Raw genomic sequence first — 56,934 nt, forward strand, 5'->3', positions numbered from 1 at the left:
CCGATAAGGGAAGATCGATGGTGATCATGGTAATAGACGGGCAGGGGGGAGGCATTGGGGCTGCGGTCATCAAGAGTCTCCGGACCCGGGGCGGGGAGGACCTCCTGATCTGGGCATTGGGAACCAATTCCATCGCCACCTCAAGGATGATGAAGGCCGGGGCCAACCGGGGAGCAACCGGTGAAAACGCGATAGTCCGGTCCTGTTCCCGGGTGGACTGGATCATCGGAACCCTTGCCGTTATCATGCCCAACGCCATGATGGGCGAGGTGACCCCCCGGATGGCCGAGGCCCTTTGCTCCAGCCCCGCGAGAAAGGTCCTGATTCCTCTGACCCAGGAAAATGTCAAGGTTGTAGGTGTTGCGGAAGAACCCTTGCCTCACCTCGTTGATCGGGTAGCTTCCCTGGTGCTAGGGAGTGGCAGCGACTGATTCTTTTCCCGAAAGCCCTAGAGTGCGCTATCGTTTACACGCTCTTTCCAGCCGATCAGGAAGATCGAAATAGTAGTCCGCCTCGTTCGTTTTTCCCCTCTTCAGACACCCCTTTCCATAGATACGGCACTTCCTGCGGAGTTCCTTGAGGGCGGCCAGCAGGTATTCGTCCTTGAGGTCTTCTTTTTCGATGAGATTGACCAGGGATTGGATACGATAACGATCCAGACCCCCGATCCTCGTGGAAAGCTGGTCGCTGTGCCCCCCTTCTTTGACAAGGAGATATTCATCGATGAGGTGGATCGGGTAACGGCTTGAGATCCTTAACCACAGGTCGTAGTCCTCACAGGCCGGCAGGCTTTCATCAAAAAGGCCGACCTCATCGAGAAGACTCCTCTTAAGCATAACTGCGGAAGGACTTACGAGACAAAGCCTGAGGGAGGGAATGAAGACATCTCCAGAGGGTTTTAGGTGTTTTTTCCGGGGGTTGACCCGTCGGCCTCGCCGAATCCAGATTTCCTGGGTCTGACAAGCCACACATTCCGGTTGCCGCCGGAAGAAAGCGACCTGAGTTTGAAGCTTTTCAGGAAGCCAATAGTCATCCGAGTCCAGGAAGGCCACGAGGGGTGCGCTGGAATGGCGGATACCCGTGTTTCTCGCAGCGGATACACCCTGGTTTTCGGCGTGCCGGATGTAGGAGATATGCTTTCTGAAGGGGGCGATTCTTTCTTCTGTATCGTCCCTGGAACCGTCGTCCACCACGATGATTTCGATCTCGGCAGGATCAAAGTTTTGGTGGAGGACGGAGGAGAGGGCCCTGCAGACCATCGAGGCCCGGTCAAAGGTGGGGATGATGACGCTTACGGTCTTCATGCAAGGTGGTGCCAGAGGAATCCAAGGCATCCCGCCAGGAAGAAGTTCCCTTCTACCAGGGCCTCCAGGGATGTTCCGGGATAAAGCCACCGCTTTTCGTAGGCCAGGATGGACATCATAAGGGTGCCGTAGCAGAGCAGGAGCAGATAGGAGAAGCTCCCCACGGCGCCGACCAAGGGTGCGGCCAAAAGGCCGAGGCCGCCTATGATCGTGACGGATTTCAGCAGGAGGAGAGTCCTTTTTTCCCCCAGAGTGATGGGAAGGGTCTCAACTCCCACGATAAGGTCGCCCTGGGCCTGGAAGATATCAAAAAGGGCAGATCGTACATATACTATTGAAAATACTGCAAAAAATGCTACCAGGGTCTTTGAGGAGTCAGGAGGGGAAGGCTCAAGGAGAGGCACCAGGGAAATGACGGTCGCCCACGCCAGGGATTCCGAAAGGGTTTTAGAGCCGGGGATATCCTTGATCTTGGTATAGCGAAACAGGCGGCGCCTACGAAGCGGGACGATCGGCACACTGTATATGATACCAAGGACGCACAACCCGGACATGATGAGAAATACAGAGGGCCCGAGACGGATGGCGATGGCCAGGGAGCCGAGGATTGCAAGGATTCCCGAGAACATCAGGGGAATTCGGTACCTTCGATAAAAGCAGGCCATGGCCGGGTCGTTGTATGTGCTGGCCCCCTTGTCGAGGAAGCGGTTGAGAACGTGCATGGCATAGATATAAAGAAAAGCGATGCCGGGATGAACGAAGTCAAGATCCCGGTTCATCAGGATTTCGGCAGAGTAAGACAGAGAATAGCCACCGAAGGCCACGACGAGATTGCTGTCCATAAGGATCTTGAAAACCTTCCTCAACCAAGGACCCAGGCGGGCCTCCCTGCGGCTGCGGATCCCCTGGATCTCCTGTACAACCTGCTTGATCATCCAGTTGGGTGTGGAGGCCCCGGCCGTGACTCCCACCACCTCCATGGATGCCAGCCTTTCTCTGTCCAGTTCCTCGGCCTTCTCGATGTGAAAGGTACGGAGGCCTGCGCCTTCGGATACCTGGACCAGTCTCTGGGTATTGCCGCTGTGGTACCCTCCGACGACCACGACGCAATCCACGTGGCCGGAAAAAGATTTCACTTCTTGCTGACGGTTATGGGTCGCATCACAGATGGTGTCGAAGATGACGGCCTTGGGATACCTGGCTCTCACGGCCTCCTGTATTTCCCTGTAAACTTGGGCGTCCTGGGTGGTCTGGGCCACGACAAGGAGTTTTTCCGTCTCGGGTAGGGTCGCTACCTCCTCGGGGCGGCCGATCACATGGGCCTTGCCCTCCGCATAACCCTGAAGGCCGATGACTTCTGGATGGTCCTGGTCCCCGACGATTACAGCCGTAAATCCTTTTCGGGTATGGGATCGAATAATGGCCTGGACCCTGGCCACCCTGGGGCAGGTGGCGTCCAGGATTCGAAGGCCGCTGGAGCGGAGAATCTCCCTTTCCCCGGGAGGAATTCCGTGGGCACGGATCACCATTGTCCCCTTTTTCCCCTGGATCTCCCGGATGTCTTCTATCGGGATGACGCCCTTGGATTTCAAGAGGTCGATCACCTGGGAGTTGTGGATGAGGGGGCCGTAAGTATAGATAGGTCCATCACCCTTGTTGGCCTCGTTTAGGACAAGGTCCATGGCGCGGTGGACGCCCATGCAGAAGCCGGCGGTCTTTGCCAGTTTTACTTTCAAGCGGCCTGATCCTCCAGGGTTTCAAAATACTCGTCAAGGGTTTGGATGAGGGTCTCGAGATCCCCGATCCGGGTGATTCGCCCCCGGAATCGGCTGCTGTGGGGAAGCCCCTTGGTATACCAGAGGAGAAGCCCCCGCATGGCCCGGGCAGCGCGATATTCTCCAAGGGATTCCGCCAGGAGGTTGAAATGCTCCAAGATCAGGGCCTTGCGCTCGGAAAAGGTTGGTTCGGGGATGGAAAGATCCCGCTCAAGGCAGAGTATTTGTTTGAAAATCCATGGGTTTCCTACGGCTCCACGACCTATCATGACCCCGTCGCACCCGGTCTCCTTCCGCATCCTCAAGGCCGCAGCGGGCTCAAAGACATCCCCGTTCCCGATGACGGGGATGTTCAAGACCGTCTTGATTTCTCCGATGATGTTCCATTCGGCGTGAAGAGAAAAACCCTGAGTGGCATAACGGGGATGAACGGTCAGGGCATCTGCGCCGCAATCCTGGACAATTTTGGCGATCTCGAGGTAGGAGGGTTCGGAAGGACTCCAGCCTGCACGGATCTTGACAGTCAAGGGTACGGAGCAGCTGAGCCTGACGCGGGAAAGAATCGATTCCACCCTCTTGGGATCCCGCAACAGGGCCGCTCCTGCTCCTGTCCGGGTCACCTTTTTCACCGGGCAACCCATATTGATATCCACGACAGAGGCCCCCGCATCAATGACTATTCGAGCGGCCGTGGCCATGATCTCGGGATGGGATCCAAAGATCTGTACGGCCAGAGGCCCTTCGGCGGGATGGCTCTTCAGGTAGCGGAAGGTGCTTTCCTGCCCCCGTGTGAGCCCGGTGGCACTGACCATTTCCGTGGTGACCAATCCCGCCCCCATTTTCTTGACCATGAGGCGAAAGGGGAGGGAGGTGATACCGGCCATCGGGGCCATGAGGAGCCAATTGTCTAATTGGAGGGTGCCGATCTTGAGCATGGTGGCATATTAGAGAATTTTCGGGGGGTTGACAAGGGCGCATACAGGAAAGGGGCTTGGTGGTTCCCGGAGAATGTGAAGAAGGCGGTTGTACTGCAGGGTGGCATGAGCTATCATTTTTTTAGAAACTTTTTCCGGGGCAGGTAAGGGGGCGTATGCGGAAGAGAGGACACTTCCTGCTTTCCGGGCCGACGAGAGATCACGAGGAGGGCGTTGAATGACAAAAGAAGACAAGGGCCATTTCGCCAAAAAACATGAGGAAAATCAGGCGCTTGATCGGAAGATCCTCGAGGCGATCCGGGAGAGGGCCGTGGACGATGATCTTCCCTGTGCCGTTGCTTTTTCCATAGCGGAAGACCTGGATGTCTCTCCAGCCGAGGTGGGCAGGGCGGTGGATATCGTTGAAAAGCATATCATCAAGTGCCAGCTGGGGCTTTTCGGGTACGGCCCCCGGAAGAGCTTGCTGTCTCCGCCTGAGTCCATTGATCCAGAGCTTTCCGAGGCCATCCACCAGGCCTTGGTGGACGGCCGTCTTCCCTGCCGGGCCGCGTGGGATATCGCAAAAAGGCTGGGAATTCGAAAGATGGCCGTATCTTCCGCCTGCGAGGGGCTCGGTATCAAGATTTCCCGATGCCAACTGGGTGCCTTCTGAGCCTGGAACTGCAAGAGGTCGATCACAAAGCAGGCAAGGCCCTTGAGAACCAATGGGAGGGGGCAGGCCGGGGGGAGATGCCGCTGCGCGATTTTTCGTGAAGAGTTTCAGCCGCCAAGAAAGAGATCCGTACTGATGTAACGCTCACCGGTGCTCGGGAGTATCACCACGATCTGCTTGTCCCGGTTTTCGGGTCTTGCCGCCACTTTCAGGGCAGCGGCCACCGCGGCCCCGGAGGAAATCCCGCAAAGGATACCTTCTTTTTTGGAGAGGTCCCGGGCCGTCTCGAAAGATTCCTCATCGGAGACCGTTATGATCTCGTCAAGGATCCGGGTGTTGAGGACCGGGGGAATGAATCCGGCCCCGATCCCCTGGATCTTGTGGGGGCCCGGTTTCCCTCCGGAGAGAACGGGGGAGCTGGCGGGTTCCACGGCCACGGCCTTAAATTCGGGTTTGCGTTCCTTTATTACCTCCGATACCCCGGTAATCGTTCCTCCGGTTCCCACCCCGGCCACCAGGATATCCACCGCGCCCCCGGTATCCCGCCAGATCTCTTCAGCCGTGCTCCGCCGGTGAACGGCGGGATTGGCCGGGTTGCTGAACTGGTTGGGCATGAAGGCGCCGGGGGTCTCATCAAGTATTTCTTGGGCCCTTTGGATCGCCCCCTTCATACCTTGCTCCGCCGGGGTGAGGACCAGGTCCGCCCCAAGGTGTCGGAGCAGTTTTCGCCGCTCAAGGCTCATGCTCTCAGGCATGGTCAGCACGAGCCGGTACCCTTTCGCGGCACAGACGAAGGCAAGGGCTATCCCGGTATTGCCGCTGGTGGGTTCCACGATCAAGGTTTTCTCGTTGATGGAACCCTGCCTCTCCGCAGCCTCGATCATGGCCGCCCCGATGCGGTCCTTGACACTGCCCAGCGGATTCATGAATTCTAATTTTGCAAGGATCGAGGCCGGAAGGCCCTTCCCTATCCGGTTCAATCGGACCAACTGTGTCGATCCTATGGTCTGGATGATGTCATTGAAAATGCCAGGCATCTCTCAGCCCTCCCTCTTTTTCGGCATCCTGGAAACCTTTTTTTCCACGGCCCCTTTCATGATCAATTCGGGTTTTTTCAAGAAGACCCGGGTATCCGGGGGCACCGACTCGGTGATCCACACGTTTCCTCCGATCACGCACCGGGCCCCGATAACCGTTTCTCCTCCGAGGATCGTGGCCCCGGAGTAAATGACAACGTCGTCTTCGATGGTGGGGTGGCGCTTTTGGTTCCGTAAACTTTCCAGGGCGTCCCTGGGGAGGGAAAGGGCCCCGAGGGTCACTCCTTGGTAGATCCTTACCCGGTTTCCGATCTCGGCGGTCTCTCCGATGACGACACCGGTCCCATGGTCGATGAAGAAACTCTCCCCGATTCGGGCACCTGGATGGATGTCGATCCCTGTAAGCCCGTGGGCGTATTCTGTCATCATTCGAGGGATGAGGGGTATATTCTGCTCATAGAGCAGATGGGCGATCCGGTAAACCGTGATGGCAAAGAGGCCTGGATAGCTGAAGATGACCTCGTCGTGACTGCGGGCGGCCGGATCCCCTTCCCGGGCCGCTACGACGTCTTTTCCGAGTAAGGAACGGAGGTTGGGCATTTCCCGGATAAAATCTATGGCGGCTTCATGGCCCCGGTCCAGGCATTGGCTGCACGGTTGGTTGTACCGGAGACACTCGTGGCGGATGGAAAGGGTGATCTGTTCCGCAAGGGACTCATAAAAGGTGGAGACCTCCTGCCCGTAATAGTAACCGAAATTGACCTTGTCCACCCGCTCCCTCGTAAAGTATCCAGGAAAGAGTATTTGGCGGGCCCTTTTGATGAGAGCGACTATGGCCTCCCTGGAAGGAAGGGGTTCCGGACTCACGTGGTCGAAGCATTCCTTCCGGTCGCAGGAACGCACCAGTCGGTCCACAAGCTCCGGGAGCTCTTTTCGGAACCGTTCCGTGTTCAACACATCCGTCTTGCATCGATCTTCTTTTAGCACGTCTTCCATGGTTCAAGTTCTTTCTTTTTCCCGCCTCGGGCGGACCCATAGGAGAGAACCGGCCAAAGCCGCCTAAGTGCCTGAGGCGCAGGCCTGGCCTTCAGGCTTCCAGAAGGGTGAATAGCTCCGGAGTTTTTCTATGATCGGAGGAACTTTTTCCAGCACGAAATCAATCTCCTCCTCAGTGTTGTAAATACTCAGGCTGAAGCGGATGGAGCCGTGGGCCATGGTAAAGGGGACGCCCATGGCCCGGAGCACATGGGAGGGCTGCAGGGAGCCGGAGGTGCAGGCGGACCCGGAGGAGGCGCAGATCCCATGTTCATCCATGAGCAGCAGAATGGCTTCTCCTTCAACGAATTCGAAGCTGATATTGGAGGTATTGGGCAGGCGTTCCGCCCCCGCCCCGTTGACCCTGGTATTCGGGACCAGGGAGAGGATTCCGGTTTCCAGCTTGTCCCGGAGGGCCTTCACCCGCGTGTTTTCCTTCTCCATGTTCTCGGCCGCCATCTCACATGCCTTTCCCAGCCCGATGATGCCGGCCGTGTTCTCCGTACCTCCCCTGCGGCCTCTTTCCTGGTGTCCTCCGATCAGGAAGGGCGAGAATCTGGTGCCCGTTCTCACGTAAAGCACACCGATCCCCTTGGGGGCGTGAAGCTTGTGCCCGGATATGGAAAGCATGTCGATGGCACTGTTGCTCAGATCGATCGGAATCTTCCCCACGGCCTGGACAGCGTCCGTGTGGAAGAGAATCTTCCTTTCTTTGGCCATCCGGGCGGCCTCTTCAACGGGAAAAATGACTCCTGTTTCATTGTTGGCCCACATGAGAGTGACGAGTGCCGTATCCCGGGTGAGGCTCACCCGGTACTGGTCCATGTCCAGCCGACCTTCCCGGTCAACGGGGATCTCCGTGACCTTGTATCCTTGTTTTTCAAGGTAGTGACAGAGTGACCTGACGGCGGGGTGTTCCACCCTGCTTGTCACGATATGCCTTTTTTCCTTCTCCGTACGCAGGGCCGAGAGGATGGCCGTGTTGTCACTCTCGGAACCGCAACTGGTGAAGATGATCTCTTCGGGCCGGGCTCCCAACAAGTCGGCCACCTGTTCCCTGGCTTTGCGGAGTTTTGCCGCCACCTGTCCGCCGAAAGTGTGGGCACTGGAGGGGTTACCGTAATATTCGTTGAAATAGGGCAACATGGCCTCAAGTACTTCGGGGGAAACCTGGGTGGTGGCGTTGTTGTCCAGGTAGATCGTTCTCATTCTGTCACCTCCTCTACGACCAGTTCAGGCCAGACCAGTTCTCTGAGTTTTTGTTCAACAAAGTTTTTCAGGGTCAGTTCAGAGGCCCTGCACGTGGCACAGGCTCCGCGGGTCGCGACCAGGACCCGGTTCCCGATCACATCCACGAGTTCGATGTCTCCCCCGTCGTTTTGGAGGGAGGGCCGGATCTCCCGCTCTATCGTCTCCTCGATCATCCGGATTTTCTGGATGTTGGAAAGTTTCGGCCGGGTCACGCGTTTTTTCTCGGATCGGACCCGGGCGATGATCTCACGGATGGTATCGTGGCAGCCCTCGCATCCTCCCCCGGCCTTCGTGTAGTTCGTGACCTCCTCCACCGTGCTCAGGTTGTTTTCCCTTATTGCCCTCTCGATTTCCAGATCCGTCACCCCGAAACACTCGCAGACGATTTCCCCTTCCTGTTCCTTGACCGGCTGGCCCCGGTAATCGGCAAGGGCATGTTCCAGGGCCTGTCGGCCGAGAACTGAGCAGTGCATCTTCTCCTTGGGAAGCCCCCCGAGATAGTCCACGATATCCTGGTTGGTGATCTTTTCCGCCTCCTCGATCGTTTTTCCTTTCAACATCTCGGTGAGGGCGGAGGCGGAAGCGATGGCGCTGGCGCACCCGAAGGTCTGGAACTTGGCCTCCTGTATCTTTCCGTTCTCATCCACCTTCAGCATGAGCTTCAGGGCGTCCCCGCAGGCCATGGAGCCCACCTCACCGACGGCGTTGGCATCCTCCATCTCCCCGGCGTTTTGCGGGTTGAGAAAGTGTTCCTTGACTTTGTCCGAGTATTCCCACATGATTTCTTCCTCCCGACTGGAAGCCCGACTGAAGGAATAGGTTCGAATCGGGGCTTAATAAGGACATGGACCGGCATTCTTTATTAATGAAAGGGCCCTTATCGACAAGTTTAATCATTATTCCTATTTTGACAATAGGAAATATTGAATCCTAATCCTGGCACTCTCGATCATCGGTTATGAGACCATTCTGTGTTGGGGGCCGAAAGATTTTTAGAACATTATACCAGGTGCAACTACTGAAGGGCGAAAATATTGACCGGAATGGATCCCGGGGATGATCCCGGAGGCTTCAGAATCTTGCAGGTTGTTGATAAACATAGTGAGCGAGGTAGTTTTAAACTGCCTGTTCAGAGGGGAAACAGACATGCCGATTTCAGGAAAGATGCAGAAGATCATCGAGACTTCATCGAGTGTTACCAGGATGTTCGAAGAAGGGGCAAGGCTCAGGGCCCGGTATGGGCCGGACAGGGTCTACGATTTCACCCTGGGAAACCCGGCGGTTCCTCCTCCCCCCGAGTTCGGAGAGGTTCTCCGGAACCTGGTGAAAGAGGATTCCATCCCCCATGGCTACACCCCGACCGCCGGGCTTCTCCCGGTCCGAAGGGCCGTGGCTGAATACCTGAGTCGTGAGCAGGGAACGGAGATCCCGGCCGAAAACGTTGTCATGACCTCCGGAGCGGTCGGGGCCCTGAACGGCATCTTCACCGCCCTGATGGACCCCGGGGAGGAGATCTTGGTGCCGGCCCCTTATTTCGTGGCCTACACCCTCTACGTGATGAACATGGGGGCGGTCCTCCGCTCCGTGCCCACGGGAGGGAATTTTCACCTGGATCCCGGGGCCATGGAGGCGGCCATCACCGGGAAGACCAGGGCGGTTTTGGTCAATTCCCCCAATAATCCCTCGGGTGCGGTCTATTCCAGGGAGGAGTTGGAGCAACTCGGAGAAGTCCTGGATCGGGCCAGCAAGAGATACGGGAGGAGAATCTACCTGATCTCGGATGAACCGTACCGTAGGTTGGCCTTCGACTCCGAAGTGCCCTCCGTGCTAGAGTCCTATCCCCACACGATCCTGATTTCCTCATATTCCAAGCAGCTTTCCCTTGCCGGAGAAAGGATCGGATATCTTGCCGTTCACCCGGAGGCCGAGGACGCCGAACAGCTTGTCAAGGCAGCCGGGGTCATGAACGCCGTTCTTTACGTCAACGCACCGAGCCTGTTCCAGAGGGTCGTGGCCGCCCTTCAGGGGGCGGTGGTGGACGTGGAGGCTTACAGGCGCCGCAGGGACCTCGTCTGCGAGGTGTTGGAGAGGGCCGGCTATACCTTCACCGTGCCTCAGGGGGGGTTTTTCATCTTCCCGGAGTCCCCGATCCCCGACGATATCACCTTTTGCCGGAGTCTCATGGAAGAGCGCATCCTGGTCTGCCCGGGAACGGATTTCGGCACCCCGGGTCATTTCCGCCTCTCCTTCGCCGTTCCGGAGAAGACCATCCTGGAGGCGGAGGAAGGATTCAGGAGGGCCAGGGAAGAGATAGAATAGGGTGAAGCATGAAAGAGCGGAAGGTTTCCCCCACGTGTATAGAGTGCCTCAGGAAAATGACCCGGGATATGGCCGAGATGGCAGTTCCCGGGGATAAAGGCACCCTTTCCCGGGCAGAGGCCGCGGCCGAAAGGATTCTTCAGGAGGCTGTTAAAAGCGGAGATTGGTGCCCCCCGAGGATCGCGAACCGCATCCTTAGAGAACTCCGTGATTATACGGGAGTGGAGGATCCTTACGCAGCGTTCAAGTCCCTGGAAATGGCCAGGGCCCGTGAGACGATAGCCGTCCTGGAGGGACGGACGGGGTCTGATTTTCGCTCTCTCGTCTGCCTTTCCCTTCTGGGCAACAGCCTGGATTTTTTCTATGGACCGGATACGGCCTTCGCCGGTATTCCGGAAGATCCGGGAAGTATTTCCTGTTACTATGATGACATCGGGCGCCTGGAATCCTTCCTCTCCTCCAGGCCCGAACGGGTCCTCTTCCTCACGGACAACGCCGGGGAAATCTTCTTTGATCTCCCCCTCTATGACTATATCCGGGAACATGCCGGAGAGACGTTATTGCTGGTTAAGGGGGAACCTTCCCTGAACGACCTGACCCGTACCGAACTCCGGCATGCGGGCCTGGAGGGTCGATTCGACAAGGTGATGGATACCGGTATTGATGGGGTGGGGATCGACTGGGAATGCCTGCCGGGGAAAGTCCTGGAACTCTTCGACTCGGCGGACCTGGTCATTTCCAAGGGAATGGCCAACTTCGAAACCCTCTATCCCCGGCTCCTGTCCACTCCCATCTTTTTTCTGTTCAAGGTCAAGTGCGAACCAATCCAGGACTATATCGGGGCCCCGAAGGGAAGTTATCTTGCTTTCTGGCGGGACGGAATTCCTTCGGTTCGTTGAGCAAGCATCAATACTGCAGCTATTCAAATTTACCGGCCTGGTGTTTTCTGGCGACTTATCTGCGGGGGAAGCCGCAGCCCGGGGGGAGACCCGGAACGGAAGAAAAGGCGTCATTGGGTGCACCTTGATCATTCTCCAAGCAGGATCTCCCGGGACTTGGGACCACAGTTTAAGAGCAGATCGAGGACGGAGAGGTTCGGAAGGAATTCGCCCCAGAGCTGGGGATACACCGGGACGGGGGGAGTGAAAAAATCCAAACTTATTCCCGCCTCCCGAAAAACTTCCTCATTCAAGAATTTCTTGGCCGGCCTCTGGGCCAAAAAGCGGGTTGCGCCCGTCCGCCTGCAGATCTCAATGAGCCTCCGATCCCCCGTGCCACCCACCCCAAGCTCCGAGAGGAGCAAAACCTCACCCTGGATACCTAGATGCCGGATCACGTGCCGGATAATCTCCATATTCAGGTCCAGGAGCCTTTCAAAATCCCCGGAGAAGATTTTTTCGAAGAACGGCAGGTGTTCCCTCAGGTAGGGCGCCCTGGCATAGGCGGTCTTGATGGTCTCCAGGTGCTTTTTCGCCCAGCGGCCCTCACGGCATATCCGGACGGAACGGATCGTCTGCAGGCCCAGTCCTTTTTTCCACACCGGGATGGTCATCCAAAGGGTGCCAAGGTGGTTCTTGAATCGGTTTCTCGAAATCCAGGTGGTGCCCCGGGGAAATTGAACGTCGTCCAGGATGACGAAAAGATCGGAAAGGTGGGCCTTGTAAAAGAAACCGGGATAAGGGGCGAAGTAAGGCTGGCTGGCGGAAAGGATCATTCAGGGAGAACCTTTTCATAGGGGTGAGGGTCCAGGAAAAGGCGGGGGTCTCTGGCTTTAAGTTCCCTGTAGCGGGAAAGGCAGAAACGCCTGGAGAAGTCCGGATGTTGGAGGTATGGGAGAGTATTCTTCTTAAAGATATCCACGAAGCGGTTGAAGACCTCCTCCTTCTGGTTCGCGTCGACGAAATGCTTTTCCTGTACATGGTTGTAAGTAACCTCTGTGCCGAGGACCCTTCTGAGGATGAAATACGCCCTGTCTTTTTCAGGGACGAAATGGAAGTATTCCTCCCTGAGGGGAACGGCGGCCCTGGCCTCCATGCGCACGAGCCAGCGATCCCCGGCGATGATGCGGCTCTGGTCCCATATTTCCAGCTTCAGCCCGTTTTGCAAGTTAAGGGTTTCGACGTGTTTTTCCCCGATCATCATACTCCTCTGCAAAGCCGAATGATTTCCCCGGATGTGTACTCGGCCACGTCGGCCAGGCCGTCCAGGGGCATGAAGATCCTGGCATTGGCCGAAAACAGACAGGTCACGGAAGCAGGAAATTCCTCGTCCGCCAGGTAAATGATGTAAAGGAGCGCAATCTTGGGCAGGGGGTAAAGCAACAGGGAGAGGTCTCCCGATCCCCCAGGGGGATCCTTTTCCCCTTCGAAGGCCTTCAGGATTTCTTCCGTCCTCTCCAGTATTTCCGGGACACGGGGAACCAGCACCCGTTCTGTATTAGCCGAGAAGGCCCCATGATAGGGCATGCTGTCGGGCAGGTCCTTGAAGGAGACAAATGGCGCGAGTCGAAGGGGATCCTGGACCACGTGAAGGGCATAAAGGGTCACGAGCAGGGCCCGGGGCCCTGTGTCGGCCTTCTCGGAGAAGGTGACGCCCTCGGGAGACAGGCAGCAGTCCCGGCCGAAAGCCCGGAACAGGAATTGTCTTCCCCTCCTGAGGGCCGGAATCTTTTTATCCAGGCCTTCCGGCTCCCGGTAGATGCGCTCCAGGTTGTTTCGGATGAGGGTGTCGTAGTTTGTTTCCATGTTATTGAACGTTTTTCAAGGGTCTTTGGTTCTTCACCGGCAGATCAGCGGCGGTAGTGTAACACGAATCAGTCCGATTCCAAAGGGGAAAGGAAAGGGGACGGCGGGGGTCCCGGGGGGTGTCATGAAGGGGAGGCCGGTTTTGGAGATGGAAGCAGACTGGATACATAAACAAGTCGGATCCCCCGCAGATTCCGGACGAAACGGCCCACGGCCCGGGCGGTCTCGGGAAAAGGATGTCCGATGCCGATGGCTGCGCCCCTGCTCAGGGCCCGACGCGCGAGCCTTTCAAGCTGGGCGAAAATGGCGGATTCATCCAGCCGCGTATCCAGAAAGATGTTCCTGCAAGCGGCTGCCATGTGGAGTCTGCGGGCGGTTTCGTAACCGGTGGACCGGCTGGTGGTGAGGCTGTCCACGAAAAAGAGGTTTTTTTCCTTGATTACGGCCAGGGCCTCCTCCATTTCCTTTTCCGAGGAGGTGAACCGGGATCCCATGTGGTTGTTTACCCCCGTTGCAAAGGGGATTTCAGAGATGTTTTCTTCCATGACTCGGGCGATTTTGTCGGCGTCATCCCCGACAAAAAGGGCGCCCGGCCCCGGGTCCACTTCCGGATTAAAGGGCTCCATGGGCTGGTGGAGCATGATCTCGTGGCCGGCCTCGTGGATCTCACGGGCCAGGGCGTGGGAATAGGGAACACGGGGTAAGACGGCAAAGGTGATGGGAACGCCGATGTCCAGGAAACGATGGGCGCGGGAGGGGCTGAAGCCGATGTCGTCCACGATAAGGGCGATGCGGGCAGGTCCCTTTCCGCCCCGCCGAGACCCGCGTTCACTGGCAAAGGCCTTGGAAATTCCGCTGAATCCGAAGAACGCTCCCATCAGAAAGGAGCTCCCTTTCACCAGAAAATCCCTTCTGCGCATGTCACACACTTTTTTTTCTGCCTGGGGTTCTCCGTCTGAAGGCGGTCAGTCTGATCGGCTTTTTTGTACAACTTGTTGTTGATGTTGTCAACACTAAACACAATATATTGTATTATCATATTTGGGGAATAAAACCCTCGCTTTCAGGCGAAGGGTTTAGTTCGATTGTTTTTTATTAGGGTTCAAGTGGCCAAGTGATTGTTGTAGAATCCAATAAGCTGGCCTCAATGCATTTCGCCTTGACCCCTTGGGCCTTAAAGCTCGGCTTCAGCCGATATTTTTTACTACGCAGACGTTCTGGTTTTGAGGCGCTCTTCGGGCTGATCCAGTGAAGGGTGGCGCCCTTTTCTTGTGTGTACTCCTGAAAAGGTGGTGGAGGTAACGGTCCGGGATGTTGTATAGTTTAGTTTCCATCCATAAATGGCCTTTTTGGGCGAGGAAGGCGAAATCGGCCACTTATGGATAGGCGCTGAATTATGGGGAATCTGAATTTCATCCAATCCGGGGCGGCAGAGGAAGGTCTTTTCGAAAAGGAGGTGTGCGATGGGTTCTTCGGGAGATGAGGGGCTCCAGGCCCTGAGAGCCGATGCAGAAAAGATTTTTCGCGCGGGGGTGGGCAGGGTGGACCCGGGCGAGGCCGTTCGGCGGTTCGTCCGTCTGGAGGGTCAAACCCTGGTTTGCGGGAAAGAAGATTCCCACGGGGTGCACCTGGATCTTTCTGCATTCGACCATGTCTACCTGGTGGGGGGTGGAAAGGCGACGGCCCCCATGGCCGGGGCCATGGAGGAGATCCTGGGGGAGCGGATCACGGGGGGGATCGTGAGTGTCAAGTACGGGTTCACTAAACGGCTTTCCCGAACCGAGGTGGTCGAAGCCGGCCATCCCCTTCCAGACCAAAAAGGAGTGGAGGGGACCCGGAAGATCCTGGATCTCCTTGAGGGGACTGGAGAGAGGGATTTGGTCTTCTCGTTGATTTCCGGGGGAGGGTCCGCTCTTTTGCCATCCCCCGCGGGACGGATCACCTTGGAGGAGAAACAGGCGGTGACCCGGGCCCTGCTGGAGTGCGGGGCGAACATCCACGAGATCAACAGCGTGCGAAAACACATCTCTTCTTCCAAGGGGGGACAAATGGCCAGGGCCGCCTATCCGGCCACCGTCGTCAATCTTATGCTCTCGGACGTGGTTGGAGACGATATGGATGTCATCGCCTCGGGCCCCTTTGTACCCGATTCGAGCACCTTCCAGGAGGCCCTTGGGGTACTGGATCGCTATGGACTCTCGGATATCCCGGAATCCGTCCGGGACTACCTGAAGACGGGAATGGAAGGCCGTGTTCCGGAAACCCCCAAGGCAGGAGATCCTGTCTTCGACCGGGTCCACAACTTCGTCATCGGGAGCAACATCCTCGCCCTGGAGGCGGCGGCGAAGGAAGCGGAAAAGCAGGGATACCGCACCCTGATCCTTTCTTCCATGGTGGAGGGGGAGACCCGGGAGGTCGCCGGGGTGCATGTGGCCATCGGAAAGGAGATCCTGAGGACCGGCCGGCCCATGCCTCCGCCGGCCTGCGTTATTTCAGGCGGGGAGACCACCGTTACGATCCGGGGAAAGGGCTTGGGGGGAAGAAATCAGGAATTTTGCCTGGCGGCCGCCTTGGAGCTCCGGGACCTGCCTCCCCGAATCGTGGTGCTCAGCGGGGGGACGGATGGGAACGACGGACCCACGGAGGCCGCGGGTGCCGTCGTGGATCCGCAATCAGTGAAGCGGGGACGGGACCTAGGGCTGGCGGCCGGGGAATACCTGGAGAACAACGACTCCTACCACTTTTTTAAAACCACGGGAGAACTGCTGGTAACCGGACCCACCAATACCAATGTCATGGATGTGAGGGTAATCCTCGTGCGGTGAGGGGAGTTGAGCGAAGCCGGCCCCCGGGAGTAGAATGTGTCCCTCCTCCTTTTAGCGCCGGAAAATTCCGGGAAGCGGGTCCTCAAAGGGAATATTTCTTCAAGACCTTTTTGATGTCCTCGGTTCGATCCTTGTGGGTGACCAGGGTTTTATCCCCCGCCCGTACCACGACCAGATCCCTCACGCCGATCAGCATGACGGATTCATCCTTGTTCTCGCAGAAGACCAGGTTGTCCCTGGCGTCCATGTTCATCAGTCGACCGCGGGAATGGTTCCCCGAATCGTCCCCGGGGAGGTAGGCCTTCATGGCGTTCCACCCCCCCACGTCCGACCATGAGAATGTACACCCAACACAGCGCACCGTTTCCGCCCTTTCCATGACGGCATAGTCTATGGATACCGTTTCGATCGAGGCGAAGGCCCTGCCGAGGGCCTCCGGCCACCTTGGCGTATCCAGGTACGTCGTGGCCTCCGAGAGGGCCTCCAGGTGGGCGGGGATGTGCCTTTCGATCTCTCTCAAGATGGCCTCCGCGGTCCAGACGAACATTCCGGAGTTCCACTTGAAACGCCCGGACTCCAGGTAGCCCCGGGCCGTCTCTAGGTCCGGTTTCTCCTTGAACCGGAGGAGTTCGTAGTGCTCGATCCCCTCGTCGTCGATGATTTTTCTTCCCAGCTCCAGGTAGCCGTAGCCCGTCGCCGGGTAAGTGGGGTGGATGCCGAAGGTGTATAGGACCGCTTCTTTTCGGGCGAATTTCAGGGCGGAGGACAGGGTCTTGCGGAAGACCTCCTCCGGTTCGATCATGTGGTCGGCGGTCAAGGTGGCGATCACCGGGTTACCGAACCGCTCCCGGCAGATCAGGGCCCCGAGGCAGACGGCTGCGGCGGTATCCCGCCGATATGGTTCCCCAACGATGTTTTCCCGAGGGATTTGAGGCAACTCTTCCGAGACCATTTCCACGAAGTCCTTGCTGGTCAGGACCAGGATCCGGTCATTGGGAAACAGGTCGCTTACCCTGTCCAGACTTTTCTGGAGAAGGCTGCGATCGTCGCTGAAGAGCTTTAAGAACTGCTTGGGTCTTGTTTCGGTGCTGAGGGGCCAGAACCGGGTTCCCGCCCCCCCCGCCATGATGATACAGGCTGTTCCATCCGAGCTTCCGTTCATGGTGCAATCCTCGTCAATTTAGGTTTTTTCCCGCCCGGCCCTTTTCGGCGTGCCGGCGGACCTAGATATTATGTGGGGCATGCAGGCCGAAGGGCCTGTTAAAGGGCGGGGCGGGGCCTTTTCAGGCAGAGATCCACGAGTTCATCAATTCTCGCGGTGCCCGCGCAGAGCACGCTGTCCGCTCCGCCCCAGTACAATTTCAGCGTTCCGTCCTCCTCCGGAACGGCGCCGCAGGTAAAGACCACATTGTGGACATATCCTGTGACTTCCCAGGGGTCCTCGGGCTGGAGGATCCACTCGTCCGCCACACCCAGGACCTTGCCGGGATCATCCAGGTCATGGAGGGCCGCCCCCAACCGGTAGACGGCCCCGTCCATGGTCTTAAACACGCCGTGGAAGATCTGGAGCCATCCTCTTTCCGTCCTGATGGGCGTGGCGCCCGGTCCCACCTTCATCTCGTCCCAATGGTAGGGCATGGGCCTGATAAGGATCCTTGAGTCCCCCCAGTGGATCAGGTCCGGGGAATAGGAAATCCATATCGACCACGGCGCAATCTCCGTATGGGGCCGGTCGAGGCGTACATACCTTCCCTCGAAGCGGGCCGGGAAGAGGACCACGTTCCTGCAATCGCATTGGGTTATCAGGGCCACGCGTTCAAGGCGCCTGAAATCCCTCGTCTTTGCAAGGGCTATGCGGACACCGTGCCGGGAATAGGCACTGTAGGTAATCAGAAATTCCCCGTCCAGGGCGCAGATACGCGGATCTTCCACCCCGAACTCTTCATAGGGAGCGAAAGGGCCTTCCTTTGCCGGCGTGATGAAAGGTTCCCCGTGCACCCTGAAGTTAAAGCCGTCCCGGCTCTCGGCCAGGCCGATGACGGAGCGGCCGTTCCTGAGGTGGGAGCGGAACAGCATGATGTACCTGTCCCCATGCTTGACCACCCCCGCGTTGTGTACGGTCTCCACGGGATAGGGGACTTGATCCCTGGTAAGGATCGGATTGTTGCTATGTCGTTGTACCGGTCCGCCCATAATCGTCTTCCAGGCGTTCGATGTCGTCTTCCCCGAAGTAATCTCCCTTTTGGACCTCGATAAAGACCATGTTTTCTTCTCCGGGATTGGCGATCCTGTGGGCGCCCCCGCGGGGGATGTCCACGGATTCCCCTTCCTTCAGGGCGATCTCCCGCCCGTCGAGGGTCACAAGGGCCCGTCCCGTCACGATGTGCCAGTGCTCGGAGCGGCGACGGTGCCGCTGGTAGCTGAGCCTTTTTCCGGGATAGACCGTGATCCGCTTGACTTTGTGATCCTGCCTGTCGGAGAGGACCTCGTAGAACCCCCACGGCCGGTGATCCTCCCTTTTTCTTTCCTCGAGGATCCGTTCGTAGACACGGATGTAATCGTCCACCATGCGCTCAACGCCGAACCGAGCCTCTACCCACCGGCGGCATTCCTCCCGTCGGATTTTTTCGACACGGGAAACCGCTTCCACCATCTCATCCAGGTCTGAGACCAGGAAACCGGTCTGCCCGTGGGCGATCACTTCGGGCATACTGCCCCGGTTGAAGGCCAGGACCGGGGTGCCGCAGGCCATGGCCTCGATCACCGAGAGGCCGAAGGGCTCTTCGAAATGGATGGGATGGAGCAAGGCATAAGCTCCGCCCAGCAGTTCGTCCCTCTTCTCCGGTCCGGCACTGCCGATATAGAGGATCTGCTCGTCGTCGATATGCGGTTTTACTTCCCTGTTGAAGTAGTCCTCATCCTGGACGATTCCCGCGATGATGAGCTTCTTTCCCGTTTTCCGGGCCACCTCGATGCACTCCCTTGTTCCCTTTTCATGGTGAATGCGGCCGAAGAAGAGTAGATAGTCTCCTTCGGCGGGACGAAAGGTGAATTGCTTAAGATCGATACCGTGATGAATGGTGGCGATGTATTCCAGCCCGGGATCTTTGTCCGCTTCGCTGATCGCTACGTAGTAGGCCCTGTGGTTGTATTTCCGATACACCGGCAGGATCCCGGGAGAGGAAAAACCGTGGATGGTGGTAAGGACCGGGGTGTCGGTCAGGGCGCTGTATGTGAGGGGCAGGAAATCGAAATGGTTGTGGATGAGATCGAATTCATCCGCCCTCTCGAACACCTCCGAGATATGGAGGCTTTCCCATACCTTCGGATCGAGGGTTTTGTCCTCCTCGTATCCCCTGGCGCAGACGGCGTGAAGCATACCAGCGGTTTCAGAATCTCCAGTGGCGAAAAGGGTGACGTCTACTCCCCTGGCGACCAGGCCTTCCGTCAAGAGGGAGACGACGTTCTCCCAGGGCCCGTAATGTCTTGGCGGGGTCCGCCAGGCGATCGGCGATAGCATGGCGATACGCATTCTTATCCTCCTTGGATGGCGTTGTGTTCCCTGAGCCATGCGAGAAGTTCCTTGATACTCGCCGTGGCCAGGGCGATGCAGGTATCGGCGCCTCCGTAATAGAGGCGGATTTCGTCCCCTTCCAGGATCCAACCGCAGGGAAACACCACCTTGTCCACGTCGCCGAAGATCTCGTAATCTTCCTCCGGGGCGAATATCCACTCATCGGAGCGAATGATGAGCCGGCGGGGATCTTCCAGGTCAAGGAGGGCCAGGCCCAACCGATAGATGGATCCGCTGGCGGTGGTTCGAACCCCGTGGTAGAGGATCAACCATCCTTCCTCGGTCCTGAGGGGCGGGGGGGAGAGGCCGATCTTGTCCGCGTCCCACCAGCCTCCTTTTCTGGCTGGAATCAAAATAGAGTGATCCCCCCAGTGTTTGAGGTCAGGGGAAAAAGAGATCCAGATATGGGCGCCGGTGGAGGGGAAGGTGGCCACGGGCCGGTGAAGCATGGCCCACCGACCGCCGAACCGGACCGGGAAAAGGGCCGCGTCCTTGTCCTCGGGTGGCATGACAGCCCCGATACGTTCGAACGTTCTGAAATCACGGGTTTTGGCCAGGGAGACCAAGGGTCCGCTCTTTGAGTAGGCCGTGTAAGCCACCACCCAGGATTCCAGTTTTTCCAGGTAGGTGATTCTTGGATCCTCGATCCCCCAAATCTCCTCAGGGAAGGTCTCCGGGCAGGGCCGAAGGGTGGGCCTTTCGTCGATCCGCCAGGAGCCGACACCGTCTTTGCTCCGGGCCGCCGTCAGGTGGGAGATACCGCTCCGCTCCTCCACGCGAAGGAGGAGCAGGGTTTGATCCCCGAAAGCGGTGGCCCCCGCGTTGAAGACCGAGTTAACCGGATAGGGCATCTCCCTTGAGGTCAGGATAGGGTTTCCCGGGTGTCTTCGAAAAAGCTCTTTGAAAAAAGGATTTTTCATCAGGCTTTCCCCTCCTTCAATGGAAATGCCGAAATTTTCTCAAACCCTTTCTTTCATGCGCTCCAGGGTCCCTTCCACCAGGGAGCGAATCTCCTGAAGTCTTTCTTCGCTCTGGGCCTCGAACCGCAGTACCAGGATCGGCCCGGTGTTGGAGGCCCGCAAGAGTCCCCATCCGTCCGGAAAGAGGACCCGTACCCCATCCACGTCGATGATCTCATGATCCTTGGCGAGTTCCTCCTTGACTTTCTCCACGAGTTTGAATTTCTTGTCCTCGGGGCATTCAACCCGGATCTCCGGCGTGTTGTAGACCTCGGGTAGGTCCGCCAGGCAGCGGCTCAGGGGCTCCCGGTTCCGGGAGAGGAGCTCCAACAGCCGGCAGGCCGCGTAAATGGCGTCGTCATAGCCGAAGTAGCGGTCCGCAAAGAAGAGGTGTCCGCTCATCTCACCCGCCAGGACGGCCTTCTCCTCCCTTAGTTTTTTCTTGATCAGGGAATGACCGGTCTTCCACATGATGGCACGGCCTCCATGGGACCGGATATCGTTGTACATGTTTTGGGAGCACTTCACTTCCCCAATGAAAGTGGCCCCGGGAATTTCCTTCAGGATTTCCCGGGAAAAGAGGACCACCAGCATGTCTCCCCAGATGATGCGGCCCTTGTCGTCGACCACGCCGATGCGGTCCGCGTCCCCGTCAAAACCGATGCCCGCTTCGAGTCCCTGATCCAGGACGGTCCGGATCAGGGTCTCCATGTTCTTGGGGACGGTGGGATCGGGCTGGTGGTTGGGAAAGCGGCCGTCCATTTCGAAAAAGAGCTCCACGGGATCGCATCCCAGTCTCCGCAGGATGGGGCCTGCCACAACCCCCCCGGTCCCGTTCCCGGCATCCAGGGCCACCTTGACGGGCCGCTCCAGGGTTATGTTGCGGGCAAGGTAATCCTGGTAGGGGGTGATAATGTCGTAGGTTTCCACCGAGCCTTTCCCCTCACGCAGGGTGCCCCGCTCAAGGAGTCTCCTGAATTCCTGGATTTCTTCCCCGAAGATGGTGTCCGGCCCCAGGCAGACCTTGAAGCCGTTGTACTCGGGAGGATTGTGGCTTGCCGTGATCATGAGACCGCCGTCGGCCTCGAGGTGACGGATGGCGAAGTAGAGAAGCGGGGTCGGACAAACTCCAATATCGATCACGCGAGTGCCCGAATCCAGGAGGCCTTTCACCAGGGCATCCCGGATTTTCGGAGAGCTGAGTCGGCAGTCCCGTCCGACTATGGCCCGCGTTCCTCCATGCTCTGAAAGGTAGGTCCCGTAACCGCGCCCGATTAGCTCCACGTCTTCCAGGTTGAAATCCTTCTCCAGGATGCCGCGGATATCGTATTCCCTGAATATCTCTTTCTTCATGGATGCCTTTCTCCTTTCCCCTTTTGTTGTTTTCGCCATGGCATTGCAAAGGAGAGATTCTTTCCGGCCCGTTTCGAGTTTGCCCGCCCGCCCGGCCCTTGGCGAAACTCTCTCCCATCACCCCCCAGGCCGGGATGGAGTTCTCCGAATGTTCGTTAGAATTCCGGATCGAGGATGACGGGTCTCCCGGTCCTTTTGGCCTCCCGGGCGAGCTCGTAAGCCTCATTGTACTGCCCGGCAACCACTTCCCACGAAGCGACCTCGTCCAAGTATCGCTTCAGATTTTCCCCCAGTTTGAGCCTGAGTGTCTCGTCACTGGCCAGCCGGATCACCTTCTCCCTGAGCATCGCCTTGGTGGTGAACAGCAGACCCCCCTCGCTCTCCAGGGTCTGGGCCGTCAATCCCTCCATGGGTGCGGTGGTGATGTAAGGTTTGTTCAGGGCGATGATACGGGCCAGGGTCCCTGATTGGGTTTCGTCGGTCGAGGGGAGCACGATGAAGTCGCAGGCCCCCATCACCTTGTAATAGATCTCACCCCTCGGGATGAACTCATAGTAATGGGCGATTCCCTTGAGCTGGAGCTCGAGGGCATCGGATTTCCAGCGCTCGTAGTCGGCCTGATGGGAAGGGTCCCGCATGGTGCCCGCTGCAAGAAGATCCCATTCCTGGCCGCAGCGGACCTTCAGTTCCTCATGGATCTCCTCCCACATGGAGAGAAGGATGTCCCATCGCTTGTTGGATTGGATCCAGCCTATCATTCCCACCAGGTGTTCCGCGAGGCCCATCTTGTCGAAACCGAGTTCCGCCCGCACCCGTGGTATCTCATGGATGCCCAGGCGCCTGTCGGGTCTGGCGCCGTGGGGCACCACCATGACGTTTCGCGGAGTCTCCCAGCCGTATCCAGGAAAGGTCCAGTCGAGTCTCCACTTCTGGTAGTGGCACTTGAAGAGCACCACATCGCTTCTTTGGCAAAGTTCGTAGATGAAGTTGGCCTCGAAGGTCCTCAGACGGCCGTGGACGGTGTGAGGTTCCACGACGATGGGGAATTCCGAGATGGCCTCGAGGAGGGTCAAAAAGCCCTCGTTGCCGTCTCCGATGCCCCGCTTGTCCCGGTATTCATAAAGGCCGTACTCGTGTTCCAAGTGGACCGCATACGGGTTCAGATCCCTGATCTTATCGGCCACAGGCCTCCACCAGTCCTGGCGTCCCATGTCGATCAAGGGGAAGACGCCTTCCCCTTCTCCGTCAGTATGGCTGATGACCAGAACCTGCCTGCCGGGATTCGCCTTCTGTATGAATTCCCGGGCCTCTTCGGCAAAGGTGGCGATGCCGCAAAGCCTCGGGGGATAGGAGCTGACCATGACGATGGGAGAGTTATCCATTGCTTGACTCCGAATCAACGTTGGCCGGGCAATTGCTGGACCGCCTCGGTCCCCATCAGGTTGTGAAAGCTCATGATGGAAAGGAGGCAGGCCAGGGTGGATTCCGCCCCTTGGTTCAAGTTCGGGCCGTCCGCCGTGAGACCGTCGCGGCAACCCCCCGTGGTATAGTCATACAAAGGGGTGTTCAGGTCGTTCCTGCCGAAGAACCAATCAAGGGCCCGTCTTGCCTCCTCGATCCACCTCCTGTCCCGGGTGACGTGGTAGGCCTCGATACAGGCATCGATCATGCCCTGGGCCTCGATCGGTTGCTGGTCGAATCGGGCCCGTTCCCCGTTCCTGGAATACCATCCCCGATTCCCGATGGGCACGAAATGGCCTTTTGGATCGGTCTGAATCCGCACGAGCCAGTCCAGTGAACGAAGTCCGGCCTCGATCATTTCTCCATTCTGCAACCACTGCCCCGACAGGAGAAGGGCCTGGGGAATCTTTCCATTGGCATAGGTGACGATATCCTCTATCCAGGGCCAATCCGGGGTCGCGTTGGCCCGGAAAAGATCGAAAAGGCCGTTGGCCAGGGTCTCCCTGAGACGTCGCACTTCGCTGTCCCCGCTGTATTTTCGCAAGTAGGCGTGAATACCCACCAGCCCGAAGGCCATGGCCCTGGGGGCCTGGAACCCGGACATAGCGGGAAGGGCCCGTTCAAAGAGGTTCAAGGCGACCCCTGTTAAGTTCTGGGACCGTGAAAGGGCGACCGCCATGCCAAGGGCCCAGATGGCCCTGGCGTGGCTGTCTTCCGAGCCCATTTCCTCCTGCCACTTGCGGTCGTATCCCATGAAATTCCGGAAACGGCCGTTCTCCGCGTTCAGGGCATGTTCCAGGAAACTCAAGTACCTGCAGGCCAGGATATCAAGTTCTTTTTCCCCCGAGATCAAATCCCGGGCCATCAGAACGGCGATCAGGGCCCTCGCGTTGTCGTCGGTGCAGTACCCGTAAGCGCGGTCCGGCACGATGAATTTCGCATGCTGGAGAATACCCACGTCATCGGTCAAGAGCTTGAGATGATCGAATTTAGGCTGGGGTAGGTCCGGCGAGGTGGCGTCCAGGGCCTTGGTTTGAAAGGTGGGCCTGGGATGAAGTTCCCGTTCCTGTTTCACCTCGCCGAAGATCTCCAGGTACCGCCTGGCCACCTCTTTCCAGACCATGTTCCGGCAATAGGTGTAGGCCCGCTTTCGCATGGCATGCCGTTCCACTTCATTGGCCAGCAGGTCGTTGATCTCCGCCGCAAGGGCCTTTGAGTCCCGGAAGGGTACGAGCCGTCCCCTGCCTTCCCCCAGCATCTCCTCGGCATACCAGTAGGGAGTGGAAATGGTCGCCTTTCCCGTGCCAAGGGCATAGGCAAGGGTTCCGGAGACGATCTGATCGCGGTTCAAGTACGGGGTTACATAGACATCGGCGGCCCCCAGGAATTCGATCAGCTCTTTGAGGCTCACAAACCGGTTATGAAATATAATGTGTTTTTCCACTCCCAGGTCCCGGGCCCTTTGCTGCAGGGAAAAACGATAGGACTCTCCTTCAGTCCGCCTGATGTGGGGGTGAGTGGCGCCCAGGACGATATACTTCGTATCCGGGTGGACCCCTACGATCTCAGGGAGGGCGTCGATCATGTGCTCAATGCCCTTCCCGGGTGAAAGCAGGCCGAAGGTCAGGATGACTTTCTGCCCTTCAACTCCGAACTGATCCTTGAAGTAGTTGGGATCCACGAAGGGTACGTCGGGAATCCCGTGATGGATCAATACGATCTTCTCGGCGGGGATGTCGTAGATCGACCGGAGGATCTCTTCGGCCTTGCGGCCCATGACCACCAAGCGCTCCGAACAGCGGGCGATCTCTTCAAGGGTCCTCTTCTGCTCGGAGTCGGGCTCCTGGAGGACCGTGTGCAGGGTAGTGACCACGGGCATCCGCAGGTTGCCGATGAGTTCCAGGATATGACGGCCGCAAGGCCCCCCGAAGATGCCGAATTCGTGTTGCAGGGAGACCACCTCTACTTGGTTCATGTTCAAAAAATCGGCGGCCAGGCGGTAATCGGTCAATTTTTTTTGATCCAGTTCAAAACGGACCTGGGGGGGATAGGGATAACCCTGGGGAATGTCGTTCATCACGACGGCCCAGCACTGGGTTTCAGGGGCCTCGCGGCGGAAAGCCGCCAAAAGATCGGTGGTGAAGGTGGCGATTCCGCATTGCCTCGGCAAGTGGTTTCCTATAACGGCCATCCGCTTGGGGGCCGTGCGGAGCAGTTCTCCTCGGTTCATGCCAATTCCTCCCCTTGAGACTGAAATGACATGCAACCCCCTTTCGGAAGGTGATGGGCGGAGTCATCCGGATCCGGACAGGATGGTGTCTTAGCAGGCTGTTGAAAAACTACTGTACTTTCTTGCCAACGTTTGCCTTGCCTCAGCTGCGCGCGCTACGTTTTTCAACACCCTGTTAGAGCAAAGAGGAACCGGCACGGGATGAAAGAGATCAAGCGTCATCGGACCTATGCCATCATACAGGGGTGTTGGGCCTGTGGCAAGCACCGGGAGAGTTTAGGGACCCGGCCTTTGTGGAAACCTTTGCGGAGGTCTTCAAAAAAAACGTTCCAGCCACTCCTGAAAAGAGAGATACTTTCCAGTGTGGTAGTCATAGCAAGGTTCGAGAGGGTTCCTGGCGCCTTCATCTCCCATTTCCTCTGTCCACCGGGACAGGACATCCCTCAACTCTTCCCCGGGAATTCCGAACTGCCGTGCCAGGGTCTTGGTTCCATGGACGTTCCTGTAAACGGCCGCCATCTGCCACAGCGCCTTGCGGCGCAGTTCCTCGATCTGATCATCGGGCAGGCCGTGCCGGGAAGCCAGATGGGCCGCCCGGGCATAGTGCCCGGCTTCGATCAAGGTCCTCAGCTCCTCGTTTTCTATCTTCCCCTCCATTGTCCTTTCGCCGTGTTCCTCCCTGAATCTTGCTTGTTTGGCAAACTCAACGCTTGCAAGATTCAGGTCCTATGATCACCCATTTCCGCCCGTAAATTGGGTTCTTCTTCCCTCGACCTGTATCCGGTCGCAGGCACGAAAAAGGGCCCCTCCGGGGCGCTTCTTTTCTCGCTTTCCGCCTATTTTTTGGGCGGAAAAGTTTGGAAATTGCAGATGAATTACATATAACACGTTGATATTTTAGGACAATTTACAACATACAGTGATAATCATTCAAAGGGGATTGTCAAGGTTCCCGCCCTTTTTTCCTGGCCTGGCCGCTCTTGACAATTCCCGAAAAAGCATTACCAAGTTGTTGAAAAATGCAGCGAGTGCAGTAGTTTTTCAACAGCCTGGCAAGTCTTTTTCAGGGCCGATGACCATGCCTCCGGCGACGACAGGACGGCCCGCTTGCGGGCCGTCCTGTCGGGTGAAGTATCCGGAAAACGGCTCCTCTTTTTGTGTCTGGATTTTCGGAAAAAAGGAAGAAGCCTGATGGAAAGAGCATTGTTTTTGGAGAAATATTCAATCCGGCCCGAGGAATTCGAAAGGGCGGGCTTGAGCTGGGAAGAGCTCCTTGCAATCAGAGACGACCACCGTCGGAATCAGGATCGCCTGGAGGCGGCCGCCAGGTACGTATCGGACCGTTTGGGCACGGTCGAGGAGGTTCACAGCATCAAGACCCGGATCAAGGATCCGGAGCACCTTATAGAGAAAATCATCAGAAAGAGGTTGGAAGACCCAACCCTTGTCCTGGATCGTGAGACCTACCGGTTCGTCATCACCGACCTGGCCGGGGTAAGAGCCCTCCATCTTTTCAAGGAGGACTGGGAAAAAATCCACGAATTCATCATCCACACATGGGAACTGCGAAGAAATCCCGTCGCCAACGTCTGCGAAGACGACCATGACCGTTTCGTAAAGCGCTTCAAGGAAAGGGGATGCGAGATACACAAGCATCCCTTCGGTTATCGTTCCGTTCATTACCTGGTTTCCTTCGCACCTTCCAAGGTGGAATTCACCACGGTTGAAATCCAGGTCCGCACCATCCTGGAGGAGGCGTGGAGTGAGATCGATCACATGATCCGCTATCCTTACCGGGCGGATAAAACAGCCCTCTCACCGTATCTCGTCTTCCTCAACCGGCTCCTGGGGAACGCCGATGAAATGGGTTCCTTCATCAAGCTGCTCAATGACAACATCAGCGGTAAGTCCAGGGATCGCTATACCCGTGATTGGAAGAACAGGAGCCCGATCCATTACCTGAAAAGAGACGTGGACGGTCTCCCCGTTGAGATGAATATCAAGCGTTTGCTCCAGGAAAGGATCCAGTCCCTTGAAAAACATCTCCTCTCCCTCAAAACCATGCCCTCCTATGACAGTGTGACCGAGGCCTTTTCTTCTCCCCACACCGGGACCCCATCGTGATTCCTCCCGGTTGACGAAAGGGGACCAGGAACCTGCGGGAAAAAGGAGGACGGGTCCCCCTTGACAAACCGAAAATCCAGATTATTCATTTTAAAAACAGTGAGATAGAACGGGATCGGAAAGGGATTGAAATCCAGGGCCTCAGTCGGGTTCCTGCAGCAATCTTCGATAAGGGAAAGGCATATCGTCCCGCCTGTGGGTCATGACCCAAAGGCGCCCCCCTCTTTTTCTTGATCTTTTCAGGCTCTGGAAACCCAAGACAATGAGGAGGTGAAATCATGGCCGTATCCGAAAAAGCAAAAGAGAAACTCGATGAGGCGAGCAGGGAAATCAAGGAGGCTATAGACAATCTCAAGCAGGAGGTTGTGGAACTCTCCTCAAAGGTCAAGGAAAAGCTCAAAGGAACCGGAGAGGAGATGCGGGTGGGCGTGGAAGAGCTCACCCGGGAAGTGAAAGCCCTCTCAGAGAGAGTCAAGGATCTGATTCCGAAAAGGAGAAGAAGTGGCCAGGTTCCAGTGAGGGTTCAGAGGACCCCGGGATTTTATCCAGGCACCTGGGAGCAGCCTTTCCTGGAACTTCGAAGAGCGACGGATCGCCTTTTCGATGAATTCTATCGAACTTTTCAGTGGCCCATGGGTCGCTGGAGAGGCCCTCTGGGATGGCCGGGGGAAATCCTCCAGCCGGATTGGCCCCGGGTGGATGTTATCGAGGATGATGAAGAAATTCGAATCACCGCGGAGCTGCCCGGGGTGGAAAGGGACGACCTGGAAGTCTTGCTTAGCGAAGGACGGATTATCATCCGGGGGGAAAAAGGGGGGCAGGAAGAACAAAAGCACCGGGACTATTATCAGATAGAAAGATATTATGGCGCCTTTTCAAGGAGCATTCCACTTCCCTGTGAGGTCGATTCCGAGAAAGTGGAAGCGACCTTCAGGGACGGGGTGCTAACCATCCTGCTTCCCAAGAGGGAAGACGCTCGAAGGCGCACGAGGATTACCGTCAGGGCGGCCTAGCGGAAATGGAAGGAGGGGCCGCTCCCTTCCGGCCTGTAGATCCTTTCTTTGGTTGAGCAACCCGATCCGCTGGGGAAGGGGTATCATGAAGAATAGGAGGGTGCCGAATGAAAAGGCCTTTGCCGCTCTTCAGGGATGTATGCTCGGGTGAGAGAAAGGTCAATACAGCGACCCTGGAGCAGGTGGTTCTTTTGGCTGTCGAGATTGCCAGGGAAGGCCGGGAAGGGCGGAAGATCGGCACCCTTTTTGTTGTTTCCGATTCAGAGAAGGTGTTGAAACGGTCCAAGCCCCTGATTCTTGATCCCCTTAAAGGACACCCGGACGAGGTCAAGCGCATCGGTGACATAAACCTCCGGGAGACACTGAAGGAACTGGCTCAGCTGGATGGGGCCTTTGTGGTCTCGGATGAGGGGGTCGTGATTTCTGCCTGCAGGTATATCAACGCTTCGTCGGAAGGGATCCGTCTCCCCCTGGGATTCGGCAGCCGTCACATGGCTGCGGCCTCCATCTCCAAGGAAACGGATTGCGTGTCCGTAGTGGTTTCAGAGAGTTCCATCGTTCGGGTATTTGACGACGGGGAACTCGTATCCGAAATTATCCCGGAGATCTGGGTCATGAGCAAGTACAGTCATCACCTGAGCGGAGGCGAGATCTCGGAAAAAACGGATCGCAAGCTGATGGTCGTAAGCAAGACGGGGTGACCCGAGGACAAAACCGGCAATCGTCTTTCTGTTATCCGCTGTTTTCCCCGGCCGGCCTGCCCTCCGCCCAGCGCTTGAGCAGGTAAGGCTTGGTTTTTTCAAAGACCATGCAGTCTTCTTCAATGGCTTCTTCGGCCTGCTGGGTTGACATTCTTCGGGTCTTCTTGACGAAGGACAGGGTCCTCCCGAAGTAAAGGGGAATCAGGGCCTCCATCATGTCGTCGGGATCACACAGGGTATCCCGGTACCCTACGGCCATATCGTAAAGGATCCTCGCCCAGAGGTCCGTCGGGAAAGCGAACATTCTTTCCTTCATCCCTTTGATCTCCAGGAGTTTTTGAAAGACGTCCCTGGACAGGACTTCCTGGAGGATTTCCTTGTGTTCGTCGAAGCCCTCATGGAACCGCTCGAATAGCTTCTTGGTGTCCACTTCCACCTTGGGGGGCATGGCCACCTCACCCAGGCCGAATCCATAGATGGCCGTGGGTTTGCTGTATTTCACCCGGGTCCAGTAAGATTCGAAGTGGACCATCAGGTTGAATATGGTCCCCACTACCTGCCGGAACATGGGGCCCAGGGCCGCCGCGGGGTCCTTGGGCCTGTGAATCTTGGGCTTTCCCATGAAGGACTGGCAGACCTGGATGCCCTGGTTCAGGGCAAGAGTGGTCATCCAGATGTCGATCCCGAAATTGGCCACGGCCTCGTCCCAGATGGCACTCTCGAGGTAGACCCTGGCCAGTTCACCGCTGAACCCGAAATCGCCGCCGATGGGCTGGCGGACCCTGCGTCCGTATAGAGCCCTTGAGAGCGGGTAGGCGATGCCGTTGGTGATGGTGCCGTCATATTTATGACGAACATAGAGGGGCGCGACATAGGAAAAATCATCGAAGAGAGGTTCGGCCAGGTGTTTGATCCATTCCGGGGTAATACTTTTGAGATCCGCGTCCACGACAACGATTGCCCGGGCTTCCAGGTCGAGCACTTTCTCGAAGAGGTTCTTGAAGTTGTTCCCCTTTCCCTTGACCCCCGGCGGCGTGGAGATGTAAATCTTGGGAACTTTGGTGGGGGTGTCCAAGAATGCCTGTTTCGTATTGTCCGGGGAGTTGTTGTCGCAATTGACGATCACGGTGGACAGATCGGGGAAGTACTTTACCAATCCCTCGCTGGCCTGAATCGTGGGATAGCTGATGGAGTCCGCCTCATTATAGGAGGGGATACTGACCACCAGCTCGGCTTTGGTGATACCTTCAGGATTGACTTCCTTTTCAAACATTTTTCCTAAGACCTCCCTTCAATTTGAGCAGAATGCCCGAAACGGCGTCGTTCCAACCCCGGGGCCCGGGCTCGGAAGTTATGCTCAATCCGGGAATATCTTCCTTGATCCCCGGAAAATCCCGGTCGGAGCGGACCAATACCGGGTAGTTTACCCGCTTTAACATGGAGAAGTCGTTTGGGCTGTCCCCGAGACCGATGGTGACAAGCCGCAAATAGGTCCTCCCGTACCAGATGATCAGTTTCCCGACGGCCTCACCCTTATCCACCTTTCCGTGGAGATGAAAGAACCGCCCCCCCTGGGTCACTTTGAGGCCCCTGGTGCCGGCGGCCTCCTGGAGGGCCGCGATGTTCCTCTCCCCTTCCAGTAGGAAGGGCTCGTCGAATTCCCTTTGCGCTGCAAGTCTGCATGTGTCCGGGTCCAGCCCGGTCAACGCAGCGATTTCCTCCGGGTCCATGTCCGAAAATCCTCGGAGGTCCCAGTTCAATTCCTCTCTGATCTCCTTTAGGGCCTTGACCAGGCTTTTATATGGAGGACCCAGGGACCATTTCCAGAACTCACCGTCCAATACAGCCTCGCCCGGAGGCCAGTTCGTTCCCCCCATCGGGAAGAAGATCCCCCCGCCGTTTTCGGAGACAAAGGGGGCAGTGAGTCCCAATGTTCTCCAGAGCCTCACCATCTCGGCCCTGGTCTTGCTCGAGACCAGGACCACGGGAATATCGGCTTCTTTGCAGGTCTCAAGGGCCGGTGCCGCCTCCTTCCACTCGTAAGTGTCCTGATCCAGCAGCGTTCCGTCAAGATCCGTGAAAATGATCGGGAAGAGGGCGGCCGATCGGGGGGATTCCGGGGCATCCCTCTCAGAGGAACCGCCGCTTTTCATTCTCCACCACCTCGATCAGGTCGAAAAAGATCTTCGGGAGTTTGTTGGAAATCCTCTCCCAAGAAACTGTCTGGGGCATCTGAAAAAGACCTTCCAATGTCTTTCGCTCCACCGCCAGGATAGCCTCCGAGAGACCCATTTCGAGGAAGGGCTTGAATTCCTCGTGGGTATGAACCAGTCTCAGGAAGCGTTCGGTCATCTGACGGGGAGAGGTGAGAAGTTCTCCGGCATGGAGGATGGAATTGGTGAAAACTTTTTTCACCAGGTATTCCTCGGAGTCCCGATCGTAACGGAGGCTGTTGAAGCTGGCATCGTCCGAGTATTTTTTGATCTGTTCTTCGGCCACCGCATTGTAAGTGATGGCCAGGTCCCTGAAAAAGGTGTCGGAGATCTCAAGGCCCTCCTCGATCACCAGGGCGTTCATCAAAGTTGTCACGATGTCCACGGCCATTCTGTTCAGGCCCCTGTTACGGTCGCCGTCAGAGACATCCTGGTGCTTGTGATCAAAGGGTTCCTCGGAGAACATCACCTGAGCCGGGCTGGATGCCTTTCTGTAAACCTCGATCAGGGTAAAGATCTCTACACCCCAGTTGGTTGCGAAACGCATCCTTTTCAGCAAGTCCACGTGAAAGGCCACCTCGCCGGAGAGCTGATAGTGGAAACCCAGGAGAAAGTCGATGAGGCGGAGCATCTTGTCTTCCTTGGACTCCGTGAACTTCCGCTTGAGCGAGAGAAGGAGCGGATCAAGGAGGAGCCTCTTGACCCTCCCGTAAAGTTCTCCGTCCTTGAGGCGGGCGTAATACGCCTTTGAGAAATCATACCCCAGTACCACCACGGGGTAAAAGAGCCGATCGAGTTGCACCTTTTTAAAGGTGCGGATGTCGGCATCCACAAGGCCGATGGATTCTGCACCCATGGCGATGGCGATCCCGAAACCGAGGAATATGTTCTTGCCTTTTCCGGGTTCACTGATATTGAATCCTGCCTCATTCAGTTGTTCGTAGATCCCACTGAACCCCGGTCCGTCGTTCCATTGAATCAGGGCGTTCTTTATACCGTATTTCAGGATCAGTTCTTGAAGGGTGTGTGCCTCCCTTTCGCTGGCGCCGTCAAGCCCGAAGATCACCTGGGATAGATAAGTGGTGGCCCGGAGTTCTTTCAGGATGTTTTCGAAAACGGGACGGTTGGCGGGGTCCATGAATTCGCTGGCCAGGGTGGGGACGATCAGAACCGTTTTCTTCCACTTGGAGCCGAGTCGAAGTTGGTTGCGCAACGTCCTTCGATCCTGCTTGAGGACGTGAAAAGTGGTGATTCGGCTGCGGTTTTGGGAGAAGTCCGTGATGGGAAAACCCTCCTTCCCGTTTAGCGGGTGAATCTAAAGAATATCAAGGCGGTTGTCAAATTTTCTTTGGAAGAAATCCGCCGGTGGATTTGACCGCCCCGAAAGGCGCGGGCGGATTCCTTGAGTTTTATTTAAAAAATACGCAAAAATGGTTCCATTATCGCTCCCCTGGGAGCCGGGCGACGGTCAGGCCTCTGGAGGGGTTAAAACAATCGCTTTTGAACTTCTCCTTCCTTTTCCCGCCGGATCCCGAAATGCTCATAGGCCAGACGGGTGGCCACTCTTCCCCGGGCGGTCCTCTTGAGGTATCCCCGCTGGATTAAGAAGGGTTCGTACACATCCTCAATAGTATCCTTTTCTTCGCTGACCGCAGCCGCCAGGGTATCCACCCCCACAGGCCCCCCGTCGAACTTCTCAAGGATCGTAAGCATGATGTGCCGGTCCATCTTGTCAAGTCCCTCCTCGTCCACCTCGAGCATTTCGAGGGCGCTGCGGGCCACTTCCCGGGTGATCTTGCCCTCGGCCTCCACTTCGGCGAAATCCCTCACTCTCCTCAGGAGCCGATTCGCCACCCTGGGCGTCCCCCTCGACCGTCTTGCGATCTCCGTGGCCCCTTCATCTGTGATGGGGATGGAAAGCAGGGAGGCGGAACGTTCGATTATGCGTTTTAAGTCCTCGGGCCTGTAAAAGTCCACCCTCAGAATGACTCCGAACCGTTCCCTCAGAGGGGGAGTCAGCAGTCCGGCACGGGTTGTGGCCCCTACAAGGGTGAAGGGGGGAAGGGTGATCTTCATGGTCCTGGCCGAGGGGCCCTGGCCGATGATGATATCCAGCCGGTAGTCTTCCATGGCGGGATAGAGGATTTCCTCCACCACATGGTTGAGCCGGTGGACTTCATCGATGAACAGGACGTCCCGTGGCTGTAAGCTGGTGAGGATGGCGGCAAGGTCGCCGGGGCGTTCTATCACCGGACCCGAAGTGCTGGTGATGTTCACGTTGAGTTCGTGGGCGATGATATGGGAAAGGGAGGTCTTTCCCAAGCCAGGGCTGCCGTGGAAAAGGACGTGGTCCAGGGCGTCTTCCCGGGCCTTGGCCGCATTGATGAAGACTTTGAGATTCCGTTTGATCTCCTCCTGGCCTATGTATTCGTCCAGGGTTCTGGGCCGCAGGCTCACCTCAGCAGGGATCTCATCCGGAAGAAGATCGGGATCGATGATTCGTTCAGTCATGGGAACGCCCTTGTATCGGGTCAGGCGAGTATTTTAAGGGCTGCTTTGATCAACCCCTCGAGGGTGATCTCCTTCAGCCCGGCACGGGCCACGTCGATGGCCCGGCTGGCCGACTTGGCCGGGTAGCCCAGGTTCAATAGGGCTGAAAGGGCATCGTCGAGGACATGTTTATCGGCCTGAACCGAAACACCCGCGGCCGCTGCGGGTTGGTCCCCGGCCATGCGGAGGGCCTTGTCTTTGAGTTCCAAGGCGATCCGCTCGGCTGTCTTTTTTCCTATTCCGGGTATGGCTCGAATCCGCAAGCTGTCTCCCCTGGCCATGGCCTGGAGAAGGTCCTCGGGGCCGATGCCCGAGAGGATATTTATGGCCAGTTTCGGTCCGATTCCCGAAACCGAGATCAGCATCAGAAAGATCTCCTTCTCTAGCGGCGTCTGAAAGCCGAACAGGAGCAAGGCATCTTCGCGCACGTGGGTATGGATGTAAAGGCTTACGGGCTGGTTGACCTCGGGAAGCGTATAGAAGGTGGAGAGGGGAACCAGGACCTGATAACCTATCCCTCCGTTGTCGATGATCACCGCCTGTGTGTCTTTTTCAGCAAGTATACCCTTCAACCGGGCAATCATAAGTGCACACCACTTCTTTCTACGAGACCTTTGAAAAACGCCCCCTTTTGCCCAATCTCTGCGTCAGATTTAAATTTTAATCCTCGAAATACTCAATATTATATGTATTCCTGTGGTTAAAATTTTCGTCTTCCTTGATCTTGAACAAAATTGAACGTTTTTCAAAGGTCTCTTTATATCCGGCTTCGGAAGACCGGGATTTCAGCCCCGATCCGGCTGCCGGGATGATTCAAACCGCATCCAGTGGATATGGCAAATAGCCGCGGCCAAGGCGTCCGAGGTGTCCAGGTTCAAGGGCCCGCGCAGTTGCAAGAGGGTTTGAACCATGGACCTGACCTGTTCCTTCGTGGCCCTTCCATAACCCACTACGGATTTTTTGATCTCCAGGGGGGAGTACTCGTAAATCTTGAGGCCGCATTGAACAGCCCCGATGAGGACGGCCCCCCGTGCATGTCCGATTTTAAGCGCACTCTTCACGTTTTTGGCGAAGAACATATCCTCTATGGCCAGCTCCTGGGGCCGATAGCGGGTCATGATCTCCACCATGGAACGGAATATGTAATGGATTCTGTCGTGGAAAGGAATTTTGCTTGAAGCGGTGACGGTGCCGGCATGAACACAGGTCATGCGGTTTTTTTTCTTCTCAACCAGACCAAAGCCGGTCGTAAGGGAGCCGGGATCCACCCCCAGCACAAGCATCACCCCAGGGCCTCCATGACCTCGTCGGGGATATCGAAGTTTGCATACACGTTGTTTACATCGTCGTTGTCTTCGAGCATCTCCATCAGGTTCAACATCTGTTCCGCCTTTTTCCCTTCCAGCCTGACCGTATTCTGGGGAACCATGCTGATCTCCGCAAGGTTGTATTTCAACCCCTCTTCGTCAAAGGCCTTCTTGACTGCTTCGAATTCAGAGGGAGGGATATGGACCTCGAAGGTGGAATCCTCCTCCTTGATGTCTTCGGCCCCCGCATCCAGGGCCACCTCCATGAGCTGTTCCTCGTCCACCTTGTCCTTGTCAAAGACGATCAGGCCTTTTTTCTCGAACATCCAGGCCACGCAGCCGGGCTCCCCGAGGCTTCCGCCGTGGCGGTCCAGGATGTGTTTCAGATCGGCCACAGTTCTGTTCTTGTTGTCCGTCAAGCAATTGATAAGGACGGCAACACCACCGGGACCGTATGCCTCGTAATTGACCTCCTCGTAAGAGGTTCCTTCCAGTTCCCCTGTACCCTTCTTGATGGCCCTCTCGATGTTGTCCTTCGGCATGTTTTCAGACTTGGCGGCAAGAATGGCCTGTCTGAGGCGGGGGTTGCCGTTGGGATCGCCCCCGCCCAAGCGGGCGGCGACAGTGATTTCCTTGATCAGTTTGGTGAAGATTTTCCCCCTTTTTGCATCCAGGGCTCCCTTTTTATGTTTTATGGAGCTCCATTTTGAATGACCGGACATCGGTTCCCTCCTCATATCTCAAGGGCTGAAACGGAAGCCCCGCTAAATCTTCTCAGGGCCGGTGAACCCGACCCTTGTTCATATTGGTTTCATTTACCCGGCAATCAATTCGTCAACTCCCGGAACTCACCTCTCTAAGGGATCCTGGGGATCCAATCGTTCGAGCCCAAGGAGATAGATCTCCCTGCTTCTTTTTCTAACCGCCGAGGGCCGAATTGCCCGGACCATCTTGAAGCCCCGGGCCAGTTCCTCTTTGAAAGACCTCAAGTTTTCTCCTTCGAACACCTTGCAGAGGAAGTTTCCTTTAGGCCTCAGGATGGCCAGAGCGATCTCCAGGGCCTTCACGGCCAGGGTCAGGGAACGGCTTTCGTCGGTTACACGGATCCCCGTGGTCCGGGGAGCCAGATCGCTGATTACAATGTCTCTCGGGCCGATCGCCTGCTTCAGATCCCCGGGAGCCAGGGTCAAGATATCCGCCAGGATAAAGGTGAAATTGGGTGCCTCCAGGTGCTCAGGTTCCTTCAGGTCGATCCCGACGACGTCCCCTTTCGCCCCCACTCTTTTCAGGCTGTATTGGGACCAGGACCCTGGAAAGGCCCCCAGATCCAGAACCCTGTACCCGGGCCGAAAAACCTTGAAACGACGGTCGATTTCTTCGAGCTTATAGACGGAGCGTGCCCGCCAGTTTTCTTTTTTGGCCCTGCGTGTGAAATGGTCCTCCCACCTGCCTCCTTTTCCCATGAAATCCCCAATCCAAGACCTGGATCTCTACCTCCCGGGCTTCCCCGGAAAGGGGAAAAAGGGGGCGGGTCCAGGATCGTCATTTTCTACCATATCTACCCGGGCAATGCAAAAAAAATATAGGATTTCGAGTCGCTCGGGTCCGGCCAGGCCAGGGCGATCCCACTATTTTTCCTTGACACCCCAGGACAATTTATCTATAGTCCCTCATCCAGCATAGACCGCCTTCGTCGTTCCATACACCTGAATCAACAGCCAAAAGGGGTACCGGATCCGGGAGAGCGGCTCCCCGATTGCCCGATGAGCGGATCTGCGTGGAGACCTTTGAAAAACGTTCAATCTTGTTCAAGGTCAAGAGAAGACGAAAATTTCAACCAGAGAAATACAACAGAGTGAGACCTTTGAAAAATGTTCAATTTTGCCCAAGGGTCAAGGAAGGCGAAAATTTTAACCGCAGGAATACAATTGGAGTATTTCGAGGATTAAAATTTGAGCCTGACGCTGAGATTGGGCAAAAGGGGGCGTTTTGAAAAGGTCTCAGAGTATTTCGAGGAGTGAAATCCGAGTCTGGCGCTGAGATCGGGCAAAAGAGGGCGTTTTGAAAAGGTCTCAAAGAGGGCCGTTCCTTAACAAACGCTAACGATGACCTCAAATGCACGCATAAGACTGGACGAGCTCATAGGGCGAAAAAGACCGGCTATCCAAAGTGAATGGGCGGATCTGACCCTGGAAACTTATCCTTCCGATTCCAGGCGGTTTCTCAAGAAACAAAAAGACCCCTTTGCCAATCCGGTCGGAACGACCATCTCTAAAGAAATCGAGTATCTTCTTGAGGAGTTTCTTAAGGGTGGAGAGGAAGATCGGATCACTCCTATTCTGGACAGAATCATCCGGATCAGGGCCGTCCAGGACTTTACCCCTTCCCAGGCCGTCGCCTTTGTTTATCTTCTGAAAAAGATCATCCGCACCCATTTGGAAAAGGATATTCGCGAGTACCGTCTTTACGACGAACTGGCTGAGATCGAGGCCAGGATCGATCGGTTGGCCCTGCTGGCCTTTGACGTCTATATGAAGTGCCGCGAGAAGCTCTACGAGTTGAGGGCGAATCAGGCTTCCCAGCGGGTTTCAAGGCTTCTCCGGAAAACGGGCCTGATCAGTGAGATTCCAAAATGGGGAGAGGAATCCCAGGACCATTGCGGCACATAGTCGATCATCTCTGAGAAACCTTTGAGACGAGGTAGGATTCAATGAACATCATCATCAGCTTGCTCTTTTCAGTGGTGGCCGTCGTGATACTCGTCCTCATTCCCTGGGTTGGCGTGGGGGCTCTGGATTTACGCCTGCTGTTCGGGGTTATCGTACCTTATGCGGCCATCCTCACCTTTTTTGTGGGAATCATAATGCGGGTGGTGGGTTGGGCACGATCCCCTGTTCCCTTCAGGATTCCCACCACAGCGGGCCAACAATGGAGCTTTCCCTGGATCAAGTCCAACCCCGTGGACAATCCGAGGAACACGAGGGGCGTGGTTCTCCGGATGGCTTTCGAGATTCTGCTGTTTCGATCCCTTTTCAGGAATACACGCCTCGAATTCAGGCAAGGGCCCAAGATCACCTATGAGTGGGAAAAGTGGCTTTGGCTGGCGGCTCTGGTCTTCCATTATTCCTTCCTCGTGATTTTCCTCCGGCACCTGCGTTTTTTCCTGGACCCGATTCCGGGATTTGTACATCTGCTTGAAAGTCTCGATGGTTTTCTCCAGATGGGAGTGGTTCCTCTCAGTGGGCTTGGTGTCCCCGGGGTCTACCTGACTGACATGTTGCTCCTTCTCGCCGTGACTTATCTCTTTCTAAGGAGGATCTACATTCCCCAGATGCGTTTCATTTCCCTTTCCGCCGACTATTTCCCTCTTTTCCTGATCCTGGCTCTCGGACTCACGGGGATCCTGATGCGGTATTTTCTAAGGGTGGATCTTACCGCCGTGAAGGAACTGGCCATGGGCCTTGTCACCTTCAGGCCCAAGACCCCCGAGGGAATCGGTGTGATATTCTATATCCACTTTTTCATGCTCTGTGTCCTGATCGCTTATTTCCCTTTCAGCAAGCTCGTGCACATGGCCGGCATCTTCTTGAGCCCCACGAGAAATCTCTCCAACAACAGTCGGTTCGTCCGGCACGTCAATCCCTGGAATTATCCCGTCGAGGTGCATACTTATGAAGAATACGAGGAAGAGTTCAGGGATAAAATGATTGAGGCGGGCCTGCCCGTGGAGAAGATGCCCGAAACACCGGAAGAAGAGGCTGACTCAGCCGAAGAGGCCGGACCAAAAGAAGAAGCAGCAAAGGAGTAGACATGTCAGACGTCCCAAAACCGGAAGAACTCGCAAGGATAGACCATCGCCCTCCTGAATTGAAAGGGTGGATGGACATGCCCGTGGAGATCAAGCAGGGGATCGCTTGTTACGGTGGAAAGCCTCAGAATCTGGAATACGTCGGGCTTCCCAATCCCCGGGAATGGTCTCCGTTCGATGAGGACTGGAAACTGCCGGAAAACTGGAAGGAAATCTTCCTGGAAGGATTGAGAGAACGGCTGGAGCGTTTCAGGTCCCTGAAGGTCTTCATGGATATCTGTGTACGGTGCGGTGCCTGTGCGGACAAGTGCCACTTCTTCATCGGGGGCGGGGACCCCAAAAACATGCCGGTCCTCAGGGCGGAGCTCCTCCGCTCGATTTACCGCAGGGAGTATACGACTGCCGGCAAGATCCTCGGTCGTCTCGCGGGGGCGCGGGAAATAACCGTGGATGTCCTGAAGGAGCTCTGGTATTACTTTTTCCAGTGTACCGAGTGCCGCCGCTGTTCCCTTTTTTGCCCTTACGGAATCGACACGGCGGAAATCACCATCCTGGGAAGGGAGCTGCTGAATCTCCTGGGACTGAATATCGACTGGATTTCAGCACCAGTGGCCAACTGCTACCGGACGGGAAACCACCTGGGAATCCAGCCCCACGCATACAAGGACATGATTGAGTTCTTCGTGGACGATATCGAGGAGATCACGGGCGTGCGGGTGGAGCCCAGCTTCAACCGCAAGGGCGCCGAGATTCTCTTCATCACTCCTTCGGGAGACGTCTTCGCCGACCCCGGAACTTATACCTGCATGGGTTATCTCATGCTGTTCCACTATCTCCAGGACCTCGGGCTGGATATAACCTGGAGCACCTTTGCCTCTGAAGGGGGAAACTTCGGTTACTTCACCTCCCATGAGATGGCCAAGAGGCTCAATGCCAAGATGTATGCCGAGGCCAAGCGTCTCGGGGTGAAATGGATCCTGGGCGGAGAGTGCGGGCACATGTGGAGGGTGATCAACCAGTATATGGATACCTTCAACGGCCCGGCGGATTTCCTGGAGGAACCCGTTTCTCCCATTACCGGCACGAAGTTCGAAAATGCCAAGAGTACCAAGATGGTGCACATCGTGGAATTCACGGCGGACCTTATAAAGCATAACAAGCTGAAGCTGGATCCAAGCCGCAACGACAACATCGTCGTTACCTTCCACGATTCCTGTAACCCTGCAAGGGGCATGGGGTTCTTAGAAGAACCCAGGTATGTCATCAAGAGTGTCTGCAATCATTTTTACGAGATGCCGGAAAACACTATCCGGGAGCAGACCTTTTGCTGCGGCAGCGGGGCCGGATTGAACGCCGGGGAGGACATGGAGCTCCGAATGAGGGGAGGACTTCCGCGGGCAAACGCCGTCAAACATGTCCATGAAAAACACGGTGTGAACATGCTGGCCTGCATCTGTGCCATCGACCGGGCGGTATTTCCCCCGCTCATGGATTACTGGGTTCCAGGGGTGAACGTGACCGGTGTGCATGAGCTTGTCGGCAATGCCCTGATCCTTGACGGCGAGCAGGAGAGAACGACCAATTTACGCGGTGAACCACTCCCGGGTATGGAGGAAGAAGAGGATGTATGACGGAGGCAAAATCATCACCGGTCTGATTATTGGGGTAGGGTTGCTGCTGCTTCCTTTCTGGTACAATGCCGGGAAGGCGGCCAAGGCACCGGATCCCCGACTGACGGAGAAAGCGAAGCAGGCGAAGATCTGCGTCGCGGAGACATCCTACATGAAGACCTCCCATATGCATCTGCTGGATCGCTGGAGGAACGAGGCGGTCCGCGATGGGGATCGGTATTATAAGACTGCGGGGGGCCAAGTTTATTACAAGAGCCTCCAGGATACCTGCATGGAGTGCCATTCCAATAAGAGCAAGTTTTGTGATCAATGTCACAATTTCATGGGGGTCAGCCCCTACTGCTGGGACTGCCATATAGCGCCCAAGGAGAATAACTGATGGGTATGGACAGAAGACAATTCCTCAAAGTAATGGGTCTCTCCACCGCCCTTGGGCTCGGGGGAAAGGCCGCCTGGGATTTCTTTGCACCTGGCCAGGCGGAGGCAGCTCTGAAGGAGGCTCCGCTTACCGAAGGCAAGAAATGGGGCATGGTCGTGGACATGAGCAAGATGACCGACCAGGTCCTGGACGAGTGTATCGCGGCATGCCACAGGGAACACAATGTTCCTGACCTCGGGAACAGCAAGGAAGAAGTCAAGTGGATCTGGAAAGAGACCTATGAACATACCTTTCCGGAACAGGAGCACGAATACAGCGTCGAGAAATACAGGCACAAGAATTTTCTCCTGATATGCAACCACTGCACCAACCCCCCCTGCTGCCGGGTGTGTCCCACCAAGGCGACATGGAAACGGGAAGACGGTATAGTGATGATGGATCAGCATCGCTGTATCGGTTGCCGTTTCTGTATGGCCGCCTGCCCTTTCGGTGCCAGGAGCTTCAACTGGGGGGATCCCAGAAAGGCCCCGAAGGAATTAAACCCGGATTTTCCCACTAACCCCCAATACCCGACCCGATCAAAGGGTGTGGTGGAGAAGTGCACCTTTTGCGCCGAAAGGCTAGCCAAAGGAAAACTGCCGGCCTGTGTGGAGGCCGCCAATCGTATGGGCCCGAATATCTTGACGTTCGGCGACCTGGACGATCCGGAGTCCGAAGTCCGAAAACTGCTCCGTTCCCATTACACCATTCGGAGAAAACCCGAACTTGGGACAGGCCCCAACGTCTATTATATTGTGTGAGGTGGTTATGCTCGACAAAGCAATCAAGGGAAGTCAGGCATACTGGGGTTGGCTCATTGCCCTGGTCGTACTCATGGGAATAGGTTTCGCGTGTTATCTCTACCAGTGGTTCGAGGGATTGCGGATCACCGGAATGAGCCGGGATGTTTCCTGGGGTTTTTATATCGGCCAGCTTACCTATTTCGTGGGGGTGGCCGCCTCGGGCGTAATGGTGGTTCTGCCCTATTACCTCCACGACTATAAGGCCTTCGGCCGGATCACCATCATGGGGGAATTCCTGGCCGTGGCGGCCATCGTCATGTGCGGCCTCTTCGTGATGGTGGATCTCGGGTATCTGCCCCGGATGCTCAACATCATGCTCTATCCCAACCCGAAGTCCATCCTTTTTTGGGACATGATTGTTCTGAATGTCTATATGCTCCTCAATATCATCATCGGCTGGAATGTATTGAGTGCCGAACGAAAGGGCGTTCCCTATCAGAAATGGATTAAGGTCCTTATCTATATTTCTATTCCCTGGGCATTCAGCATCCATACCGTGACGGCTTTTCTCTATGCCGGGCTGCCGGGCCGACATTACTGGCTGACGGCCATCATGGCGGCGCGTTTCCTGAGTTCCGCCTTCTGCTCGGGACCCGCCCTCCTGATCCTCTTATGCCTGATCGTGAAAAAGTTCACCAAGTTCGATCCTGGAAAGGAACAGATCCGGACCCTGGGCGGCATTGTCGCCTATGCCATGATCATCAACGTATTCTTCTTTTTCCTCGAGCTTTTCACCGCCTTTTACAGCCAAATCCCGGGACATATGCATCCCATCCAGTACCTTTTCGTCGGCCTGGAAGGCCATAACCGGCTGGCCCCGTGGATGTGGACCGCGGCCTTTTTCGCCCTGGTGGCTTTGATCCTTTTGATCGTCCCCGCGACCCGAAGGAGGCCCGATGTTCTGGCGGTGGCCTGTGTCGCGGTCATCATCTCCACCTGGATCGATAAGGGATTCGGCTTGGTGCCGGGAGGTTTTATCCCCAATCCTTTCGAAAGGGTCACCGAGTACTGGCCCACGGTGCCTGAGATCTTTATCTCAGTAGGAATCTGGGCCACCGGTTTCTTTATCCTGACCGTGCTTTACAAGGTGGCCGTCTCCGTGAAGGAAGAGGTCGCAGCCTGAGGATTGGGTGGAAAAAAATGGTTGACACTAACGATACCCCTTTGTTAAGGAAATTTCACCCTTGATTCAGAGAAGAGGGCGGCTTGGCCGCTCAAGGGTCAAAGCTTCAGAATTCATATTTTAATAAGAGGAGGGTATGCAAGATGGGTTATCAAGTAACCGTTGATCATGACAAGTGTGAAGGGTGTGAGGAGTGCGTAGAGGTGTGCCCCGTGGACGTGTACGAGATGCAGGACGGAAAATCCGTGCCCGTGAACGCTGAAGAGTGCTTGGGCTGCGAGAGCTGTGTCGAGGTGTGTGACCAGGAGGCCATCACGGTAACAGAGGTCTAGTCCCTCTGATATTAGCTGATTTTATTGCTGAAATTTTAAGGGTTTTCAGCCAAGAAGAAGCCGCTCCTTTCGGAGCGGCTTCTTCTTTTAGGTATAGTTGAATGTTTCCTATTTTTTGGCGTGGCAGTCGTTGCACTTTTTGTAAGGAGCCTTTTTGCCCTGGGCTGCGACTTCCTTGTGGCAGGTCTTGCAATCTTTATGAAAGGCGTTCATCAACTTGTCGACCTTTCCATTCTTTTTCTTGGGGTCATGACACTCCACACACTTCTTGACCGGGTCCCCTTCCTTCCACAGGTTTTTTCCGTCCTTGTAATCATGGTGACATTCCGTGCAGGCGATCTTGTAATCCTCGCTGTGTTTCTTATGGGTGAAAGTTACGGCACCTTTTCGGTCTTTCTTATAACCCTGGTTTTCAATCTTTACGACATCAGGTGTATCCGCTGCAGTCAGCAATCCGGCTGCCATGAAGAGGATACCGACAATCACAGAAGCAAAGAGTGCAATCTTTCCCTTTCTCATCGCCAATTTTCGACCTCCTGTTTCTCGATAGAGCTGGAACCTCATTTTTCCCCGACGATAGGGCTACTCCAAAAAGTAGTCAATCATCGGGGGATATGTCAAGCCTTAAAAGCCTGAGACCCCTGTCATGCTTGATCATAGTGGCTGAATTGCATGCTGAAGGTCCCTCGGCCTTGGGTCACGGACCTGAGAGCGGTGGAGTATCCGAACATCTTGGAAAGAGGAACGCTGGCTGTGAGGACCTGGACCGGGCCCTTGGCTGTAATCTGTTCGATTTTACCTTGCCGGGCATTCAAGTCACCGATAACCTCCCCCACGAATTCTTCGGGCACGAGGATTTCGGTTTTCATTATGGGCTCCAGAAGGATTGGTTCCGCCTTTTCCATCGCCTTTTGAAAGGCCATGGTGGCTGCGACCCGGAAGGCCATCTCATCTGTGAAATTTTCGTGGATATGGACGTTCAAGAGGGCGGTTTCAACGTCCAGCACGGGGTATCCCAGCAAAGTTCCGCTCATGGCCGCCTCCTGGATTCCCTCCTGGATGGCCCTCAAGAATTCTTCGGTCAGATCGGGATTCTCGCACCGGTCCACAAATCGGTTGCCCGTTCCCCTGGTAAGAGGCTTCAGAGCCAGCACTACGCCTGCAATGTGTTGTTGGCCAGCCAGTTCTTTCTGAAAGATCTCTTCGTGTTCCACATCCCGGGTGATGGTCTCCCTGTATACCACCTGGGGTTTCCCCTGGTTGGTTTCCACCTGGAATTCCCGCCTGATTCGCCCGACGACGATGTCGAGGTGAAGTTCCCCCATTCCTGAAATGATGGTTTGGCCCGTTTCCTCGTCGATCCGGTACTTGAAAGTCGGGTCCTCGTCGGAAAGCTTCGCCAAGGCGTCCAAGAGTCTGTCTTGGTCTTGAATGCGTTTGGGCTCCAGGGCCACGCTGATGACCGGCTCGTTGAAGCTGATGTTTTCGAGAAGAATGGGGTGCTCCTCGGTCGTAAGGGTGTCCCCGGTGGTTGTGAGTTTCAGGCCCATGGTGGCGATGATATCGCCGGCAGACGCCTCATTGATCCGCTCCCTCTTGTTGGAATGCATCTTCAGCAGGCGCGCAAGCTTTTCCTTTACCTTTTTTCCGGGATTGTAAACCGTCTCTCCGGTTTTGAGGGTGCCGGAATAGATCCGGATGTAGGTCATCTTTCTGCCCTGGTCCATCTGGACCTTGAAGGCCAGGGCCGATAAAGGACCCTTCCTGTCGGCGGCACGGGTCTCCCTCTTGTTGGTTCCCGGAACGATGCCGGTAATTGGCGGTATGTCCAGGGGTGAAGGAAGATAGTCGACGATGGCGTCCAGGAGCGGTTGGATGCCCTTGTTTCGAAGGGCGGCACCGCAGAGGATGGGCACGGCCTTTAATCGAACGGTGGCTTCACGGATTGCCCGCTTCAGCTCATGATCTCCGATCTCCTGTTCCGAGAGATAGAGATCCATGATGTGATCGTCTTTGTCGGCCAAGCTCTCGAGCAAGGCCTCCCTGTGTTCCCGGGCCTGGTCCCTGAGATCATCCGGAATGGGGATTTCTTTATATGCCGCCCCAAGGGTATCTTCTTCCCACAGAATGGCCTTCATCTTGATGAGATCAATGACCCCGGTGAAGGTGTCCTCGGAGCCCCAGGGCAACTGAAGGATCATTGGATCCGCGCCGAGGCGTTCACGGATCATGTTCACCGCACGAAAGAAATCCGCTCCGATCCGGTCCATCTTGTTGATGAAGGCGATCTTGGGCACCCGGTAACGGTCGGCCTGGTGCCAAACCGTTTCGGACTGGGGTTCCACGCCTCCCACCGCACAGAAAACGCCGATGGCACCGTCCAGGACCCTCAGGGAGCGTTCCACCTCAATGGTAAAATCGACGTGTCCCGGGGTGTCGATGATGTTGATGCTCCGCCCGAGCCACTGACAGGAAGTCACGGCGGAGGTTATGGTGATCCCCCTTTCCCGTTCCTCCAGCATCCAGTCCATGGTGGCTTCGCCGTCATGGACCTCTCCCATTTTATGGACACGGCCCGTGTAAAACAGGATCCGCTCCGTTATGGTGGTCTTGCCCGCGTCGATGTGGGCGATGATGCCGATATTGCGGGTGTTGATGAGTTTTTTATCGGATGCCATGGCGAAATCACCGGTAGTGCCTTGGGGTGGTATCTTTATAAATGAATTGGCCTGCCGGCGGAGGTTGAGGTTTTCCACCCCGAAAGGCCTGCAAAGGCTCGCCAGTCTTGCGCTTGGCGTTTGACATGAAGGGTAAATCTAAGGTATCTTCCCTTCTCTGTCAAGCCAAATGGACGGCAGACCTGAGGGGGAGGGACCATTGAAGAGTCTTAGCGTTACAGGTCGGAGGCTTCGGAAGATGTTTGATCTCCTCCTGGACCGTTTCGGCCCCCAGAAATGGTGGCCTGCTGAAAATGCACTGGAAATGATGGTGGGAGCCATTCTCACCCAGAATACCAACTGGAAAAATGTGGAACGGGCCATTGTCAACCTGAAAGGGCGGGGCCTGCTCACCCTGGATCGAATCTACTCCGTGCCCAACGAAGAATTGGCGGAAGTGATCCGGCCCGCCGGGTATTTCAATATCAAGGCGAAACGGCTCAAGAACCTCGTGACTTTCATCCTGGAGGAATATGACGGAGATCTTGAGGCCTTCCTCACCGAAGAACCCGCCAAAATCCGGGCAGGGCTTCTTTCGGTAAGAGGCGTAGGACCTGAGACTGCCGACAGCATCATTCTCTATGGGGCGGGGGCACCTGTTTTCGTTGTGGACGCCTATACCCACCGCATCCTTTCCCGCCACGGGATGATAGCCGAGGAGGCCGCCTACGACGAGATTCAGGCCCTGTTCATGGATCACCTCCCCGAGGATCCCCGGCTTTTCAACGAGTTTCACGCCCTGATCGTTAAGGTGGGAAAGGAATATTGCCGCAGGAAACCCCTTTGCCGGGATTGCCCGCTTGAAACCTGGGGCCCCCAGAGTCCCGGCAGGTGACATCCCGTGCCCGGATCCGGGCCTTTCTCCATGAGATTTTGCGGGATTCCTGAACGATTCCGGGCCGTTGTGGGCCATGGAAAACCGCCTTCCTTCATTATTCCGGTTTCGAGGTCCTCCCGCCGGGCTGTGTAAGGGCCTTTGTACTCGTGTCTTGACAGAGCCCAAACAATTCAATATATAGATAATCAATCTACGTAATATTTGGATCTGGAAGTGAATGAATCTCCAATAATGCCCTGTGCTATGGAGGAGTAAATGAAGGATAAAAAACGGCATATCGTTCGTACCACCACCTGGTCCGCAGGACCTGGGTGTCACGGGGGATGCGGTGTTTTGGCCCATGTGGAAGACGGGAAGCTGATCAAGATCGAGGGGGATCCGGAGCATCCCTGGAACCAGGGGCGGCTTTGCGCCCGGGTCCTTGCCATGACCCAATACATTGAGCATCCCAAGCGCCTGCGCCGTCCCCTCAAGCGAGCGGGAAAACGGGGGGAAGACCGGTGGGAGGAAATCTCCTGGGAAGAGGCCTTTGATCTCATCGAGAAGCGGATGAAAGCCATACGGAAGGAGTTTGGGCCCGAAAGTGTGATCTTTTCCATGGGGACGGGCAGGGATATCGGCCCCTGGATCTGCCTCCTGGCCTATGCTTACGGGAGCCCCAATGTCATGTTCGCCCTGAGCGGCAACGCCTGTTACAGCCCCAGGATCGCCGCCCTGGATACCTTTCAGGGAGATTACTGCGTGTTCGATGCAGGCCAGTGGTTCCCGGAGCGTTACGAGGATCCACGCTTCGAGGTGCCGGAGTGCATGATCGTATGGGGATACAATATCCCGGCCACCTGCCCCGATAATCTCTTCGGCCACTGGATCATCGACCTGATGAAACGGGGCACCAAAATCATATCCGTGGATCCCAGGCTTTCCTGGTTCGCTTCTCGTGCGAAGTACTGGCTCCAGTTGAGGCCGGGCACCGATGCGGCCCTTGCAATGGGTATGCTCAAAGTCATCCTGGACGAGGACCTGTTCGACCATGAATTCCTCGAAAAGTGGACCAACGGTGCCCATCTTTTGCGGGAAGACACGGGTAGGCTTTTGAGGGAAAGCGATTTGTGCACCGACGGCAAGGAGGGGAATTTCGTTGTCTGGGATGAAAAGGGAGGACGGCCCGCTGTCTGGGATACGAAGGAACTCCGGTACGATCCGGTGGATGTGGAGCCGGCCCTTTCAGGGAGATGGGAGGTGGCCCTGGCGGATGGCCGAAAGGTGCCCTGCCGCACGGTCTGGGACGCGTTCAGGGCCGAGGTGGACAGATACCCCCTGGAGGAGGTGGAGAGAATCACCAGGGTCCCGGCCGAATTGATCGCAAAAGCCGCCCGCTTTTATGCACGGAGCAAGCCGGCCTCCATACAGTGGGGGGTTCCCATTGATATGACTCCCGGGATCACCCCCCTGTGTCACGCCATTGCCTCCCTCTGGGCCCTTACCGGGAACCTGGATGTGCCGGGCGGAAACGTGATCTCCCGGTTCGCCTTCGATGCCGTGGCCTATGCCCTTCCCGGCGCAGAAGGGGTTATTCGTTTGAAAGACAAGGAACAGGACGAGCCCAGGATCGGCGCCGATCGTTACGGCCCATTCAATCGCTTCATCTGGCGGACCCAGACGGATCTGACCCTGGAACAGATTTTCACGGAAAAGCCTTATCCCATAAAGGGTCTCTGGATTCAGACCTGCAATCCTCTCGGCGGTATCGGTATGGATCCCAGGCGCTGGCGCGATGCACTCGAAAAGGTGGAGTTCATCGTGGCGGTGGACCTTTTCATGACACCCACGACCCAGTATGCGGACGTGGTCCTGCCTGCGGCCACCTTCCTGGAAAAGGACGGAGTTCGTACCTGGTGGATACCCCTCCAGAGTATCAACAGGGCCGTGAGGGTGGACGAATGCCGGCCCGACGTGGAAATCAACTTCGAGTTGGCCCGGCGGTTCGATCCGGATCTCAAGTGGAAGAATATTCATGAGCTTTTCGACGATATTATCCGTCCCTCTGGCCTGACCTTCCGTGAACTTCAGGAGAAGGGTTGGGTTTTTCCTCCCGAGGACCACCCGAGCCACCCCTATCGCCGCCACGAGAGGGGGCTCCTTCGAGCCGACCGGAAGCCCGGGTTTCAGACCCCCACGGGCAGGTTCGAGCTATATTCCACCATCCGGGAAGAGTGGGGCCTCAAGCCCCTGCCCCATCACGAGGAACCTCCCTTCACCCCCGTGAGCAGGCCCGATCTTGCCAGAGACTATCCGTTGATCCTCTCCACCGGGAGACGTTCTCCGGCCTTTTTTCACTCCGAGCACCGGATGATACCGTGGCTCCGGGCCATTGATCCGGATCCCGTGGTGGAGATCCACCCCGATACCGCCACAGAGCATGGGATCGGGAACGGCGAATGGGTGTGGGTGGAAAATTGGCAGGGACGAGCCAAACTCAAGGCCAAGGTGAGCCCCATCGTCCCCCGCTGGATGGTCATGGCGGCACACGGCTGGTGGTTCCCCGAGCGGAAGGGGGCGGAACCGGAGCTTTACGGCGTGTGGGAACCCAATATCAATTTGCTCCTTCCCATGGGTGCCCAGGGAAAAGACGGCCTGGGAGCCCCGGTCAAACATTCCATGTGCAGGATATACAAAGCGGATTAAGACACAGGGAGAAAGTCATGGCCGAGAAATCCCAATACGGACTGCTGATAAACTATGAATATTGTACGGGTTGTCATACCTGCGTGGTGGCCTGTTCCCAGGAATACCGCTGGCCGGCCGGCATGTCTGGGATGAGGGTCCTCGAGGTGGTGGAAAACCTGCCCAAGGACAAGGCATACCTTGCCTTCCTCCCTTTTCCGACGGAACTTTGCATCCTTTGCAGACCCAGGACTAAGAAAGGTCTGGAGCCGGCCTGTGTAAAACACTGCATGGCGTCATGCATAAAATACGGAACGATCGAGGAACTGGCCGAAGAGATGAAGGGAAAGCCCAGAATGGTCTTATGGAAACCAAGATAAGGAAGGCTCGGAGGGGACCTCCCGGTGAAGCGCTTTTGTCCGAGGGCGGGTCCCTTCCGGGTTCTACTCAGGAGTTGGGCAGAAAAGCCCGGGAGACACCTGGCTTTCCTCTCTCCCGGCGGACATCCCGGAATAGAGAGACCTTTGAAGAACGTTCAATTTTGTTCAAGGTCAAGGAAGACGAAAATTTTAACCATCCCGCTTTAGAATGCCAAGCGGGACAGGCATCTATACATTGAAGTATTTCGAGGATTCAGATTCCCCGGAGGCAGCGGAAAGCAGGGGCTGACATTTTCTCCGGAGCGGGCGTATTTCGGCCCTGAATCAGGATAGATGAAGGAACGAAATACGCAGGCAGGGCCTGTCCGCCGCTGTCTGGCGGGCTTGTCACGCCGTAGCCATAGCGAAGGCGGAAGATTGGCAAAAGGGGGCGTTTTTCAGAGGTCTCAGAGAGTAGATGAAAGGCTCAGGTATAATATGAGTGATTTCCTAGCATTTTCCTCCTAATCAACCCATATTGAAACCCACCCTATTTCAGATATAAAATAAAAATTTAGTGTTTTTGCCAAGTCTTTCGGTTCTGTCACGCCTTTTCTCCATGGGGAGGAGAAGAGCCGGTTTTATGGCAACCCAGGGCCGCTATAGGATGAATGGCGGGCGAAACCGGGGGACTTCGGAAAAAAGAAAAACAAAGCGTAAGACCGGCGGAGAGATCCCTTTCAAAGCCGCCTTTTATCTTCACCTTATTTTTGGGGAGGAAAGAACCATGAAGCATAATCAGGACGTTTCCAGGGCCATGAGCGTCAAGCTGGAGGAGATCTTCGATGAACTCCCTTCCAGGCCCGCCTTTGTGGATGGCATTCGGAGGGCCCCTAAAAGGCCCTTCACCCTCACCCAACAAGAGACCGAACTCGCCCTGAAAAACGCCCTCCGTTATGTTCCTGAAAAATGGCACGGAGTCCTGGCCCCGGAGTTCCTGGAAGAGCTTCTGACCCGCGGGAGGATTTACGCATACCGCTTCAGGCCGGAGGGAAAGATCACGGGTCGGCCGATCGAAGAGTATGAGGGACGGTGTATCGAGGGAAAGGCCTTTCAGGTGATGATCGATAACAACCTGGATTTTGACGTGGCCCTTTACCCTTATGAACTCGTCACCTACGGGGAAACCGGCCAGGTCTGCCAGAACTGGATGCAGTACCGGCTTATCAAGCGCTATCTCGAAGTCATGACGCGGGATCAGACCCTGGTCGTGGAATCTGGACATCCTCTCGGCCTTTTCCACTCTTCGCCCGACGCCCCGCGGGTCATCATCACGAATGCCCTAATGGTGGGTGAATTCGACGACTACGAAAACTGGCAGCGGGCGGCGGCCCTTGGGGTGGCGAATTACGGGCAGATGACCGCCGGCGGGTGGATGTATATCGGCCCCCAGGGGATTGTTCATGGGACCTACAGTACGATCCTGAACGCGGGCCGTACCATGCTCGGGATTCCCAAGGATCAGGACTTGAAGGGGGTCCTTTTTGTTTCATCGGGCCTTGGGGGCATGAGCGGCGCCCAGGGGAAGGCGGTGGAGATCGCCGGAGGGGTCGGGATCATCGCTGAAGTGGATTCATCGCGGATCAGAACCCGATCCGAGCAGGGCTGGGTGAGTGAAGTCATTGATGATCCGGGAAGGGCCTTTGAGCGGGCCGGAGAGTGCCTGGAGAAGAAGGAAAGCATTGCCATCGCCTTTTACGGCAATATCGTGGACCTCCTGGAGTATGCCGTGGAGCATCGGGTCAAAATCGATCTCCTCTCCGATCAGACCTCCTGCCATGCAGTCTACGACGGGGGTTACTGCCCTCAAGGGCTGAGCTTCGAGGAACGGACCGAGATGCTTAAAGCGGATCCGGATGCCTTCAGGGAGCGCGTTGATCAATCCCTGCGGCGCCACATTGAACTCGTGCGGACCCTTGTGGAGCGGGGGACTTATTTTTTCGATTACGGCAACAGCTTTCTCAAAGCTGTGTACGACGCAGGCGTTCGCGAGATCTGCAAGAACGGACGGGATCCCATGGACGGGTTTATTTTTCCTTCCTACGTGGAAGACCTCATGGGGCCCCTTTTCTTTGATTACGGTTACGGTCCCTTCCGGTGGGTTTGCCTGAGTGGAAAACCTGAGGACCTCCTCAAGACCGATCGCGCGGCCATGGAGTGCATTGATCCTGAAAGGCGTTTCCAGGACCGGGACAACTGGGTGTGGATCAGGGATGCAGAGAAGAACAGGCTGGTAGTGGGGACCCAGGCCAGGATCCTTTACCAGGACGCCGAGGGCCGGAGGGACATCGCCCTGAAATTCAATGAAATGGTGCGAAGGGGCGAAATCGGGCCGGTCATGATCGGCCGGGACCATCATGACACCGGCGGGACGGATTCGCCTTTCAGGGAGACCTCCAACATCAAGGATGGCAGCAACATCATGGCCGACATGGCAATCCAGTGCTTTGCCGGGAACGCCGCGCGGGGAATGAGCATGGTGGCTCTACACAACGGGGGCGGCGTGGGAATCGGGAAGGCCATCAACGGCGGCTTTGGTCTGGTCCTGGACGGCAGCGAAAGGGTCGACCGCGTGATCCGCTCCTCCGTCCCCTGGGATGTCGTGGGAGGCGTGGCCCGCAGGGCCTGGGCCCGGAACCCGAACGCTGTTGAGACGAGTATCCGGTACAATGAAAGGAACCTGGGTGCGGATCATATCACGCTTCCCTATATCGCCGATGAGAAGCTGGTCAGGGACCTCGTGGCCGAGGCCTTTGAAAAGAAGGAAGGGTAAAGCGTGAGGCCGAAATAGGAATTCAACCTTCCAGGGCGTGTTCCCTGGGTTCCTGTTTGCGGAAAGCGGAACCTTGCCATGGAAAGGGAGTAAGCCATGAAAAAGATCATCGAGTGCGTTCCGAATTTCAGTGAGGGAAGGGACAGGGAAAAGATCGAGAAGATCGTTGCTCCTTTCAGGGAGAAGGAAGGGGTCAAGCTCCTTGATTACCAGTGGGACCACGATCACAACCGGATGGTGGTCACCACCGTGGGTGAGCCCGAGCCCCTGAAAGATGCAGTCATCGAGGCCATTGGAGTGGCGGTGGAGATTATCGACATGACAAGGCACAAGGGACAGCATCCTCGCATGGGAGCGGTGGATGTGGTGCCTTTCATTCCCATCAAGACCGTAACCATGGAGGAGGCTGTCGAACTTTCTAAGGAGGTGGCGCGGGAGATCTCGGAGAGGTACGGTCTCCCTGTTTTCCTTTACGAGGAATCGGCCACGAAGCCGGAACGGAAAAACCTGGCTGTCGTTCGAAAGGGCCAATTCGAGGGGATGGTGGAAAAACTGAAGGACCCTGAATGGAAGCCGGACTATGGGCCGGAGACCATCCATCCCACGGCGGGCATAACCGCGATAGGCGCCAGGATGCCCCTCGTGGCCTACAACGTCAACCTGGACACCTCGAACATGGAGATCGCCGACAGTATCGCCAAGAAGGTTCGGCACCTGAGCGGCGGCCTGCGTTTCTGCAAGGCCATCGGCGTGGAACTCAAGGACCGGGGCATCGTCCAGGTCTCCATGAACATGACGGATTATACCCGGACCGCCCTCTACCGGGCATTTGAACTCATCCGCATGGAGGCCAGGCGATACGGGGTCAACGTGGTGGGAAGCGAGATCGTGGGTCTGGTTCCCATGGAGGCCCTGATCGATTGCGCCGCATACTATCTCGGGCTCGAAGGCTTCTCCATGAGCCAGGTACTCGAGGCCCGGATTATGGAGTGATGAAACCAATGGGCGGAAACATCTTGATCAAGAATGCATCGGAAGTGGTCACCTGCCATGGTTTCAAGGCGAAGCAGGGCGGGGAAATGAAGGATCTGCATATCATCGAGAACGGTTCGGTGGTGGTAGAGGAAGGACGCATCCGGGCCGTGGGGAAGACGACGGAGATCCTTTCCGGCCTTGATGAGAGCGGATTCGAGGTCATTGATGCGACGGGCAAGGCCGTTTTGCCGGGTTTTGTGGATTCCCATACCCACTTCGTTTTCGGTGGTTATCGGGCCGAGGAGTTCGCCTGGCGGCTGCGGGGTGACAGCTACATGTCCATCATGGAGCGGGGGGGAGGAATCCTGAGCACCGTTCGGGCCACCCGGGAGGCCACCAGGGAAGAACTCATTGCCTCGGGCATGAAACGGCTGGATTCCATGCTCTCTTTCGGGGTGACCACTGTTGAGGGAAAGAGCGGGTACGGGCTGGACCGGGAAACGGAGATCAAGCAGCTGGAGGTCATGGCGTACCTCCAGGAGAATCACCCCCTGGACATCGCCGCGACCTTCCTGGGGGCCCACGCTGTTCCCGGGGAATACAAGGGCCGTGAAGACGACTTTATCGATTTCATGCTCCGGGAGGTCATGCCCGAGGTAAGGGAGCGGGGGCTTGCGGAATTTTGCGATATCTTCTGCGAGAAAAACGTTTTTTCCGTGGACCAGTCCAGGCGCCTGCTCAAGGGGGCCGGGGAGATGGGTTTCAAGATCAAGCTCCATGCCGATGAAATCGTGTCCCTGGGCGGCGCGGAGCTGGCCGCGGAGCTGGGGGCGGTCTCTGCGGACCACCTGCTCCAGGCCTCGGACAAGGGCATCCAGGATATGGCCCGGGCAGGTGTTGTGGCCACGCTGCTTCCCGGGACGGCCTTCAGCCTGAAGGAGCCCTATGCCCGGGGAAGGGAAATGATCGACAAGGGGTGTGCCGTGGCCCTGGCCACTGACCTGAACCCCGGGAGCTGCTTCACGGAGTCTGTGCCCCTGCTCTTCGCCCTGGCCACCCTTTATATGGGCATCACGACGGAGGAGGCCGTCACGGCCATGACCATCAACGGTGCGGCGGCCCTTGACCGGGCCGACACCGTTGGAAGTATCGACCCCGGGAAAAAGGGAGATCTCATCATTCTTGAATTTCCCTCCTACAGGTATATCCCCTATCATATCGGGGTGAGCACGGTGGAAAAGGTCGTGAAGGACGGACGACTGGTGTTCGACAAAGAAAGGAGGAATGGTCCACTTGCTGGCGGATCTTAATATAAGGGACTTTTTGGCAAGAACGGCGTCAAAGGAACCCGTGCCGGGCGGCGGGAGCATCTCTGCCCTGTGCGCCTCGGTAGCGGCGGCCCTTGCGGAGATGGTGGCGGCCCTCACCGTCGGGAGGAAGGGTTACGAGGCCCAAGGCCCTGAGATGGAAAAGATCGCACAAGAGGCCGCAGGGTATAGGGAAAAACTCGCCGGGGAGATCGACCGGGATTCAGAGGCTTACGCAGAGGTCATGGCCGCCTTCCGTTTGCCCAAGGAAACGGAAGAGGAAAAGGCCGAAAGGTCAAAGGCAGTGCAGCAGGCCCTGAAAAAGGCTGCCTTGGTTCCCCTGGGGGTAGCGGAAGATGCCTTCCAGGTCATGGAGATGGCCGGAAAGGTGATCGAGAAGGGGAACCGCAACGCCGTGACCGACGGGGCTGTGGCCGTCATGACGGCACGCACCGCCGTCCTGGGCGCCCTTTACAACGTGAAAATCAACCTGGGGTCCATAAAGGACGAGGATTTTGTGGCACAAATCGCAAAAAGGGTGGAATCCCTCGAAGGAAGTGTCGTGGAAAAGGAAAGGGAATTCCTGGCCCGGGTGAAATTATAGGACCCAAAACCCTACCTTTTATTCCGCCACGTTTGTGGATGCCCCGTGAAGGCTTGAAATTTGCCCGTTTTTCCGCCATATTGACGGAGTTTCCTTTTTGGTTGCCCAGAAAATCGATGACCCCGGCCGTTCCTTTCAGGGAGGAGGGGGTCCCGCAACCCTTTAGAGTGCATCAAGACGACCATGCAACTCTTTTTGGAACAGCTCCTCAACGGCATCGCCATGGGCTCCATTTACGCCCTGGTCACCCTGGGATTGGCCCTCGTTTACGGTATTTTGCGGATCCTTCACGTGGCCCATGCAGCCCTATATACCGTTGGGGCTTACATGGGCCTCCTTTTTTTCAATCTGACAGGGAGTCTCATCCTGGGATTTCTTGGAAGCATGGCATGCTGTGCATTCCTGGGAGTGCTCATCGAGCGGTTTGTCTACTATCCTCTTTTGAAGTATCCCCCCTACGTCCCCTTGATCGGAAGTATCGCCGTAATGCTTGCCATAGAAGAGATGTGCAGGCTGGTGGCCGGCCCTTATATCCTTACTTTCCCCGCACGTCTTCCCTTCCCGGAGCTTCACCTGGGGGGCATCCAGATTTCATCCACGCTCCTGGCCGTATATAGCATCACGGCCGGTGTCCTGCTCTTTCTCTGGTACCTGACCACCCGAACGGAACTGGGTCTCGCCATGCGGGCCACCTCCCAGGACCTGTCCATCGCCGATGCCATGGGGATCAACAGCCACTTCATCGTCAGCGTGACCTTCGTCATCGGATCGGCCGTGGCCGCCATTGCAGGGATTCTCGTCGGGATCTATTACAACCAGGTCTATCCCACCATGGGCGCGGTTCCGGCCTATAAGACCCTTGCCCTGATCGTAGTGGGGGGAATGGGATCGGTGCCGGGAGCCGTGATCGCTTCCCTGCTTCTCGGCGTGGCGGAGACCATCCTGATCGGATACGCCAACATCCCCCTCCCAAGGGACGCCCTTGCCTTCATCGCCATGATCGGCGTTCTCATGTGGCGTTCCGAGGGGCTCCTGGGATCGCGCTAGGGAGGACATCTTGAGTTCCTATCTCATCACCATCGGGACCATCATCGCCATACAGGCCATCACGGTATGCGGCCTCAACGTGATCGTGGGGTATGCCGGTCAGATTTCCTTGG

The 56,934-nt window shown here is 56.5% G+C and carries 53 protein-coding genes (1 of these 53 only partly in view); 24 read left to right on the plus strand and 29 right to left on the minus strand.

The genetic code is table 11. From position 1 onward, the window contains the following. The first annotated feature begins 17 nt into the window (after positions 1-17). Positions 18-431, plus strand: a complete 414-nt coding sequence (locus JRF57_00885; protein ID MBW2302244.1) for a DUF3842 family protein — start codon at positions 18-20, stop codon at positions 429-431. 27 nt (positions 432-458) lie between these two features. Here the strand turns inward: JRF57_00885 and JRF57_00890 are convergent, their stop codons facing one another. The 3 genes from JRF57_00890 to dusB are packed head-to-tail and all read right to left on the minus strand — an operon-like array spanning position 459 to position 4,014. After that, positions 459-1,304, minus strand: coding sequence for a glycosyltransferase family 2 protein (locus JRF57_00890; GenBank protein MBW2302245.1), 846 nt, complete (start codon positions 1,302-1,304; stop codon positions 459-461). After that, positions 1,301-3,040, minus strand: a complete 1,740-nt coding sequence (gene ispH / locus JRF57_00895; GenBank protein ID MBW2302246.1) for a 4-hydroxy-3-methylbut-2-enyl diphosphate reductase — start codon at positions 3,038-3,040, stop codon at positions 1,301-1,303. The genes JRF57_00890 and ispH overlap by 4 nt, the downstream gene beginning before the upstream one ends. Next, on the minus strand, positions 3,037-4,014 hold the full coding sequence (dusB, locus tag JRF57_00900) for a tRNA dihydrouridine synthase DusB (protein MBW2302247.1): 978 nt from the start codon (positions 4,012-4,014) through the stop codon (positions 3,037-3,039). Before dusB ends, ispH begins: the two co-directional genes overlap by 4 nt. 217 nt (positions 4,015-4,231) lie before the next feature. Between dusB and JRF57_00905 the strand changes: the two genes are divergently transcribed. Beyond that, the gene (locus JRF57_00905; protein MBW2302248.1) at positions 4,232-4,666 is read left to right on the plus strand and encodes a hypothetical protein; all 435 of its coding nucleotides are present in this window, start codon (positions 4,232-4,234) and stop codon (positions 4,664-4,666) included. Between the two features lie 107 nt (positions 4,667-4,773). On the opposite strand, the gene cysK is transcribed toward JRF57_00905, so the two are convergent. The 4 genes from cysK to nifU form a co-directional block, all read right to left on the minus strand. Beyond that, positions 4,774-5,703 carry a cysteine synthase A gene (gene cysK / locus JRF57_00910; protein MBW2302249.1) on the minus strand — a complete coding sequence of 310 codons (930 nt, stop codon included), beginning with the start codon at positions 5,701-5,703 and terminating at the stop codon, positions 4,774-4,776. A gap of 3 nt (positions 5,704-5,706) precedes the next feature. Then, positions 5,707-6,699: a serine acetyltransferase gene (locus JRF57_00915; GenBank protein MBW2302250.1), complete on the minus strand. Its 993-nt coding sequence runs from the start codon at positions 6,697-6,699 to the stop codon at positions 5,707-5,709. 63 nt (positions 6,700-6,762) lie between these two features. Next, on the minus strand, positions 6,763-7,947 hold the full coding sequence (nifS, locus tag JRF57_00920) for a cysteine desulfurase NifS (GenBank protein MBW2302251.1): 1,185 nt from the start codon (positions 7,945-7,947) through the stop codon (positions 6,763-6,765). Then, the gene (gene nifU, locus JRF57_00925) at positions 7,944-8,768 is read right to left on the minus strand and encodes a Fe-S cluster assembly protein NifU (protein ID MBW2302252.1); all 825 of its coding nucleotides are present in this window, start codon (positions 8,766-8,768) and stop codon (positions 7,944-7,946) included. The genes nifS and nifU overlap by 4 nt, the downstream gene beginning before the upstream one ends. A gap of 367 nt (positions 8,769-9,135) precedes the next feature. On the opposite strand from nifU, the gene JRF57_00930 reads away from it, so the two are divergent. Both JRF57_00930 and JRF57_00935 read left to right on the plus strand, forming a co-directional pair. Next, positions 9,136-10,308, plus strand: a complete 1,173-nt coding sequence (locus tag JRF57_00930; GenBank protein ID MBW2302253.1) for a pyridoxal phosphate-dependent aminotransferase — start codon at positions 9,136-9,138, stop codon at positions 10,306-10,308. An 8-nt stretch (positions 10,309-10,316) separates the two neighbouring features. Continuing rightward, complete coding sequence (locus JRF57_00935) at positions 10,317-11,207, plus strand: DUF89 family protein (protein MBW2302254.1); 891 nt, start codon at positions 10,317-10,319, stop codon at positions 11,205-11,207. A gap of 128 nt (positions 11,208-11,335) precedes the next feature. On the opposite strand, the gene JRF57_00940 is transcribed toward JRF57_00935, so the two are convergent. The 4 genes from JRF57_00940 to JRF57_00955 form a co-directional block, all read right to left on the minus strand. After that, positions 11,336-12,022 carry a WbqC family protein gene (locus JRF57_00940; protein ID MBW2302255.1) on the minus strand — a complete coding sequence of 229 codons (687 nt, stop codon included), beginning with the start codon at positions 12,020-12,022 and terminating at the stop codon, positions 11,336-11,338. Further along, entirely contained in the window at positions 12,019-12,450 is a 432-nt protein-coding gene (locus JRF57_00945; GenBank protein ID MBW2302256.1) for a hypothetical protein, read from the minus strand. Before JRF57_00945 ends, JRF57_00940 begins: the two co-directional genes overlap by 4 nt. Then, a complete protein-coding gene (locus JRF57_00950) occupies positions 12,447-13,052 on the minus strand; it encodes a DUF3786 domain-containing protein (protein ID MBW2302257.1) in 606 nt (201 codons plus the stop codon). Before JRF57_00950 ends, JRF57_00945 begins: the two co-directional genes overlap by 4 nt. Before the next feature lie 122 nt (positions 13,053-13,174). Continuing rightward, positions 13,175-13,930, minus strand: coding sequence for a divergent polysaccharide deacetylase family protein (locus JRF57_00955; GenBank protein MBW2302258.1), 756 nt, complete (start codon positions 13,928-13,930; stop codon positions 13,175-13,177). Positions 13,931-14,515: 585 nt separating this feature from the next. Here JRF57_00955 and JRF57_00960 point away from each other — a divergent pair. Then, positions 14,516-15,877, plus strand: coding sequence for a glycerate kinase (locus JRF57_00960; GenBank protein ID MBW2302259.1), 1,362 nt, complete (start codon positions 14,516-14,518; stop codon positions 15,875-15,877). An 82-nt stretch (positions 15,878-15,959) separates the two neighbouring features. Here the strand turns inward: JRF57_00960 and JRF57_00965 are convergent, their stop codons facing one another. The 8 genes from JRF57_00965 to JRF57_01000 all read right to left on the minus strand — a co-directional run bounded on the left by JRF57_00965 (position 15,960) and on the right by JRF57_01000 (position 26,111). After that, on the minus strand, positions 15,960-17,039 hold the full coding sequence (locus JRF57_00965) for an NTP transferase domain-containing protein (protein MBW2302260.1): 1,080 nt from the start codon (positions 17,037-17,039) through the stop codon (positions 15,960-15,962). A gap of 98 nt (positions 17,040-17,137) precedes the next feature. After that, positions 17,138-18,070 (minus strand): glycoside hydrolase family 130 protein, encoded by a 933-nt coding sequence (locus JRF57_00970; protein ID MBW2302261.1) that lies wholly within the window; start codon positions 18,068-18,070, stop codon positions 17,138-17,140. Next, entirely contained in the window at positions 18,045-19,409 is a 1,365-nt protein-coding gene (locus JRF57_00975; GenBank protein ID MBW2302262.1) for a glycosyltransferase, read from the minus strand. Before JRF57_00975 ends, JRF57_00970 begins: the two co-directional genes overlap by 26 nt. A 2-nt stretch (positions 19,410-19,411) precedes the next feature. After that, positions 19,412-20,371: a glycosidase gene (locus JRF57_00980; protein ID MBW2302263.1), complete on the minus strand. Its 960-nt coding sequence runs from the start codon at positions 20,369-20,371 to the stop codon at positions 19,412-19,414. A gap of 39 nt (positions 20,372-20,410) precedes the next feature. Then, positions 20,411-21,763: a phosphomannomutase/phosphoglucomutase gene (locus JRF57_00985; protein ID MBW2302264.1), complete on the minus strand. Its 1,353-nt coding sequence runs from the start codon at positions 21,761-21,763 to the stop codon at positions 20,411-20,413. A gap of 155 nt (positions 21,764-21,918) precedes the next feature. Beyond that, a complete protein-coding gene (locus tag JRF57_00990; protein MBW2302265.1) occupies positions 21,919-23,145 on the minus strand; it encodes a glycosyltransferase in 1,227 nt (408 codons plus the stop codon). Positions 23,146-23,159: 14 nt separating this feature from the next. Continuing rightward, complete coding sequence (locus JRF57_00995; GenBank protein ID MBW2302266.1) at positions 23,160-25,454, minus strand: glycosyltransferase; 2,295 nt, start codon at positions 25,452-25,454, stop codon at positions 23,160-23,162. A gap of 315 nt (positions 25,455-25,769) precedes the next feature. Further along, positions 25,770-26,111 carry a hypothetical protein gene (locus tag JRF57_01000; GenBank protein ID MBW2302267.1) on the minus strand — a complete coding sequence of 114 codons (342 nt, stop codon included), beginning with the start codon at positions 26,109-26,111 and terminating at the stop codon, positions 25,770-25,772. A gap of 534 nt (positions 26,112-26,645) precedes the next feature. On the opposite strand from JRF57_01000, the gene JRF57_01005 reads away from it, so the two are divergent. The 3 genes from JRF57_01005 to JRF57_01015 all read left to right on the plus strand — a co-directional run bounded on the left by JRF57_01005 (position 26,646) and on the right by JRF57_01015 (position 29,292). Beyond that, a complete protein-coding gene (locus JRF57_01005) occupies positions 26,646-27,578 on the plus strand; it encodes a GTP pyrophosphokinase (protein MBW2302268.1) in 933 nt (310 codons plus the stop codon). A gap of 278 nt (positions 27,579-27,856) precedes the next feature. Further along, positions 27,857-28,591, plus strand: a complete 735-nt coding sequence (locus JRF57_01010) for an Hsp20 family protein (protein MBW2302269.1) — start codon at positions 27,857-27,859, stop codon at positions 28,589-28,591. A gap of 107 nt (positions 28,592-28,698) precedes the next feature. Then, a complete protein-coding gene (locus tag JRF57_01015) occupies positions 28,699-29,292 on the plus strand; it encodes a DNA integrity scanning protein DisA nucleotide-binding domain protein (GenBank protein MBW2302270.1) in 594 nt (197 codons plus the stop codon). Between the two features lie 31 nt (positions 29,293-29,323). Here JRF57_01015 and JRF57_01020 read toward each other — a convergent pair whose 3' ends face one another. From JRF57_01020 to JRF57_01055, 8 genes are all read right to left on the minus strand, one after another. After that, positions 29,324-30,565 (minus strand): glycosyltransferase, encoded by a 1,242-nt coding sequence (locus JRF57_01020; GenBank protein MBW2302271.1) that lies wholly within the window; start codon positions 30,563-30,565, stop codon positions 29,324-29,326. Then, positions 30,558-31,445 (minus strand): HAD-IIB family hydrolase, encoded by an 888-nt coding sequence (locus JRF57_01025; protein ID MBW2302272.1) that lies wholly within the window; start codon positions 31,443-31,445, stop codon positions 30,558-30,560. The genes JRF57_01020 and JRF57_01025 overlap by 8 nt, the downstream gene beginning before the upstream one ends. Beyond that, entirely contained in the window at positions 31,423-32,787 is a 1,365-nt protein-coding gene (locus JRF57_01030) for a hypothetical protein (GenBank protein MBW2302273.1), read from the minus strand. The genes JRF57_01025 and JRF57_01030 overlap by 23 nt, the downstream gene beginning before the upstream one ends. A 203-nt stretch (positions 32,788-32,990) precedes the next feature. Further along, positions 32,991-34,016 carry a Holliday junction branch migration DNA helicase RuvB gene (gene ruvB, locus JRF57_01035; protein MBW2302274.1) on the minus strand — a complete coding sequence of 342 codons (1,026 nt, stop codon included), beginning with the start codon at positions 34,014-34,016 and terminating at the stop codon, positions 32,991-32,993. 20 nt (positions 34,017-34,036) lie between these two features. Then, a complete protein-coding gene (ruvA, locus tag JRF57_01040; protein MBW2302275.1) occupies positions 34,037-34,639 on the minus strand; it encodes a Holliday junction branch migration protein RuvA in 603 nt (200 codons plus the stop codon). Positions 34,640-34,840: 201 nt separating this feature from the next. Further along, complete coding sequence (gene ruvC / locus JRF57_01045; GenBank protein ID MBW2302276.1) at positions 34,841-35,338, minus strand: crossover junction endodeoxyribonuclease RuvC; 498 nt, start codon at positions 35,336-35,338, stop codon at positions 34,841-34,843. Continuing rightward, positions 35,338-36,084: a YebC/PmpR family DNA-binding transcriptional regulator gene (locus tag JRF57_01050; protein ID MBW2302277.1), complete on the minus strand. Its 747-nt coding sequence runs from the start codon at positions 36,082-36,084 to the stop codon at positions 35,338-35,340. The genes ruvC and JRF57_01050 overlap by 1 nt, the downstream gene beginning before the upstream one ends. Positions 36,085-36,210: 126 nt before the next feature. Next, entirely contained in the window at positions 36,211-36,825 is a 615-nt protein-coding gene (locus JRF57_01055; protein MBW2302278.1) for an RlmE family RNA methyltransferase, read from the minus strand. Between the two features lie 642 nt (positions 36,826-37,467). Between JRF57_01055 and JRF57_01060 the strand changes: the two genes are divergently transcribed. The 7 genes from JRF57_01060 (at position 37,468) to JRF57_01090 (ending at position 43,477) form a co-directional block, all read left to right on the plus strand. Further along, entirely contained in the window at positions 37,468-38,031 is a 564-nt protein-coding gene (locus tag JRF57_01060) for an RsbRD N-terminal domain-containing protein (GenBank protein ID MBW2302279.1), read from the plus strand. A 53-nt stretch (positions 38,032-38,084) separates the two neighbouring features. Beyond that, positions 38,085-39,170 carry a sulfate reduction electron transfer complex DsrMKJOP subunit DsrM gene (gene dsrM, locus JRF57_01065; protein ID MBW2302280.1) on the plus strand — a complete coding sequence of 362 codons (1,086 nt, stop codon included), beginning with the start codon at positions 38,085-38,087 and terminating at the stop codon, positions 39,168-39,170. Positions 39,171-39,172: 2 nt separating this feature from the next. Further along, entirely contained in the window at positions 39,173-40,801 is a 1,629-nt protein-coding gene (locus tag JRF57_01070) for a (Fe-S)-binding protein (GenBank protein ID MBW2302281.1), read from the plus strand. Beyond that, a complete protein-coding gene (gene dsrJ / locus JRF57_01075; GenBank protein ID MBW2302282.1) occupies positions 40,794-41,180 on the plus strand; it encodes a sulfate reduction electron transfer complex DsrMKJOP subunit DsrJ in 387 nt (128 codons plus the stop codon). The genes JRF57_01070 and dsrJ overlap by 8 nt, the downstream gene beginning before the upstream one ends. Further along, positions 41,180-41,980, plus strand: coding sequence for a 4Fe-4S dicluster domain-containing protein (locus JRF57_01080; GenBank protein ID MBW2302283.1), 801 nt, complete (start codon positions 41,180-41,182; stop codon positions 41,978-41,980). Before dsrJ ends, JRF57_01080 begins: the two co-directional genes overlap by 1 nt. 7 nt (positions 41,981-41,987) lie before the next feature. After that, positions 41,988-43,145: a polysulfide reductase NrfD gene (gene nrfD / locus JRF57_01085; GenBank protein MBW2302284.1), complete on the plus strand. Its 1,158-nt coding sequence runs from the start codon at positions 41,988-41,990 to the stop codon at positions 43,143-43,145. 143 nt (positions 43,146-43,288) lie between these two features. Further along, positions 43,289-43,477, plus strand: a complete 189-nt coding sequence (locus JRF57_01090; GenBank protein MBW2302285.1) for a 4Fe-4S binding protein — start codon at positions 43,289-43,291, stop codon at positions 43,475-43,477. Between the two features lie 108 nt (positions 43,478-43,585). Here the strand turns inward: JRF57_01090 and JRF57_01095 are convergent, their stop codons facing one another. Then, a complete protein-coding gene (locus JRF57_01095) occupies positions 43,586-43,942 on the minus strand; it encodes a cytochrome c3 family protein (protein MBW2302286.1) in 357 nt (118 codons plus the stop codon). Between the two features lie 179 nt (positions 43,943-44,121). Continuing rightward, the gene (gene fusA, locus JRF57_01100; protein MBW2302287.1) at positions 44,122-46,155 is read right to left on the minus strand and encodes an elongation factor G; all 2,034 of its coding nucleotides are present in this window, start codon (positions 46,153-46,155) and stop codon (positions 44,122-44,124) included. Positions 46,156-46,324: 169 nt separating this feature from the next. On the opposite strand from fusA, the gene JRF57_01105 reads away from it, so the two are divergent. From JRF57_01105 to JRF57_01145, 9 genes are all read left to right on the plus strand, one after another. Beyond that, complete coding sequence (locus JRF57_01105) at positions 46,325-47,029, plus strand: endonuclease III domain-containing protein (protein ID MBW2302288.1); 705 nt, start codon at positions 46,325-46,327, stop codon at positions 47,027-47,029. Between the two features lie 258 nt (positions 47,030-47,287). Continuing rightward, positions 47,288-49,717: a molybdopterin-dependent oxidoreductase gene (locus JRF57_01110; GenBank protein MBW2302289.1), complete on the plus strand. Its 2,430-nt coding sequence runs from the start codon at positions 47,288-47,290 to the stop codon at positions 49,715-49,717. 17 nt (positions 49,718-49,734) lie between these two features. Further along, positions 49,735-50,076 (plus strand): 4Fe-4S binding protein, encoded by a 342-nt coding sequence (locus JRF57_01115; protein MBW2302290.1) that lies wholly within the window; start codon positions 49,735-49,737, stop codon positions 50,074-50,076. A gap of 766 nt (positions 50,077-50,842) precedes the next feature. Further along, complete coding sequence (locus JRF57_01120) at positions 50,843-52,888, plus strand: urocanate hydratase (GenBank protein MBW2302291.1); 2,046 nt, start codon at positions 50,843-50,845, stop codon at positions 52,886-52,888. Between the two features lie 96 nt (positions 52,889-52,984). Next, the gene (gene ftcD, locus JRF57_01125; GenBank protein MBW2302292.1) at positions 52,985-53,881 is read left to right on the plus strand and encodes a glutamate formimidoyltransferase; all 897 of its coding nucleotides are present in this window, start codon (positions 52,985-52,987) and stop codon (positions 53,879-53,881) included. Positions 53,882-53,889: 8 nt separating this feature from the next. After that, positions 53,890-55,173 (plus strand): imidazolonepropionase, encoded by a 1,284-nt coding sequence (locus JRF57_01130; protein ID MBW2302293.1) that lies wholly within the window; start codon positions 53,890-53,892, stop codon positions 55,171-55,173. Beyond that, positions 55,157-55,774, plus strand: coding sequence for a cyclodeaminase/cyclohydrolase family protein (locus tag JRF57_01135; GenBank protein MBW2302294.1), 618 nt, complete (start codon positions 55,157-55,159; stop codon positions 55,772-55,774). The genes JRF57_01130 and JRF57_01135 overlap by 17 nt, the downstream gene beginning before the upstream one ends. A 183-nt stretch (positions 55,775-55,957) precedes the next feature. Continuing rightward, positions 55,958-56,821: a branched-chain amino acid ABC transporter permease gene (locus JRF57_01140; GenBank protein ID MBW2302295.1), complete on the plus strand. Its 864-nt coding sequence runs from the start codon at positions 55,958-55,960 to the stop codon at positions 56,819-56,821. A 10-nt stretch (positions 56,822-56,831) separates the two neighbouring features. Continuing rightward, positions 56,832-56,934, plus strand: partial view of a branched-chain amino acid ABC transporter permease gene (locus JRF57_01145; protein ID MBW2302296.1) — the 5' portion only. The gene runs 782 nt beyond the window's last position; the window shows 103 of its 885 coding nt (coding positions 1-103); the start codon lies at positions 56,832-56,834; the stop codon falls past the right edge of the window.

This window comes from Deltaproteobacteria bacterium (assembly GCA_019310525.1).
In the GTDB taxonomy this organism is placed as follows: domain Bacteria; phylum Desulfobacterota; class DSM-4660; order Desulfatiglandales; family HGW-15; genus JAFDEE01.

What these genes read in the sequence shown, in the direction of transcription:
- JRF57_00885 (MBW2302244.1), top strand. Translation starts at nt 18, where the DNA reads ATGGTGATCATGGTAATAGACGGGCAGGGGGGAGGCATTGGGGCTGCG.
- JRF57_00890 (MBW2302245.1), bottom strand. Translation starts at nt 1,304, where the DNA reads ATGAAGACCGTAAGCGTCATCATCCCCACCTTTGACCGGGCCTCGATG.
- dusB (MBW2302247.1), bottom strand. Translation starts at nt 4,014, where the DNA reads ATGCTCAAGATCGGCACCCTCCAATTAGACAATTGGCTCCTCATGGCC.
- JRF57_00905 (MBW2302248.1), top strand. Translation starts at nt 4,232, where the DNA reads ATGACAAAAGAAGACAAGGGCCATTTCGCCAAAAAACATGAGGAAAAT.
- cysK (MBW2302249.1), bottom strand. Translation starts at nt 5,703, where the DNA reads ATGCCTGGCATTTTCAATGACATCATCCAGACCATAGGATCGACACAG.
- JRF57_00915 (MBW2302250.1), bottom strand. Translation starts at nt 6,699, where the DNA reads ATGGAAGACGTGCTAAAAGAAGATCGATGCAAGACGGATGTGTTGAAC.
- nifS (MBW2302251.1), bottom strand. Translation starts at nt 7,947, where the DNA reads ATGAGAACGATCTACCTGGACAACAACGCCACCACCCAGGTTTCCCCC.
- nifU (MBW2302252.1), bottom strand. Translation starts at nt 8,768, where the DNA reads ATGTGGGAATACTCGGACAAAGTCAAGGAACACTTTCTCAACCCGCAA.
- JRF57_00930 (MBW2302253.1), top strand. Translation starts at nt 9,136, where the DNA reads ATGCCGATTTCAGGAAAGATGCAGAAGATCATCGAGACTTCATCGAGT.
- JRF57_00935 (MBW2302254.1), top strand. Translation starts at nt 10,317, where the DNA reads ATGAAAGAGCGGAAGGTTTCCCCCACGTGTATAGAGTGCCTCAGGAAA.
- JRF57_00940 (MBW2302255.1), bottom strand. Translation starts at nt 12,022, where the DNA reads ATGATCCTTTCCGCCAGCCAGCCTTACTTCGCCCCTTATCCCGGTTTC.
- JRF57_00945 (MBW2302256.1), bottom strand. Translation starts at nt 12,450, where the DNA reads ATGATGATCGGGGAAAAACACGTCGAAACCCTTAACTTGCAAAACGGG.
- JRF57_00950 (MBW2302257.1), bottom strand. Translation starts at nt 13,052, where the DNA reads ATGGAAACAAACTACGACACCCTCATCCGAAACAACCTGGAGCGCATC.
- JRF57_00955 (MBW2302258.1), bottom strand. Translation starts at nt 13,930, where the DNA reads ATGGGAGCGTTCTTCGGATTCAGCGGAATTTCCAAGGCCTTTGCCAGT.
- JRF57_00960 (MBW2302259.1), top strand. Translation starts at nt 14,516, where the DNA reads ATGGGTTCTTCGGGAGATGAGGGGCTCCAGGCCCTGAGAGCCGATGCA.
- JRF57_00965 (MBW2302260.1), bottom strand. Translation starts at nt 17,039, where the DNA reads ATGAACGGAAGCTCGGATGGAACAGCCTGTATCATCATGGCGGGGGGG.
- JRF57_00970 (MBW2302261.1), bottom strand. Translation starts at nt 18,070, where the DNA reads ATGGGCGGACCGGTACAACGACATAGCAACAATCCGATCCTTACCAGG.
- JRF57_00975 (MBW2302262.1), bottom strand. Translation starts at nt 19,409, where the DNA reads ATGCGTATCGCCATGCTATCGCCGATCGCCTGGCGGACCCCGCCAAGA.
- JRF57_00980 (MBW2302263.1), bottom strand. Translation starts at nt 20,371, where the DNA reads ATGAAAAATCCTTTTTTCAAAGAGCTTTTTCGAAGACACCCGGGAAAC.
- JRF57_00985 (MBW2302264.1), bottom strand. Translation starts at nt 21,763, where the DNA reads ATGAAGAAAGAGATATTCAGGGAATACGATATCCGCGGCATCCTGGAG.
- JRF57_00990 (MBW2302265.1), bottom strand. Translation starts at nt 23,145, where the DNA reads ATGGATAACTCTCCCATCGTCATGGTCAGCTCCTATCCCCCGAGGCTT.
- JRF57_00995 (MBW2302266.1), bottom strand. Translation starts at nt 25,454, where the DNA reads ATGAACCGAGGAGAACTGCTCCGCACGGCCCCCAAGCGGATGGCCGTT.
- JRF57_01000 (MBW2302267.1), bottom strand. Translation starts at nt 26,111, where the DNA reads ATGGAGGGGAAGATAGAAAACGAGGAGCTGAGGACCTTGATCGAAGCC.
- JRF57_01005 (MBW2302268.1), top strand. Translation starts at nt 26,646, where the DNA reads ATGGAAAGAGCATTGTTTTTGGAGAAATATTCAATCCGGCCCGAGGAA.
- JRF57_01010 (MBW2302269.1), top strand. Translation starts at nt 27,857, where the DNA reads ATGGCCGTATCCGAAAAAGCAAAAGAGAAACTCGATGAGGCGAGCAGG.
- JRF57_01015 (MBW2302270.1), top strand. Translation starts at nt 28,699, where the DNA reads ATGAAAAGGCCTTTGCCGCTCTTCAGGGATGTATGCTCGGGTGAGAGA.
- JRF57_01020 (MBW2302271.1), bottom strand. Translation starts at nt 30,565, where the DNA reads ATGTTTGAAAAGGAAGTCAATCCTGAAGGTATCACCAAAGCCGAGCTG.
- JRF57_01025 (MBW2302272.1), bottom strand. Translation starts at nt 31,445, where the DNA reads ATGAAAAGCGGCGGTTCCTCTGAGAGGGATGCCCCGGAATCCCCCCGA.
- ruvB (MBW2302274.1), bottom strand. Translation starts at nt 34,016, where the DNA reads ATGACTGAACGAATCATCGATCCCGATCTTCTTCCGGATGAGATCCCT.
- ruvA (MBW2302275.1), bottom strand. Translation starts at nt 34,639, where the DNA reads ATGATTGCCCGGTTGAAGGGTATACTTGCTGAAAAAGACACACAGGCG.
- ruvC (MBW2302276.1), bottom strand. Translation starts at nt 35,338, where the DNA reads ATGCTTGTGCTGGGGGTGGATCCCGGCTCCCTTACGACCGGCTTTGGT.
- JRF57_01050 (MBW2302277.1), bottom strand. Translation starts at nt 36,084, where the DNA reads ATGTCCGGTCATTCAAAATGGAGCTCCATAAAACATAAAAAGGGAGCC.
- JRF57_01055 (MBW2302278.1), bottom strand. Translation starts at nt 36,825, where the DNA reads ATGGGAAAAGGAGGCAGGTGGGAGGACCATTTCACACGCAGGGCCAAA.
- JRF57_01060 (MBW2302279.1), top strand. Translation starts at nt 37,468, where the DNA reads ATGACCTCAAATGCACGCATAAGACTGGACGAGCTCATAGGGCGAAAA.
- JRF57_01070 (MBW2302281.1), top strand. Translation starts at nt 39,173, where the DNA reads ATGTCAGACGTCCCAAAACCGGAAGAACTCGCAAGGATAGACCATCGC.
- dsrJ (MBW2302282.1), top strand. Translation starts at nt 40,794, where the DNA reads ATGTATGACGGAGGCAAAATCATCACCGGTCTGATTATTGGGGTAGGG.
- JRF57_01080 (MBW2302283.1), top strand. Translation starts at nt 41,180, where the DNA reads ATGGGTATGGACAGAAGACAATTCCTCAAAGTAATGGGTCTCTCCACC.
- nrfD (MBW2302284.1), top strand. Translation starts at nt 41,988, where the DNA reads ATGCTCGACAAAGCAATCAAGGGAAGTCAGGCATACTGGGGTTGGCTC.
- JRF57_01090 (MBW2302285.1), top strand. Translation starts at nt 43,289, where the DNA reads ATGGGTTATCAAGTAACCGTTGATCATGACAAGTGTGAAGGGTGTGAG.
- JRF57_01095 (MBW2302286.1), bottom strand. Translation starts at nt 43,942, where the DNA reads ATGGCAGCCGGATTGCTGACTGCAGCGGATACACCTGATGTCGTAAAG.
- fusA (MBW2302287.1), bottom strand. Translation starts at nt 46,155, where the DNA reads ATGGCATCCGATAAAAAACTCATCAACACCCGCAATATCGGCATCATC.
- JRF57_01105 (MBW2302288.1), top strand. Translation starts at nt 46,325, where the DNA reads ATGGACGGCAGACCTGAGGGGGAGGGACCATTGAAGAGTCTTAGCGTT.
- JRF57_01110 (MBW2302289.1), top strand. Translation starts at nt 47,288, where the DNA reads ATGAAGGATAAAAAACGGCATATCGTTCGTACCACCACCTGGTCCGCA.
- JRF57_01115 (MBW2302290.1), top strand. Translation starts at nt 49,735, where the DNA reads ATGGCCGAGAAATCCCAATACGGACTGCTGATAAACTATGAATATTGT.
- JRF57_01120 (MBW2302291.1), top strand. Translation starts at nt 50,843, where the DNA reads ATGAAGCATAATCAGGACGTTTCCAGGGCCATGAGCGTCAAGCTGGAG.
- ftcD (MBW2302292.1), top strand. Translation starts at nt 52,985, where the DNA reads ATGAAAAAGATCATCGAGTGCGTTCCGAATTTCAGTGAGGGAAGGGAC.
- JRF57_01130 (MBW2302293.1), top strand. Translation starts at nt 53,890, where the DNA reads ATGGGCGGAAACATCTTGATCAAGAATGCATCGGAAGTGGTCACCTGC.
- JRF57_01140 (MBW2302295.1), top strand. Translation starts at nt 55,958, where the DNA reads ATGCAACTCTTTTTGGAACAGCTCCTCAACGGCATCGCCATGGGCTCC.